The sequence below is a fragment of the Massilia rhizosphaerae genome (assembly GCF_016093545.1).
In the GTDB taxonomy this organism is placed as follows: Bacteria; Pseudomonadota; Gammaproteobacteria; order Burkholderiales; family Burkholderiaceae_D; genus Telluria; species Telluria rhizosphaerae.
In genome coordinates this window covers 1-43772 of the sequence record NZ_JADKYX010000031.1, presented here as the reverse complement: position 1 = coordinate 43772, position 43772 = coordinate 1, and the positions used below count along the sequence as shown (strand labels likewise).

40 protein-coding genes are annotated in these 43772 nt (G+C 67.8%); 21 read left to right on the top strand and 19 right to left on the bottom strand.

Annotated elements, in window-relative coordinates; all coding sequences use genetic code 11:
- The 5 genes from ISF28_RS29605 to ISF28_RS29585 all read left to right on the top strand — a co-directional run.
- On the top strand, nt 1-2262 hold a 2262-nt coding region (locus tag ISF28_RS29605), incomplete at its 5' end, for a glycohydrolase toxin TNT-related protein (protein ID WP_198120765.1).
- Complete coding sequence (locus ISF28_RS29600) at nt 2259-2576, top strand: hypothetical protein (RefSeq protein WP_198120764.1); 318 nt, start codon at nt 2259-2261, stop codon at nt 2574-2576. The genes ISF28_RS29605 and ISF28_RS29600, both read left to right, overlap by 4 nt.
- Before the next feature lie 19 nt (nt 2577-2595).
- A complete protein-coding gene (locus ISF28_RS31345; RefSeq protein ID WP_198120763.1) occupies nt 2596-2847 on the top strand; it encodes an Imm74 family immunity protein in 252 nt (83 codons plus the stop codon).
- 28 nt (nt 2848-2875) lie between these two features.
- A complete protein-coding gene (locus ISF28_RS29590) occupies nt 2876-3337 on the top strand; it encodes a hypothetical protein (protein ID WP_198120762.1) in 462 nt (153 codons plus the stop codon).
- Nucleotides 3338-3419: 82 nt separating this feature from the next.
- The gene (locus ISF28_RS29585; RefSeq protein WP_198120761.1) at nt 3420-3671 is read left to right on the top strand and encodes a hypothetical protein; all 252 of its coding nucleotides are present in this window, start codon (nt 3420-3422) and stop codon (nt 3669-3671) included.
- A gap of 111 nt (nt 3672-3782) precedes the next feature.
- Here ISF28_RS29585 and ISF28_RS29580 read toward each other — a convergent pair whose 3' ends face one another.
- The 7 genes from ISF28_RS29580 to ISF28_RS29550 all read right to left on the bottom strand — a co-directional run bounded on the left by ISF28_RS29580 (nt 3783) and on the right by ISF28_RS29550 (nt 11582).
- Nucleotides 3783-5174, bottom strand: coding sequence for a GH1 family beta-glucosidase (locus ISF28_RS29580; protein WP_229519456.1), 1392 nt, complete (start codon nt 5172-5174; stop codon nt 3783-3785).
- A gap of 97 nt (nt 5175-5271) precedes the next feature.
- Complete coding sequence (locus ISF28_RS29575; protein WP_198120760.1) at nt 5272-6300, bottom strand: LacI family DNA-binding transcriptional regulator; 1029 nt, start codon at nt 6298-6300, stop codon at nt 5272-5274.
- A 73-nt stretch (nt 6301-6373) separates the two neighbouring features.
- On the bottom strand, nt 6374-7426 hold the full coding sequence (locus tag ISF28_RS29570; protein WP_198120759.1) for an ABC transporter ATP-binding protein: 1053 nt from the start codon (nt 7424-7426) through the stop codon (nt 6374-6376).
- A 2-nt stretch (nt 7427-7428) separates the two neighbouring features.
- The gene (locus ISF28_RS29565; protein WP_198120758.1) at nt 7429-8361 is read right to left on the bottom strand and encodes a carbohydrate ABC transporter permease; all 933 of its coding nucleotides are present in this window, start codon (nt 8359-8361) and stop codon (nt 7429-7431) included.
- On the bottom strand, nt 8358-9245 hold the full coding sequence (locus ISF28_RS29560) for a carbohydrate ABC transporter permease (RefSeq protein WP_198120757.1): 888 nt from the start codon (nt 9243-9245) through the stop codon (nt 8358-8360). Before ISF28_RS29560 ends, ISF28_RS29565 begins: the two co-directional genes overlap by 4 nt.
- A gap of 1 nt (nt 9246) precedes the next feature.
- Nucleotides 9247-10485: an ABC transporter substrate-binding protein gene (locus tag ISF28_RS29555; protein ID WP_198120756.1), complete on the bottom strand. Its 1239-nt coding sequence runs from the start codon at nt 10483-10485 to the stop codon at nt 9247-9249.
- 191 nt (nt 10486-10676) lie between these two features.
- A complete protein-coding gene (locus ISF28_RS29550; protein WP_198120755.1) occupies nt 10677-11582 on the bottom strand; it encodes a LysR family transcriptional regulator in 906 nt (301 codons plus the stop codon).
- 108 nt (nt 11583-11690) lie between these two features.
- Between ISF28_RS29550 and ISF28_RS29545 the strand changes: the two genes are divergently transcribed.
- The 4 genes from ISF28_RS29545 (at nt 11691) to ISF28_RS29530 (ending at nt 15900) form a co-directional block, all read left to right on the top strand.
- The gene (locus tag ISF28_RS29545; RefSeq protein WP_198120754.1) at nt 11691-12782 is read left to right on the top strand and encodes a porin; all 1092 of its coding nucleotides are present in this window, start codon (nt 11691-11693) and stop codon (nt 12780-12782) included.
- A 24-nt stretch (nt 12783-12806) separates the two neighbouring features.
- Nucleotides 12807-13598 carry a substrate-binding domain-containing protein gene (locus tag ISF28_RS29540; protein ID WP_198120753.1) on the top strand — a complete coding sequence of 264 codons (792 nt, stop codon included), beginning with the start codon at nt 12807-12809 and terminating at the stop codon, nt 13596-13598.
- A 14-nt stretch (nt 13599-13612) separates the two neighbouring features.
- The gene (locus tag ISF28_RS29535) at nt 13613-14947 is read left to right on the top strand and encodes an MFS transporter (RefSeq protein WP_198120752.1); all 1335 of its coding nucleotides are present in this window, start codon (nt 13613-13615) and stop codon (nt 14945-14947) included.
- 62 nt (nt 14948-15009) lie between these two features.
- A complete protein-coding gene (locus ISF28_RS29530) occupies nt 15010-15900 on the top strand; it encodes a cupin-like domain-containing protein (RefSeq protein WP_198120751.1) in 891 nt (296 codons plus the stop codon).
- A gap of 21 nt (nt 15901-15921) precedes the next feature.
- Here the strand turns inward: ISF28_RS29530 and ISF28_RS29525 are convergent, their stop codons facing one another.
- From ISF28_RS29525 to ISF28_RS29510, 4 genes are all read right to left on the bottom strand, one after another.
- Nucleotides 15922-16608 carry a choice-of-anchor E domain-containing protein gene (locus ISF28_RS29525; RefSeq protein ID WP_198120767.1) on the bottom strand — a complete coding sequence of 229 codons (687 nt, stop codon included), beginning with the start codon at nt 16606-16608 and terminating at the stop codon, nt 15922-15924.
- A 139-nt stretch (nt 16609-16747) separates the two neighbouring features.
- Complete coding sequence (locus tag ISF28_RS29520) at nt 16748-17431, bottom strand: choice-of-anchor E domain-containing protein (RefSeq protein WP_198120750.1); 684 nt, start codon at nt 17429-17431, stop codon at nt 16748-16750.
- Nucleotides 17432-17533: 102 nt separating this feature from the next.
- Nucleotides 17534-18232, bottom strand: coding sequence for a two-component system response regulator KdpE (gene kdpE / locus ISF28_RS29515; protein WP_198120749.1), 699 nt, complete (start codon nt 18230-18232; stop codon nt 17534-17536).
- A complete protein-coding gene (locus tag ISF28_RS29510; protein ID WP_198120748.1) occupies nt 18222-20228 on the bottom strand; it encodes an ATP-binding protein in 2007 nt (668 codons plus the stop codon). The genes kdpE and ISF28_RS29510 overlap by 11 nt, the downstream gene beginning before the upstream one ends.
- 146 nt (nt 20229-20374) lie before the next feature.
- On the opposite strand from ISF28_RS29510, the gene ISF28_RS29505 reads away from it, so the two are divergent.
- A complete protein-coding gene (locus ISF28_RS29505) occupies nt 20375-22336 on the top strand; it encodes an APC family permease (RefSeq protein ID WP_198120766.1) in 1962 nt (653 codons plus the stop codon).
- A 16-nt stretch (nt 22337-22352) separates the two neighbouring features.
- On the opposite strand, the gene wrbA is transcribed toward ISF28_RS29505, so the two are convergent.
- The 3 genes from wrbA to ISF28_RS29490 all read right to left on the bottom strand — a co-directional run bounded on the left by wrbA (nt 22353) and on the right by ISF28_RS29490 (nt 25720).
- The gene (gene wrbA, locus ISF28_RS29500) at nt 22353-22952 is read right to left on the bottom strand and encodes an NAD(P)H:quinone oxidoreductase (protein WP_198120747.1); all 600 of its coding nucleotides are present in this window, start codon (nt 22950-22952) and stop codon (nt 22353-22355) included.
- Between the two features lie 25 nt (nt 22953-22977).
- Nucleotides 22978-23553, bottom strand: a complete 576-nt coding sequence (locus ISF28_RS29495) for a hypothetical protein (RefSeq protein WP_198120746.1) — start codon at nt 23551-23553, stop codon at nt 22978-22980.
- A 61-nt stretch (nt 23554-23614) separates the two neighbouring features.
- Nucleotides 23615-25720, bottom strand: a complete 2106-nt coding sequence (locus ISF28_RS29490) for a putative bifunctional diguanylate cyclase/phosphodiesterase (protein WP_198120745.1) — start codon at nt 25718-25720, stop codon at nt 23615-23617.
- A gap of 171 nt (nt 25721-25891) precedes the next feature.
- On the opposite strand from ISF28_RS29490, the gene ISF28_RS29485 reads away from it, so the two are divergent.
- The 3 genes from ISF28_RS29485 (at nt 25892) to ISF28_RS29475 (ending at nt 30823) form a co-directional block, all read left to right on the top strand.
- Nucleotides 25892-26875, top strand: coding sequence for a Gfo/Idh/MocA family protein (locus ISF28_RS29485; protein ID WP_198120744.1), 984 nt, complete (start codon nt 25892-25894; stop codon nt 26873-26875).
- A 169-nt stretch (nt 26876-27044) separates the two neighbouring features.
- Complete coding sequence (locus ISF28_RS29480; RefSeq protein ID WP_198120743.1) at nt 27045-28436, top strand: MFS transporter; 1392 nt, start codon at nt 27045-27047, stop codon at nt 28434-28436.
- A 17-nt stretch (nt 28437-28453) separates the two neighbouring features.
- The gene (locus ISF28_RS29475) at nt 28454-30823 is read left to right on the top strand and encodes a GH36-type glycosyl hydrolase domain-containing protein (RefSeq protein ID WP_198120742.1); all 2370 of its coding nucleotides are present in this window, start codon (nt 28454-28456) and stop codon (nt 30821-30823) included.
- 225 nt (nt 30824-31048) lie between these two features.
- Here ISF28_RS29475 and ISF28_RS29470 read toward each other — a convergent pair whose 3' ends face one another.
- Complete coding sequence (locus ISF28_RS29470; RefSeq protein WP_198120741.1) at nt 31049-32002, bottom strand: IS1595 family transposase; 954 nt, start codon at nt 32000-32002, stop codon at nt 31049-31051.
- Between the two features lie 279 nt (nt 32003-32281).
- Entirely contained in the window at nt 32282-33310 is a 1029-nt protein-coding gene (gntR, locus tag ISF28_RS29465) for an HTH-type transcriptional regulator GntR (RefSeq protein ID WP_198120740.1), read from the bottom strand.
- A 198-nt stretch (nt 33311-33508) separates the two neighbouring features.
- Here gntR and ISF28_RS29460 point away from each other — a divergent pair, with 198 nt between their 5' ends.
- The 3 genes from ISF28_RS29460 to ISF28_RS29450 all read left to right on the top strand — a co-directional run bounded on the left by ISF28_RS29460 (nt 33509) and on the right by ISF28_RS29450 (nt 37580).
- Nucleotides 33509-33916 carry a hypothetical protein gene (locus ISF28_RS29460; RefSeq protein WP_198120739.1) on the top strand — a complete coding sequence of 136 codons (408 nt, stop codon included), beginning with the start codon at nt 33509-33511 and terminating at the stop codon, nt 33914-33916.
- 143 nt (nt 33917-34059) lie between these two features.
- Nucleotides 34060-36819, top strand: a complete 2760-nt coding sequence (locus ISF28_RS29455) for a bifunctional diguanylate cyclase/phosphodiesterase (protein WP_198120738.1) — start codon at nt 34060-34062, stop codon at nt 36817-36819.
- A 143-nt stretch (nt 36820-36962) separates the two neighbouring features.
- Nucleotides 36963-37580, top strand: coding sequence for a TetR/AcrR family transcriptional regulator (locus ISF28_RS29450; protein ID WP_198120737.1), 618 nt, complete (start codon nt 36963-36965; stop codon nt 37578-37580).
- A 15-nt stretch (nt 37581-37595) separates the two neighbouring features.
- Here the strand turns inward: ISF28_RS29450 and ISF28_RS29445 are convergent, their stop codons facing one another.
- Nucleotides 37596-38723: a branched-chain amino acid ABC transporter substrate-binding protein gene (locus ISF28_RS29445; RefSeq protein WP_198120736.1), complete on the bottom strand. Its 1128-nt coding sequence runs from the start codon at nt 38721-38723 to the stop codon at nt 37596-37598.
- Between the two features lie 118 nt (nt 38724-38841).
- On the opposite strand from ISF28_RS29445, the gene ISF28_RS29440 reads away from it, so the two are divergent.
- From ISF28_RS29440 to ISF28_RS29430, 3 genes are all read left to right on the top strand, one after another.
- Nucleotides 38842-39675 (top strand): MaoC family dehydratase, encoded by an 834-nt coding sequence (locus ISF28_RS29440; RefSeq protein ID WP_198120735.1) that lies wholly within the window; start codon nt 38842-38844, stop codon nt 39673-39675.
- 71 nt (nt 39676-39746) lie between these two features.
- Nucleotides 39747-40226, top strand: a complete 480-nt coding sequence (locus ISF28_RS29435) for a universal stress protein (RefSeq protein ID WP_198120734.1) — start codon at nt 39747-39749, stop codon at nt 40224-40226.
- Between the two features lie 3 nt (nt 40227-40229).
- A complete protein-coding gene (locus ISF28_RS29430; protein ID WP_198120733.1) occupies nt 40230-40664 on the top strand; it encodes a universal stress protein in 435 nt (144 codons plus the stop codon).
- Nucleotides 40665-40682: 18 nt separating this feature from the next.
- Here ISF28_RS29430 and ISF28_RS29425 read toward each other — a convergent pair whose 3' ends face one another.
- Entirely contained in the window at nt 40683-41267 is a 585-nt protein-coding gene (locus ISF28_RS29425; protein ID WP_198120732.1) for an NAD(P)H-dependent oxidoreductase, read from the bottom strand.
- Between the two features lie 186 nt (nt 41268-41453).
- Here ISF28_RS29425 and ISF28_RS29420 point away from each other — a divergent pair, with 186 nt between their 5' ends.
- A complete protein-coding gene (locus ISF28_RS29420) occupies nt 41454-41912 on the top strand; it encodes a hemerythrin domain-containing protein (protein WP_198120731.1) in 459 nt (152 codons plus the stop codon).
- A 55-nt stretch (nt 41913-41967) separates the two neighbouring features.
- Here ISF28_RS29420 and ISF28_RS29415 read toward each other — a convergent pair whose 3' ends face one another.
- Nucleotides 41968-42834 carry a DMT family transporter gene (locus ISF28_RS29415; RefSeq protein ID WP_198120730.1) on the bottom strand — a complete coding sequence of 289 codons (867 nt, stop codon included), beginning with the start codon at nt 42832-42834 and terminating at the stop codon, nt 41968-41970.
- A gap of 292 nt (nt 42835-43126) precedes the next feature.
- Here ISF28_RS29415 and ISF28_RS29410 point away from each other — a divergent pair, with 292 nt between their 5' ends.
- On the top strand, nt 43127-43594 hold the full coding sequence (locus tag ISF28_RS29410; RefSeq protein ID WP_198120729.1) for an Lrp/AsnC family transcriptional regulator: 468 nt from the start codon (nt 43127-43129) through the stop codon (nt 43592-43594).
- The last annotated feature ends 178 nt before the right edge of the window (nt 43595-43772 follow it).

Genomic DNA, 43772 nt, shown 5'->3' with positions numbered 1-43772 from the left:
CTGATCGCGAAGCGTATCGACGCCGTTGGACACAGTCTGCGCTATCAGTGGGACGCGCTCGGCCGCCTGTCCGCGCTGGAAAACGAAAACGGCAGCGTCTACCGTTTCCAGTACGACCCGGTCGGCCCCCTGCTGCAGGAACAGGGCTTCGACGGCAAGGTCACCGAATACCGCTACGACGAAGCCAGCGGCGTGCTGGCGGAAACCGTCGAAGCCGGCGTGATCACCCGGCTCGACTTCGACCCCATGGGCCGGCTCGTCCAACGCCGGGCCGCGCCGCCCGGCCAGCCGGAGCAAACCGAAACCTTCGCCTACAACGCCAACGGCCAGTTGGCCGAAGCGAAGAACGACCACGCCCGGCTGCAATGGGTCTACGACGCTGCCGGCAACCTGGTCCGCGAGCACCAGCACTACCAGGGCCCGTTCCACCCCGACAAACGCACCGCGGTCTGGCACCACCGCTACGACGAACTCAACCAGCGCACCGGCACCACCCGCCCCGACGGCCACCGCATCGACTGGCTGACCTACGGCGCCGGCCACGTGCACGGCCTGCTGCTCGACGGGCAGGACCTCGTCTCCTTCGAGCGCGACGCGCTGTACCAGGAAATCGGCCGCACCCAGGCCAACGGCCTGCTGCAAACGATGAAGTACGACCCGCTTGGGCGCCTGATCGAACAGCAGCTCGGCGCCATCGCGCAGGCCAGCCGGAAAGACCGGCCTCCCTACCCCGACCCGTACCGTCCCGGCGTACAGGCCGGCATGCAAGCCGAGATCCTGCGGCGCTACCGCTACGACGCATCCGGCCAGTTGACCAGCCTCGAAGACAGCCGGCGCGGCCTTGTCGAATACCGCTACGACCCGGTCGGACGGCTGCTGGCGGCAAACAGCGCATTGGGTCATGAAACCTTCGCCTTCGACCCGGCCGGCAACATCCAGGCAGCCGATACCGCGCAGCAGGAGCCGATCACCCGTCGCGCCCCGCTGCCGAAACTGCTGGACAATCTGCTCAAAGAATATGCCGGTGTCCGCTACCGCTACGACGAACGCGGCAACCTCGTGGAACGTACACAGAACGGTCTTCGGGCCGAGTATGCATGGGATGCGTTCAACCGGATGACCCGCGCCATGACCGATCATGGCGTCACCACCTTTGCCTACGATCCGCTGGGGCGGCGCATTGCCAAGCACAGCCAGGCGGTGGAGGGCACCGTCTTCCGGGAGACGGCCCGAACCATGTACGGTTGGGACGGCGACACGCTGGCGTTGGAAAGCAGCGTGCGCAAGGGCCATGCGGCCAGCGAACGGACGGTGCACTATGTATACGAGCGCGACAGTTTCGTGCCGCTGGTGCAGGCCACCCGAAGCCAGGCGCTTCGGCTGGCGCCCACCACCGATGTGAAAGCGCTGATGGCGGGCAACGACGGCAAGTACGATATTGCGCTCGATCCGCTGTGGAGCGGTGAGTACGAGCAGGAAGCCGAGCCGTTCGGTAAGGATGAGATCGCCTTCTATCAATGCGATCATCTAGGCACGCCGCAGGAGTTGACCGACCATGAAGGCAAGGTCGCGTGGTCGGCGCAGTACAAGGCGTGGGGGCAGGCGAAGGAGGCGATCGGCGAGGCGGCGCGCAAGGCCGGGATACGGAATCCGATACGATTTCAGGGACAATACTTTGATGAAGAGACGGGGCTGCACTATAACAGGCATCGTTACTACGATCCCGACATGGCGCGCTACCTCACGCAGGATCCGATAGGTCTACTTGGCGGCATTAATACTTATGCATACACTCCGAACCCGGTTGGTTGGCTAGATCCGCTCGGGCTATCTGGCAATTCGGCACAGCGAAGAATGTCTCGTCGTGCTGCAGAAAAGAATGATCCATGTGCTGCAGAGAGAGAGGTTGCGAAAGCAGCGGGTTGGAAAAAACCCGATGGCAATTGGTGGTATCCGCCTAATGATGGGTTTCATGGAGCGTCAACGAAAGAGACATTGGTTGTTGGTACTAAGCTTGATCGTTATGGCGGAGAACGCGGTCGTTTTCTGGCGCCAATTGGTGCTTCGTATGAAGGACGTGCGCTACCACCAGGGACCGACAAACTAGTCCCCTATCATCAATATGAAGTCACCAAACCGATTGCTGTGGAATCTGGCCCAGCAACACCATGGTTTGATGAGGTTGGAAAGGGCACCCAATACAAGACGGAAAAATCAGTAGAGCAGTTAATTGCTTCAGGTTGCTTAAGGAGAAGTTCATGATTATTGATTTACCAGGATTCGACTTTGAAAAGACTCACCAAAATGCGGTGACAATCGAGCCATTGTTCGATAAAGTTCGACAGTTTCTTGATACAAAAGGGGTCAATAGGAATGAATACGCCCTTGGTAGCCAACTCGCGGCCGGATTTGGGGAACTAGTTATTCAGAAGGCAAACGATTATTGGTTGGTGTGTACTACCGAACGCGGAACGAATTTTGATGTAGCAATATTTTCAAATGAGTTTCATGCAGTCAACTACTTTATTTTTCGATTAACAGGTGAGAAAGAGACGATCGATTGGTCGACTATCTAAAAAACGAACTGCATTGGGCATGATCTTTGAAATCGTTCACGTCTCGCGGGGAGACATACGGTTGAAGCGCGGAGACAAGATTGTACGTGTTCTAGGCGAGGCGCTCATTGCCTCAGCGCCAACCGAACCAAGTTACGTCGTCTATTTGAACTCATTGAATAACTGGGAAGTGCCACCAAACGTTGCCTTGAATGAAGCCGAGAAACAGGAGGTCGTTAGCGCAATTCGAAAATATTTTCAGGATCGCGGCTCGGTTATCGAGTTCGAATAGTAGTACGCATCACGCATAGGAATTAGTGATGCATATCATTAAATTTGATTTAAAACACGGTTCTGCTTCTCTTGATTCAGCGCCCATAGCGGTTGACGAAAACGGCGTTCTCGCCGGATCTATTGCAAAACTATGTTCGCCACCGATTCAAACAGATGAGGGGCGAACACAATATCGCTTATCGAGAAAAGCCAGTGTTTGCGGAAAGTCGGCCGATGGCGTGATAGAAGTCGGAGGAGGAAGAGTGTGCGCCGTAACGTTTTTATTTGATTTGATTGGATTTTTCGAATCTAGCGTCCTTGAATCAAAAATACTAAAAGCATGCGAGAAGTCTTTAAATCAAAATTTAATCAGCAATCATCCAAGTACTGCTTTTTTAGATTCCTGCGAATGGGGACGGGCCATATTTTTTTACGATGTCAAGCAAGGTGATCTAAGTTTGGATATTACATTCCAGCGCAGTTCAAATCAACCCAGCTTAAAGGTTTAACGTGTAAAAATGTGCCCCCCCAGATGGCCAAGTCAAAAAGTTCATAGTTGATCTTAACAGATTAAGCAAACCATAAGCTGCCATGACTAAAACCGAAACCGTCGCATCGAAGCTTCGCTTTGCCCTTCAACAAATCGACTCGTTGCCGCCTGACTCGGGAGTCACTCCCGAGCACTTAGATTTTGCTCGAGAAACTCTAGCCGCCTATTTGGAACAAGTTGAAAACAATCGCGAACTCATTCCGCATTCTGATTTGAATTGTGTATCAAGACTAGTTATCGAATATTGGCCAATCTCTCTTCCTGCCGGCGAAGCGGTTGTAGCCGCAGAATAAGCAATGAGAAAGCTCGCAGGAAAATAGGTGTTGATTTACGACCGGACAATATCCGGGAAGGCTACGAGAAAGGCTCCGCAATTCGCTGCGGGCCTTGGCCTGAGCCGATCCTCAATCCACATCCGCCCGCAGGAACGCGCGATACCACGCCGCGCTGTCCTTCAGGCGGCGCTGCTGCGTGGCGTAGTCCACGTGCACGAGGCCGAAGCGGCGCGTATAACCCTCCGCCCATTCGAAGTTGTCCAGCAGGCTCCACGCGAAATAGCCGCGCACCGGCACGCCGTCGGCCACGGCCTGGCGCAGCGCCGCCAGGTGGCGCATCAGGTAGCGGCGCCGCGCCACGTCGCGCACCGCGCCGTCGTCGGCCACGACGTCGTCGTAGCACGCGCCGTTCTCCGTCACGTACAGCGATCCGCACGGGTAGTCGCGGGCGATGCGCGCGAGCAGTTCCGACAGGCCCTGCGGCGCCACCGGCCAGCCCATCGCGGTCGTCTCCCCTTGCGCCGGCAGGATGCGCGTGTCCAGCGGGCCGTGGCCCGGCGCGTCCGCCACGGTCTCCGGAAAGTAGTAATTCACGCCGAGGAAGTCCGTGGGCGCCGCGATGACGTCCAGGTCGCCGGGCAGCACGACGGGCACCGCGTCCCCCAGCTGCGCCAGCGTCGCCGCCGGGTAGCCGCGGCCGTACAACGGATCGAGGAACCAGCGGTAGCGCAGGCCGTCGTGCCGTTCCATGGCGGCGAGGTCGCGCGCCGATTCGCTCGCGGGACGCAGCGGGTGCAGGCTCAGGGAAATGCCGACGCGCGCGTCCGGCACGTTGGCACGGATGACCGGCACGGCCTGGCCGTGCGACAGCAGCACGTGGTGCGCCACCTGCAGCGCCGTGCGCAGGTCCTTGATGCCCGGCGCGTGCCAGCCTTCGTAATTGCCGAGGATGGCCGTGCACCACGGTTCGTTATGCGTGATCCAGTGCTTGACGCGGTCGCCCAGCCGGCGCGTCAGCGCGTCGGCCAGGTCGACGAACGCGCCGACCGTCGCGCGATCCGCCCAGCCGCCCCGGTCCTGCAGCCATTGCGGCAGGTCCCAGTGGTACAGCGTGGCCCACGGCTGCAGGCCCCGTTCCAGCATGCCGTCGACGAGGCGGGAATAGAAATCGAGACCCTTCTCGTTCGGCGCGCGGCTGGTGCCGTCGAAGATGCGCGGCCATGCGATCGAGAAGCGGTAGGCCGAAAGGCCCAGGTCGCGGCCGATGTCCAGGTCTTCCGGCCAGCGATGGTAATGGTCGCAGGCCACGCGCCCGGACGAGCCGTCGCGGATCGTGCCCGGCGTGGCGGCGAAGCGGTCCCAGATCGATTCGACGCGGCCGTCGGCGTCGGCCGCGCCCTCGATCTGGTACGACGAGGTGGCGCAGCCCCACAGGAAATCGGGGCCGAACTCGTGGCGTCCGGGGGCATGCGGTTCGGGGCCGGGGGCCGGGCTGGCCGCCGGCATATCGCGTGTAGTCATTGTGGTGTTCTCGTTGTCGTGAATTTGGAAAGCTTTCCAGCCCCGTCGCAAAAAAAGGCGCGCAAGCGGCTGCGCGCCGGCAGTCGTGGTGCCGGTGTCAAACGGCCTTGCGCCTCCCGGCGGGCGCCTTCGCCAGCGACGCGCGCAGGGTGACGCTGACCGGGAACTCGCGCGTGACGGGCCGGCGCAGGTCGTAGCACAGGTTGAGCAAGGCGTTGACGCCGTTCTGCGTCATCTCGCGCCACGGCATATGCACGGACGACAGGCGCGGGGCGGAGAATTCGGCGCTGGGCGTGTCGTCGTAGCCGATGACGGAAAGGTCGTGCGGGACGCGGATGCCCGCCTCCTGGAAATAGGACAGCGCGCCGACCGCCATCTCGTCGTTGGCGCAGAACAGCGCCGTGCACGCGTAGCCGGAATCGAGCAACTGCTTGGCGGCGCCCCACCCGCCGGCCGGCGAAAAATCGCTCTCCAGCCGCCACACTTTCGCGGGGTCGATGCCGTTCTCGCGCAGCTCGCTCATGAAACCGTTGATGCGGGCGCGGTTGTCCTCCAGCTGGCGCGGTCCTTCGACGACGGCGATCTTGCGGTGCTTGTGGTCAAGCAGCGCGCGCGCCGCGAGGCGCCCGCCCAAGGTGTGGTCGACGGTGAAGCCCTGGTCCGGCATCGATGCGAAGCAGTGGTTCAGCGCGACGAGCTGGCCGGCCTTGGCGCCCAGCGCCGCCACGTCTTCTTCCTGCAGGGCGCTCGTCATCACGACGAGGCCGTCGCAACCCCGCTCGACGAGGAAGTCGACGCCCTCGATGGCCTGGCGCCGCTCGTCGCCCAGGCCGACGCCGAACGCCAGCACCATGTGCACGCCGGCCGCGCGCAATTCCGTGTCGATGATCTGCAGGATCGGCGTGTAGAACGTTCCGCTCAGCACGGGGATGTACACGCCGACCATGCGGCTCGTCCCGGACAGCAGCGCGCGCGCCGCGTGCGACGGCCGGAATCCCAGCTCGTCGATCGCCTTCTTCACGCGCGCCAGCGTCGCCGGGGACACGGAGCCCTTCCCGCTCACCACGCGCGACGCGGTGCCCAGGCCGACGCCGGCCAGCTTCGCTACGTCCTTGATAGTCGCCACAAACTCTTCCTCGATCCTGTCGTTTCATGGGGCCGCCGGGGCGGCGCGGCGTAAGGATACTGTATTTGCGCGTTCACAGTCGAATTCCCGAGACCGGATCGAACAGCGACACGCGCGCCGCATCGATCGCGAAGGCCACCTCGTCCCCGGGTTTGATGCGGCGCGCGTCGTGCACGAGGCTCGCCAGCAACGCCTTCCCGCAGCGCAGCCACACGACCTGGTGGTTGCCCATCGTCTCGACCAGGGTCACCGCGCCGCGCAGGTCGCCGTCCTCGCGGATGCTGATGTGCTCCGCCCGCACGCCGAGGACGGCCAGCCGCCCCGCCGGCCGCGCCTCGCATGCCGGCACCAAGCGGATGCCGTCCGCGGCGAAGCGCCCGGCGTCGTCCAGCTGGCCGTCCACGAACGCCATCGCCGGCGCGCCGAGGAAGCCCGCGACGAAGCGGTTCGCCGGGCGCTCGTACACCTCCAGCGGGGTGCCGACCTGCTGGATCGCGCCGCCTTGCATGACGACGATGCGGCTCGCGAGCGTCATCGCCTCGACCTGGTCGTGCGTCACGTAGATCATCGTCGAACCGAGCGCCTGGTGCAGCAGCTTCAGTTCGCGCCGCAGCTCCGCGCGCAGCTTGGCGTCCAGGTTCGACAGCGGTTCGTCGAACAGGAACACCTGGGCCTCGCGCACGAGCGCGCGCCCGATCGCCACGCGCTGGCGCTGCCCGCCCGACAGCTGCGCGGGCTTGCGGCGCAGCAGCGCGTCCAGCTGCAGCATGGCGGCGGCGCGGTCCACGCGGCGGCGGATCTCCGCCTTCGGCGTGCCGGCGATGCGCAGGCCGAACGACATATTGTCTTCCACCGTCATCGTCGGATACAGCGCGTACGACTGGAACACCATGCCGATCCCGCGTTCGCTCGGATCGAAGTCCGTCATGTCGCGGCCGCCGATCTCGATGGCGCCGGAATCGCAATCGACGAGGCCCGCGATGCTGTGCAGGAGCGTGGACTTGCCGCAGCCGGAAGGGCCGAGCAGGACGAGGAATTCGCCCGGCTCGACGGCGAGGTCGAGGTCGCGGATGATGGGCTTGCCGCCCAGGACGACGTTCAGTTTGCGCAGCGAGACGTTGGTCATTCCTATCCTTTCACGGCGCCGGCGGCGATGCCGCGCACGAACCAGCGGCCCGAGAAGAAGTACAGCGCGAGCGGCACCAGGGCCGTCAGGATCGTGGCCGCCATGTTCACGTTGTACTGCCGGGTGCCGGTCGTCGTGTTGATCACGTTGTTCAGCTGGACCATCATCGGCATGTGGTCGCGTCCCGCGAACACGAGGCCGAGGATGTAGTCGTTCCACACGCCCGTCACCTGCATGATCGCGGCGACGACGACGACGGGCAGCGACATCGGCAGCATCACCTGCGCGAAGATGCGCCAGAAGCCGCCGCCGTCGATGCGCGCGGCCTGGAACAATTCGTGCGGCACGCCGCAATAGTAATTCCGGAACAGCAGCGTCATCACCGGCATGCCGAAGACCAGGTGCACGAGCACGATCGCGGGGAGCGAACCGAAGATGCCGGCCAGCGCCAGCACGCGCACCAGCGGATAGATCATCACCTGCACCGGGACGAACGCGCCGGCCATCAGGATGCCGAACAGGAGGTTCGCGCCGCGCGGGCGCCAGAACGACAGGGCATAGCCGTTCACGGCGCCCAGCAGGATGGGCAGGACGGTCGACGGCACGGTGATCGCGACGGAATTCCAGAAGCCGGTGCGCACGCCGTCGCAGGCGGCGCCCGTGCACACGCCGCCCCACGCGAGGCGCCACGGTTCGAGCGTCGCCGCGTGCGGCAGCGCGAAGATGCCGCCCTGGCGGATCTCGTCCATCGTCTTCAGCGACGTCACGATCATCACGTACAGCGGCAGCAGGAAGAACAGCGCGGCCGCGAGCAGGAACGCGTACAGGCCGATGCGCGCGGGCGTCAAACGCCGGCGCGTGCGGCGGGCGCCGGCCCGGCGTGCGGCGGCGGGCGTGGCGGCCGGCAGCGGCGGCACGATGGTCCGTGGATTCATGCGGCCTCCTTGCGGCTGCGGGCATAGGCATACGGTGCCAGCAGCGCCAGCACCGGGACGAGCATCACGATCGCGCCGGCGGACGCGAGGCCCACGTTCGAGCGCAGGAACAGGTGGTCCATGATGAACTTGGCCGGCACTTCGCTGGCGATGCCGGGGCCGCCCTGCGTCATCGCGACGACGGCATCGTACAGCTTCGCGACGGCCGTCGCAAGCAGCAGCAGGACGGTGGCGACGGTGGGCCACAGCATCGGCAGGACGATCTGGGCGTACACGCGCCACACGGGGATGCCGTCCAGCCGCGCGGCCTTCCATATCTCGGGATCGATGCCGCGCAGGCCCGCCAGCATCAGCGCCATCACGAGCCCGGACGCCTGCCACACGGTGGCGATGACGACGGTGTAGATCGCATGGTCCTGCGACACGATCCAGTCGATGCGGACGTGTTCGACGCCGAGCGCGCGCAGCGCGCCATCGAGGCCGTCGCCGGGCGTGAGCAGCCATTGCCACACGAGGCCTGTCGCGACGAACGACAGCGCGTACGGGTACAGGAAGATCGTGCGGAACACGCCCTCGCCCGTCACGTTCCGGTCGATGAACACGGCCAGCAGGAAGCCGATGACGAGGCTCGCCAGCACGAACAGCGCGCCGTACGCGGCCAGATTGTGCAGCGACAGCATCCAGCGCTCGTTGTCGAACAGGCGGTGGTATTGCGCGAGGCCGATGTAGGGCCCGGTCGGGAACGTGCGCGATCCGGTCAGCGAGATATAGAACGTCCACACGCCGGCGCCGAGGTAGCCGAAGGCGGCCACGATCGCCATCGGCAGCAGCGCGGCGTACGGGGTGGCGCGGGCGAGGGTGCGGGTGCGGGTCGGTGTCGCCATGTCAGTAGCGCAGCGCCGACGCGATGCTGTTCTGCGCCCGTGCGACGGGCATGTCCGTGTTCCAGAAGGCGGTGATCACGTCCTGCAGCGCGCCGTTCTGGTCCGGCCGCAGGTACACCTCGGCCACGCCGACGGGGCGGCGCGGGTCGCGCAGGATCGCCATCCCCTTGCGCGCACAGGCGTCGAACTGGCTGTCGTCCGCGTCCCGCCGCACGGGGATCGATCCTTTCAGCCGGTTGAACGCGAGCTGCACGGCGGGCTTTTCGACGACGTCGGCCAGCAGCTTTTGCGCGCGCAAGGTGGCGGCGTCCGTCGTTTTCGGGAACACGAACACGTCGCCCTGGATCAGGTACGGACTGTCCTTGCCCAGGCCCGGCAGGCAGCCGAACTGGCGGCCCGGCACCTGGCCGGCCGCGAGGAATTCGCCCTTGGCCCAGTCGCCCATGATCTGCATGCCCGCCTTGCCGCTGATGACGAGTGCCGTCGCGTCGTTCCAGTTGCGGCCCGGGGACGCCGGATCCACGTAGCCCTGCAGGCGCTTGAACGCGACCAGCACCCGGCGGAAGGCGTCGGAGCGGATCGCGGCCGGGTCGCGGTCGCGGATCACTTTCAGGTACAGGTCGCGCCCGCCCATATTCGACAGCACCATCGAAAACAGCAGGATCTCCTGCCACGCTTGACCGCCGTGCGCGAGCGGGATCAGGCCCGCCGCCTTCAACTTGTCGAGGTCCGCGAACAGCTCGTCCATGCTGGCCGGCTCGCGCTTGATGCCCGCCTTGGCGAACGCCGATGTCGAGTACCAGATCCACGTCTGCATGTGGATGTTCATCGGAATCGCGTACCAGTGGCCGCGCACCTTGATGACGTCGATGATGGGGGCCGGCAGCACCTGGTCCCAATGATCGCGCCGGGCGATGTCGTCGACGGGATTGAGCATGTCTTCCTCGATGATGTCGAGGAACTGCTTGGAGGTGTTGAACTGCGCCGCGGTGGGCGGATTGCCGCCGATGATGCGGTTGATGGTGACGGCGCGCGCCTGGTCGCCGCCCGCGATCGCGGTATCGACCCACGTGCCGCCGGCCGCGCGGTAGGCCTGTTCGACCTGCTTCACGGCGGCCGATTCGCCGCCGGACGTCCACCAGTGGATCACTTCGGCCCTGGGCCCGCCTTGCGCCGCCGCGCTCGCGCACAATGAGGCGCACAGCGCGGCCGCACCGAGCCGCCTGCGGGTTCCGTACATGCTGTCTCCGTTATGGCGTGCGGCCGTGGCCCGCGCCTGTTCTGTTCGGTCATGGCGCTCCCCTGGAAACGTTCCCATGGCCCTCGCCCGACTATAGCACCGGGAAAAAATCGGTGTCAAACACAAATATTCGATTGTCCTACGAAGGCGCGGCCCGGGCGAGCGGAATTGCAGCAAAACAACAGCGGCGGTCAGCCGTCGTGCCGCACCAATGCCTCCGTCAGCATGTCGAACAGCATGCGCGCCGCCGGCGCCATGCTGTGATCGCGCTTGCTGATCAGGCCCAGGGTGCGGTGGATCGCCGGATTCACGAGCGGCACGCCGACGATCGTGCCCGGCCGCCCCGGCGGCACGGACAGGCCGGGCACGGCCGCCACGCCCATGCCCGCCTCCACGAGCGCCAGGACGCCGGACACGTGGTTGACCTCGCACAGGATGACGGGATGCTTCTCGACGCCGGCCAGCGCGGCGTCGATGACGGTGCGGTTGCCGCTCGACTTGGCGACCGAGATATAGCGTTCGCCGACGGTTTCCTTCCAGGTCAGCGACGTCCGCCCGGCCAGCGGATGGTCGTGCCGCATCGCCAGCACGTAGTCCTCGATGTAGACCGGTTCGAACACGATCTCCGGATTTTCCGCGCCGGTGAAGTTGATGCCGAAATCCGCTTCGCCGGCCAGCACGAGGTTCAGCACGTCCTGCGCGCTCTCGTCATGCACGCGCACGCGGATGCGCGGAAAGCGCTCGCTGAAACGCGTCAGCACGGCGGGCAGGAAATGCCAGACGGCGGACGGCACGCACGCCAGCGTCACCGTGCCCGTGCGCAGCGCGGCGAGATCCGCGACGCCCAGCACGGCGTCTTCCAGGCCGTCCAGTGCCGTGCGCACGTTCACGAGGAAAGCCTGCCCCACGTTCGTCAACTGCACGCGGCGGGTGGTGCGCTCGAACAGCTTGACGCCCAGCCCCTCCTCCAGCTTGTCGATGCGGCGGCTCAGCGCCGATTGGGACAGGAACAGGTCGGCCGCCGCCTGGCGGAAGCTGGCCCGTTCGGCGACGGCGACGAAGGCCCGTAGATCGTGCAGATCGTAATTGATGCGCATGGTGCATTAATACGCTGGAAATTTGCAATTATCAAATTATGCCATTTGATGGATCATGGCTCCACTCAACCACGGCCTCGCCAAGAAGGCATCCACCAAGGAGACATCGTGCGCCACACCTGCGCCCTCACCCTGCTGTTCGCCGCCAGCGGCACCTGCCTCGCCCAGGACGGCGTCAACCTGTACGGCATCGTCGACGTCGGCGTGCGCGCCGCCGGCGGCCTGGCCGCCAACAACAAGCCGATGCCGTCCGGCTCGACCACGTCCGTGAACAGCGGCATCGACAACACCAGCCGCTGGGGCATCAAGGGCCAGGAGTCGCTCGGCGGCGGCCTGAAGGCCCTGTTCCGGCTCGAAGGCGGCATCAATGCCGACACCGGCGCGGCGGCGAAGAGCGACCGGCTGTTCGACCGCCTGGCCTGGGCCGGCCTCGACACCCCGTACGGCCAGGTGGCCGCCGGACGCCAGACCAACCTCCTGTCCGACGCCCTCGTTCCCGTCGAGCCGCTCGGCAAACGCTTTGCCTCCTTCAACCCGAACGTCAACGTGGCGGGCCTCTCCAACACCGCGTTCGGCACCCATGCGTTCGGGCGCCAGTACGGCCCAAGCGGCTACTCGGACAACTTCTACCGCCTCGACAACACGATCAAGTACACGGCGGACGCGGGCCCGTGGCAGGCGCGCGCCGCGTATTCGGCGGGCGAAGTGGCGGGCGACGCGTCGGCGTCGAGCGCCCGCGGCGTCGCGCTCGCGTACCGGCGCGCGGACTGGGTGGTCTCCGGCGCGACGATGCGGTTCCGCAGCCGCGAGGGCTTGCCGCTCGACGCCTGGACGCTGGGCACGGCCGTGCGCCTGGGCCCCTGGCAGGTGAAGGCCAACGCCGCCCGCAACGACGCCGACACCGGCCCGGGCAAGACCGTGCGCCAGCGGGTGCTGTCCGCGGGCGTGAGCCGTCCGCTGGCATATGGCCTGCTCCTCACCACGGCCTGGTACGACGTCCGGCGCGAGGCGACGGGTTACCGCGACGACGGCTTCGACCGCGCGTTCCTGTTCCTCGAAAAGACGCTCGCGCGCCGCACCACCGCCTATGCGGAAGCCGACTACACCGTGTGGCGCGGCGACGCCGCCGGCCTCACCGCCGCGCGGGCCAACGACCGCCACGGCGCCGGCCTCACGCTGGGCCTCAAGCACACATTCTGACTACATAGCCACAAGGAGACCGACATGCGACCACTTCAACCCCAACGCAAGCTGCTCGCGGCGCTCGCCGCCGTCGCGCTGGCCGCCAGCGGCGCGGCGCACGCCGCCGACGTCCACGTCGTCAGCTCGGGCGGCTTCGCCCAGGCCTACAAGAACCTGGCCGGCCAGTTCGAACGGACCAGCGGCGACCGCCTCGTGTCCGCATGGGGCCCGTCGATGGGCGCCACGAAGAACGCGATCCCGGCCCGCCTCGCGCGCGGCGAGCCGATCGACGTCGTCATCATGGTCGGCGGCGCGCTGGACAAGCTGATGGCCGAGGGCCGCCTGGAACCGGGCAGCAAGGTCGTCCTCGCGAACGCCCCGATCGCGTGCGCCGTTCGCCACGGCGCGGCCAAGCCGGACATCGGCACCGTCGACGGCCTGCGCCAGGCGTTCCTGCATGCGCGCCACGTCGCGTATTCCGACAGCGCGAGCGGCGAATACATCAAACACCAGTTGCTGGACAAGCTGGGCATCGAGCGGCAGATGGAAGGCAAGGCGGCGCAGATCCCCGCGACGCCGGTGGGCGAGATCGTCGCGCACGGCGACGCCGATTTCGGCTGCCAGCAACAGAGCGAACTGAAACCGGTGCAAGGCATCGACATCGTCGGCCTGCTGCCGCAGGAAGTGCAGCTCACGACGCAGTTCGCCGGCGCCGTCGTGCGCGGCGCGCCGCACCCGGACGCCGCGCGCGCCCTGCTGCGCTTCCTGTCCGCACCCGCGAACGCGCCCGCCATCGAGGCGACCGGTCTGCAGCCGGTGACGGCCGCCCGCTGAAACCAGGAATCGTCATGACAAGCCAATCCGCCGCCAAGGCACCCCAGGCAGCATCCGCCGCGCCGGCAACGGCGCGCGCGCCGTCGAAGCTCGGCGCGGTCATCCGCGTCACGAGCGGGAACTTCATCGAAATGTATGATTTCTTCCTGTTCGGCTTCTACGCCCACCAGATCGCGGGCGCGTTCTTTCCGAAGTCCAGCGAATACGCTGCGCTGATGATGACGTTCGCCACGTTCGGCGCGGGCTTCTTCATGCGTCCGCTGGGCGCCATCCTGCTGGGCAGCTACGTCGACCGCATCGGCCGCCGCAAGGGCCTCGTGCTGACGCTGGCGATCATGGCCTCGGGCACGGCGCTGATCGCGTTCGTCCCGGGCTATGCCACCATCGGCCTCCTCGCGCCGCTGCTCGTGCTGCTCGGCCGCCTGCTGCAGGGCTTTTCCGCCGGCGTGGAACTGGGCGGCGTGTCCGTCTACCTGTCCGAGATGGCGACGCCGGGCAACAAGGGGTTCTACGTCAGCTGGCAGTCGGCCAGCCAGCAGGTCGCCGTGATCTTCGCCGCGGGACTGGGCTATGGCCTCAACCAGGTCCTGCCGAAGGACGCGATCGCGGACTGGGGCTGGCGCATCCCGTTCTTCATCGGCTGCTCGATCATTCCCGTGGTGTTCGTCATCCGCCGCTCGCTGCAGGAGACCCAGGCCTACCTGGCGCAGAAGAGCCACCCGACGTTCCGCCAGATGCTGCGCACGATAGGGCGCAACTGGCCGCTCGTCACGGCGGGCATGATGCTGGTGGTGATGACGACGGTGGCGTTCTACCTGATCACCGTGTACACCCCCACGTTCGGCAAGAGCGTCCTCAAGCTGTCCACCAAGGACAGTCTGCTCGTGACCTTGTGTGTCGGCGTGTCGAACTTCATCTGGCTGCCCGTCATGGGCGCGGTGTCGGACCGCATCGGGCGCTGGCCCGTGATGGCCGTCTGCTCGGCGCTGGCGGCGGTGACGGCGTATCCGGCGCTGTCCTGGCTGATCGCGCATCCGAGCTTCGGCAACATGGTGATGATCGAGCTGTGGCTGTCCTTCCTGTACGGCAGCTACAACGGCGCCACCCTCGTCGCGCTCACGGAAATCATTCCCGTGCAGGTGCGCACGACCGGGTTCTCGCTGGCGTACAGCCTCGCGACGGCGCTGTTCGGCGGCATGACGCCGCTCGTGTCCACGTGGCTGATCGAAACCACCGGCGACAAGGCGGCGCCCGGCTACTGGATGGCGTGCGCCGGCGCGGTCAGCCTCGTGGCCACGTTCCTGGTGTTCCGCGGCGTCGTCAAGGCGCGCGACGCGACGCCGGCCTGACCCCGGGCCGGCTTGCCGGGGCGCCCCGCTTTCCGTATCATGCGGGGCCCGACCCCGCAACGATGTCCGAAAGAGCGCAGGTGACCCGCACGCACGACCCCTTCCCCGATCCGGCGGCGCCCGACGCCCGCGCCCGCAAGGCGGCCGCCGTGCGCGGCGTGACGTCGATCGCGGCCATGCGCGCGGCGATCCGCGCGGCGGCGCGCGCGCTCCCGCCGCTGGCCGCCGTCCCCCGCTTCAAGTCGCCGACCCGCGCCGCGTTCCAGGCCCAGGCGGAACGGGGACAGCCGTTCATGATCGCGGGCGTGGTCGGCCGCTGGCCTCTTTGCACGCTCACGCCCGAGGTCCTGCGCGAGCGCTTCGGCGCCCTGCCCGTGCGGGCCCGCGTCGGCGACTACATCGGCACGGCGTTCGCGCCCGACCGCGCGATGCGCGACCTGTCGATGGCGGCGTATCTGGATCTCGTCGCGCACGCGGCGGATGGATTGCCGCCGTACGTCGGCAACCTGGAGCTCAATGCGTTGAACGGGATGTGCCACTGGCCCGGCTATTTCGGCAAGATGGGCCCGCCGCGGTTCTGGCTCGGCCCCGCCGGCACGGTGACGCCGCTGCATTGCGACTACGACGACAACATCTTCGCGCAGGTGTGGGGCAGGAAAAAAATCGTGCTCGCACCGCCCCACCACGACGAATTCCTGTACGTGCGCGAGGCGAACCCCGTGCTGGTCGGCTCGCCGTTCGACCCGGAACATCCGGACTTCGACACCTATCCGCTCGCGCGCCGGGCCACGCTCGTCGAATGCATCGTCGAACCCGGCGACATGCTGTACGTGCCGGCCGGCTGGTATCACCAGGTGCGCGCGCTGACGTTTTCCTTATCGGTCAACCGCTGGGCCAGGGCGCTGCCGCTGGCGTTGAAGGGCGACCCGGCGCTGCAGCGCCAGGTGCCCTGACCGAGTTCCGGAAGCGGGGTATTACGCCTTCTTGCGGCGAATCGCGCCGAGCAGGCCCAGGCCGCCGCAGATCAGCGCCAGGCTGGCGGGCTCCGGGACGTCGCCGGTCGGCGTCGTCGGCGTGTAGGTATAGGTGACCTTCGCGACACCCGACGCCGCCGTATTGAATTGCGTGATCAGGTTACCCGAGCCCGTGCCGCTGGAATTGCCGATGGCGTCGATGCCCAGGGCGATCGTGCCGCCGCCCAGGGACGAGAACAGAGCGAAGTCGCTCGCGTTATTGCTGACGAAGAAATTCGAGCCCGTCGCCGACACGGTGCCGGTGCTGCCGCCCGAGGTGCCGGCGAAGTTGGCCGAGTTGTCGAACGCGGTGAAATCGAAGGTCTGGGTGAAGACCGGATTCGTCACCACCAGCGTGGTGTGGTCCGGACGGGTCAGCCCCAGCAGGGAACCCAGCGACAGGGTGACCGTCGACGCGGACGTGTCCAGGCTTTCCGCGCTGCCGACGCCCTGCACGACGCCTTCCAGGTCGAAACGGATCGACGTCAGCGTGCCCAGGCTGGTGTCGAACTTGGAAAACGACAGCGCGTCCGACCAATTGGTCGTGGTCAGCGCCTTGCTGTCGGTGTAGGTGATCACGGCCGCGTGCGCGGATGCGAACGGTGCCAGGGCGGCGGCGAGCGCCATGCATGCAAATGTCTTCTTCATTATCCCTTTTATGCTTTCATATCAAGTTGCTAACAGGTACTGCAGCTTTCTATTATAACTTGGATAATGAACAAAATTTCCATATGCATATACCATTTAGCACGATGGCGCCCTGACCCGAGGTTGCGACGCTGCCGGATCACCCCTTCCTGCGGCGCCGCGCCGCGCCGACCAGCCCCAGTCCGCCGCAGATCAGCGCCAGGCTGCCCGGCTCCGCCACGGTCGCCAGGGGCGAAAAGGTATAGGTCACCTGCGCGCTGCCCGCCGCCCCGGTACGGAATTGCGTGATCAGGTTGCCCGAACCCGAACCGTACGAATTGCCGCTGGCGGAGAGGCCCAGGTCGATGGTGCCGCCGCCCGGCGCGGAGAACAGCGCCAGGTCGCCGGCGTCGCTGCTGACGAATAAGTTCGCGCCGGATGCCGACACGCTCCCCGTCGTCGCGCCGGACGTCCCGCCGAAATCGATGACGCCGTCATACGCCATCAAATCGAAATTCTGGCTGAAGACCGGATTGGCCAGCACGAGCGTGCTGTGGTCCGGCCGGGTCAGGCCGAGCAGCGATCCCAGGCTCAGTGTCACCGAGGTGGGCGACGCGTCCAGGCTCTCGGCGTTGCCGATGCCCTGTACGACGCCGGTGAGGTCGAACCGGATCGACGTGAGCGTCCCCAGGCTCGTATCGAACTTCGAGAAACTGAGGACGTCGGTCCAGTTGGTCGTGGCCATCGCTTCGGCGGCGCTGTAACTCAGCGTCGCCCCTTGCGCCGCGGGCAATGCGCCCGCAGCGGCGCCCATTGCCAGCACGGCAAGTGTTCGTTTCGTCATGTCACGCTCCTTCGTAATGATTCATTTGAGAAATAAAACATTACGATATGAAACATTCGCTGTCCTTAGCGGCCCTCAAGGGCGCCGCCGGTTCGCGGCACCTCAGGGCTGCAGCCGATAACCGACCGCCGTCTCGGTGAGCAAGTGGCGCGGCTGCGCGGGATCGTCTTCCAGCTTCTGGCGCAGATGCCCCATATAGATGCGCACGTAGTGGCCATTGTCCGCGTTGGACGGGCCCCATACCTCGCGCAGCAGCTGCGGCGCGGTGACCACGCGGCCCAGGTTCGCGACCAGCACGGACAGCAGCTTGTATTCCGTCGGCGTCAGGTGCACGGGCTGGCCGTCGCGCTGGACCGTGCGCTTGTGCAGGTCGACCTCGACGCCCCCGAACACGATGCGCGCGGACGGCTCCCCGCCCGCCTTGTGCTGGCGCCGCAGCGCCGCGCGCACGCGCGCGAGCAGCTCGCCGATGCCGAACGGCTTGGTCAGGTAGTCGTCGGCGCCGGCGTCCAGCGCCGTGATCTTGTCCGCCTCGTCGATGCGCGCGGACAGCACGATGATGGGCACGGGGCTCCAGCCGCGCACGTCGCGGATCAGTTGCACGCCGTCGCCGTCGGGCAGGCCGAGGTCGACGATGATGAGGTCCGGCGTGCGCGTGCCGGCGTCGATCATGCCGCGCTTGAGGGTCTCGGACTGGTGCACCTGCCAGCCCTCGCCTTCGAGGGCCATCCGCACGAAGCGGCGGATTTGCGGCTCGTCTTCGACGATGAGGGCGACGGGTGCGGCGGATTCAATGTTCATGCTGGTCGGTTCGGGTGTCGTTGGTTTCGAGCTCGGGCAGCGGCGGCGGTTCGCCCAGCGGCAGGCTCAGTTCGAAGCAGGCGCCGGCGTCGGGCAGGTTCCAGGCGCGCATGCCCCCGCCATGGGCTTCGACGATGGCGCGGCAGATGGCCAGGCCCAGACCCACGCCGGCGATATTCGATTCCTGCTGGCCGCGCACGAATTTTTCGAAGAGCGCGTCCTCGCGGCCGGCCGGCAGGCCCGGGCCGTCGTCGGACACCGTGACACGCAGCCGGCCGTCGTCCGCGCACGCCGCCACCGTCACCGTCGCGTGGGGCGGCGTGTACTTGCCAGCGTTTTCCAGCAGATTGCATAGCACCCGCTCGAGCAGCGTGGCGTCGAAGCGCACGAGCGGCAGGCCGCGCGGAATGCGCGTGCCGACCGTGCGCGCCCCCAGCTGCCAGCGGCAGGCATGCAAGGCGCTGCCGATCGTCTCCTCGATCACCTGCCACTGCAGGTTGAGCTTCACGCCGCCGCTCTGGATGCGCGCCATGTCGAGCAGATTGGCGACGAGGGTGCTCATGCGCCTGGCCTCGTCGCGCAGGGCATGCGCCAGCTCCATCTGCGCGGCGGCCAGCGGAGGCCGGGACAAGGTCAGCGACTCGGACAGGCCGACGAGCCCCGTCAGCGGCGTGCGCAAGTCGTGCGACAACGCGGCCAGCAGCGAGTTGCGCAGGCGTTCGCCCTCCATGCGCACGACCGCGTCCTGCGCCACGTCCACGTAATGCACGCGCTCCAGCGCGATGGCGGCCAGCGCGGCGAACGCGTCCAGCAGCTCGCGCCGTTCCGGCACGAGCAGCGCCGCGACGTCGGGCACGCGCACGGCCAGCACGCCGCGCGAACGCATCGGCGCCAGCAGCGGCAGGTACAGGTAAGGGTTGCTGGGCAAGGTGGACGTCCCCGCGCCGGCCGGCGCCGCGTGGTCGAACGTCCACTGGGCGGCCGCCATGTCCAGCACGCTCAACACCGGCGCGCGCTCGTCCGCCTCGCAGCCGGGTTCCGGCCAGCGCAGCCGGCCGGCGTCGTCCGGCAGCAGGATGGCGGCGCGGGCGTCGAAACTGCGCGCGAGGAAGCGCCGGGTGATCTCGAACACCTGCTCCGTCTGCAGCGCGACCGACAGCGCGCGGGCGAATTCGTACAGCGCGCGCGTGCGCGCCTCGCGCCCGATGGCGGCCTGAGCCTGTTCGCGCAGGTCCGAGGTCAGGCGCGCCGTGATCCAGCCGACGGCCAGCATCACGGCCAGCGCCACCGTGTATTTGAATTCGCTGACGTCGTACTGGCGGCGCGGGGCCGCGAGCACCAGCGCGCAAAAGCCGACGAGCGTGGCCGCGATCGCCGGTCCGCGGCCCAGGCGGATCGCGACGAGGACCACGGTCAGCAGGAACAGCATACCGACGTTGGCGACGTCCAGCAGCGGCAGCAACGGCAGCGCGACGAGGGCCGTCGCCAGGCTGGCGCCGACGGCGGCCAGGTAGCGGCGCCGCGCCGGCGCGCCGTCGGGACGCGCATCCGGCGCGAGTCCGGCGGACGGCGCGGCGACGTCGTCCGCCGGCGCCGCGACTTCGACGAGATCCAGCCCCGGCGCAGCCCGCACCAGCCGGCGCGCGAACGGCGCTTGCCACCGCGCGGCCGCGGCCTCGCGCGCCAGCACGGCCGTCGCGCAGCCGTGGCGGCGCGCGTACGCGGCGGCGACGGCGGCCGCGTCGCGTCCTTCCAGCACGGCCGTCACGGCGCCCCGGCCGTGTGCCTGGCGCAGCAGTTCGAGCGTGCGCAGGCGCGCGGCCTCGCCGCGGCGGCGGGTCTGCGCATTCTCGACGAGCACCGCATGCCATGGCGCTCCGGACGGCGCGGCCAGTTGCGCCGCGCGGGCGACCGTGCGCTCGTCGGAAGCGTCGGCGCGGAGCACGGCGCACACGGCGCCGCAGCCGGAGGAAGTCGTCGATTCGGAATTCTGCATGCGAGGATGGTAAGCGATCGTCCGTAAAAGCGGCATAAAAATCGGATGCGTTTACGCGGCATTTACACGGGCCGTGCCACCATTTACGACAATTTTCGGCGCGCCGGCCTATCGTGACAGCCTTGTTCCACGAACCCCACGCCACCATGCCCTCCACGCTCGCGACCCTGCGCACCGCCCTGCTCGGCCGGCCCCTCGACCCGCTCCGCCAGGATACCCGCCACTCCCTCGCGCTCGCCGCGTTCCTCGCCTGGGTGGGCCTCGGCGCCGACGGCCTGTCGTCGTCCGCCTACGGTCCCGAAGAAGCGTTCAAGGCGCTGGGCGCGCACGCCCACTTCGGCCTGTATCTCGCCCTGGCCACCGCCGCCACCGTGTTCGTCATCGCGTTCGCCTACAACCAGGTGATCGAATTGTTCCCGACGGGCGGCGGCGGCTACCGCATCGCCACCGTGCTGCTCGGACCGCACGCCGGCCTCGTGTCCGGCGCCGCCCTCGTCGTCGACTACGTGCTGACCGTCGCGATCTCGATCGCGGGCGGCGTCGACGCGCTGTTTTCGCTGCTGCCGCTCGCCTTCCAGGGCTGGAAGCTGGGCGCGGAGCTGGGCCTCGTCGTCTTCCTGCTCTGGCTGAACCTGCGCGGCGTGAAGGAATCGATCCGGGTCCTGCTGCCGATCTTCCTCGGCTTCGTCGCCACGCATTTCCTCCTGATCGTGTACGGGGTGGCCGCGCACGCCGGGCACATCCCGGCCCTGCTGCCCGACACGTGGCGCGAAACGACGAACCTCGCCGGCCAGACGTCGTGGGTCTTCACGCTGGCCCTGCTGCTGAAAGCCTATTCGCTGGGCGGCGGCACGTACACGGGCATCGAGGCCGTGTCGAACAACGTCAATTCGCTGGCCGAGCCGCGCGTGCGCACGGGCCGCAGGACGATGCTGTACATGGCGTGCAGCCTCGCGTTCACGGCCGGCGGCATCATCCTGTTGTACCTGCTGTGGAATGCTGCGCCGCAGGATGGCCAGACCCTGAACGCCGTCGCCTTCCGCGCGATCCTGCGCCATGCGGGCCTCGACGGTCCGCTGCTCGGCGTGGCGCTCGCGGCGACCCTGGCGTGCGAGGCCGGCCTGCTGCTCGTCGCCGCCAATACCGGCTTCCTGGGCGGTCCGGCCGTGCTGGCCAACATGGCGCAGGACTCGTGGGTGCCGCACCAGTTCCGCTATCTGTCGAGCCGCCTCGTCACGCAGAACGGCGTGCTGCTGCTCGGCGTGGCCGCCATGCTGGTGCTGCTGGCCAGCGGCGGGCGCGTGGACCTGCTCGTCGTCCTGTACAGCATCAACGTGTTCCTCACGTTCAGCCTGTCCCTGCTGGGCCTGTGCCGCTACTGGCTGCGCCACCGCGGCGAGGCGCGCTGGCTGCGCCGCCTGCTGCTCTCGCTGTGCGGCCTCGCCGTCACCGCCGGCATCCTGGCCGTCACGGTCGTGGAAAAATTCATGGAAGGCGGCTGGGTGACCTTGCTGCTGACTGGCCTCGTCATCGCCGCCTGCCTGGCAGTGCGCGCCCACTATGCCGACACGCGCAAGCGCATCGACGACGTCGACGCCGTGTTCGCCGCCCAGCCGCGCGGCACGTGCACGGACACGCCGGCGCCGCGGCCGGACGCGCCGACGGCCGTGTTCATCGTCGGCAGTTCGCGCGGCGGCGGGCTGCATGCGCTGCTGTGGGTGCAGCGCATGTTCCCCGGCCACTTCAAGAACGTCGTGTTCGTGTCGGCCCGCAGCGTCGACGCCCACGCCTACGGCGGGGACGGCGCGCTGGGCGCCTTGAAAGCGCAGGCGGAAGCGACGCTGGACGACTTCGTCGGGTTCTGCCGCAGCCACGGCATCCCCGCCACGTCGCGCCTCGCGTTCGGCACGGACGCCGTCGCCACCCTGACGGACATGTGCCGCGACCTGGCCGGCGAATTTCCGCACGCCGTGTTCTTTACGAGCCGGCTGGTGTTCCAGCGCGATAACCTGTTCACGCGGCTGCTGCACAACCAGGCCGCGCTGACCATCCAGCGCCGCCTGCATTTCGACGGGCTGCAGATGATCATCCTGCCGATGAAGGTGTGAGGACTCGGCCGGACACTCAGCCGAACAGCTTGAGCGCCGTCCGCGCCACCAGCTCGCCCTGGTGGCGCGCGCCGTCCAGCTCATTCTTGCTGGGCTGGCGCTGGCCCTGGCCGCCGGCGATGGTGCTGGCGCCGTACGGGCTGCAGCCGGTGATCTCGTCCAGGGTCATCTGGCCCGCGAAGCTGTACGGCAGGCCCACGACGACCATCCCGAAGTGCAGCAGGTTCGCGATGATCGAGAACAGCGTCATCTCCTGGCCGCCGTGCTGGGTCGCCGTCGACGTGAACGCGGCGCCCACCTTGCCGTTCAATGCACCCTTGGCCCACAGGCCGCCCGTCTGGTCCAGGAACGCGGCCATCTGCGACGGCATGCGGCCGTAGCGCGTGGGCGCGCCGATGACGATGGCGTCGTAGCCAGGCAGCTCGTTCACGGTCGCGACGGCCGCCGGCTGGTCGAGCTTGAAGTGGCCGTTGCGGGCCACGTCGTCCGGCACCGTTTCCGGCACCCGTTTCACGTCCACGGTCGCCCCTGCGGCGCGCGCGCCTTCCGCCACCGCGTTCGCCATCTGTTCGACGTGTCCATACGTCGAGTAATACAGCACCAGTACCTTGGCCATGCCCGCTCCTTCGGCGCGTCGCGCATCAATAGTTGTTGACGTTTCGGATCGCTTTGTCCACCGATATGACATCGTATTTGTAGCAGGTTATCGAATTGACCGTATCCCTGGCGCCGGGTTGGAAATACTGGCCCCAGGCGACGTCGCTCGCGAACAGGTCGGACAGCATCGCCATCACTTCGGTGACCGTCCATTTATCGCGATAGCCCCTGCTGAGTTGCGGGACCATGGAGTTCTGGACGTACTGGCGAAAATTGTAGCCGATCCGCCCCTGCACCGGCGGATTGGGCGCCTCGAACGCCATGAATATCGTATAGGATTGCTCGCCCGCGGCAGTGTCGTACCAGGCGACAAGCACGAAGTGATGGATGGCGGGCGCGGTCTGCAAATGCCACACCGCCGTTTCCGATTGGGACCCGCCGAAACCGATCGCCGCCGCCATCTGCATCCTGCTCGACGCCGCGGTCAGTGTCGTCGGACTCCTGTCGTCCATCACCCTTCCATACACGGCCTGCCCGATATCGACCGATACTCGCGGACAGCAGCTCGCCGCCCACAGCTTGGTGTTGTTCTTGAGTGCGTCCCTCAGTGCCGTGCTCATGCGAAGTCTTCTCCCGGTTGGATCGATTGGATGTGGTGGTGTGGATGGACGACGCGCGCGCTCAGGCGCACACGCGTTCGTCCGGCAAGCGGTATGGCGACGCGCGCGCCCAGTCGAGCAGTTGCCCGGCCGGCATCGGCGCCGCCACGTGGAAGCCCTGGGCCTCGTCGCAGCCGAGGGCCTGCAGCGCCTCCCAGATGCGCGCATTGCTGACGCCTTCGGCGACGACGCGCATCCCGAGGTCGTGCGCCAGGTGCACGGTGGACTTGACGATGGACGCCGCGCGCCCGTCGTCGATCATCTGCATCGTGAAGCCGTGGTCGATCTTGATGACGTCCACGGGCAGACGGCTCAGGTAACTCAGCGACGAATAGCCCGTGCCGAAATCGTCGATGTACAGCCGGAAGCCCATGCCGGACAGGCGTTCCAGCTCGGCGATGCTCTCCGCCGGATTCTGCATCAAGCTGCTCTCCGTCATCTCCAGCCCGATCAGGCCCGCGCACGAGCCGTGCTGCTCGAGCAGTTCGCGCAGGTGCTCGGACAGCGACAGCGCCGCGATGTCGCGCGCCGACAGGTTCACGGCGATGGGCAGGCGCACGCCCTGCGCGCGCCACGCCTCGCACTGGGCCACGCTGCTCTCCAGCATGTGGCGCGTGAGGACGTGGATCAGGTCCGTCGCCTCGATCAGCGGCATGAAGGTCTCTGGCCCGATGCAGCCCTTGTCCGGATGGACCCAGCGCACGAGGGCTTCGGCGCCGACGATCTCGCGGCCGTCCATCGTCACCTTGGGCTGGCAGAACAGCTGGATCTGGCCGGCCTCGATGGCGGCGCGGAAATCGCCGATCAACGCCAGGCGATCCGGCGTGTGCGGGTCGTCCTCCGCCGCGTAGACGGCCACGTTGCGCGCCATGCCGGCCGCCTGGTACAGCGCGATGTCGGCCTTGCGCAGCAGCGTGTGGTAGTCCAGGCCCTGCAGCGGCGCGAGCGCGATGCCGATGCGCGCGCCGATCTCGTACGAGATGCCCGCCACCGAGAACGGCGCCTCCAGCGCGCGCAGCAGATGCTGGGCCCAGCGCCGCGCCTCTTCCTCGTCCGCGCCGTCCAGCACGACCGGAAACCGCGCGTCGCAGCGCGCCACGACGCCGGCCGCGCCGACGACGGCGGCCAGCCGGTCCGCGACGAGCGCCAGCAGCACGTCGCCGTACATGTGCGTGAGCGCGTAGTTGACGTCGCGGAAGCGGACGAGGTCGACGATCAGGCAGGCCAGCCGCGCCGGGCTCCGCCCCCGTCCGGCGCCGCGCCGCAACTGGGCCAGCCGATCCTCGACCTCGCTCTCGAACAGATTCATGTTGGGCAGGCCCGTCACCGTGTCGTAATAGGCCAGCCGGCGCACATCGTCCTCGGCGCGGCGGCGTTCCGTGACGTCCTGCACGAGGCCCAGCATCTTGACGGCGCGCCCGCCGGCGTCGCGCCGCACCTCGGCCACGGAATGCAGCCAGCGCACTTCGCCGTCCGGGCGCACCAGCCTGAATTCGATGTCGTACTTGTGGTCCGGGTCGTGCAGCGCGCGCTCGCGCGCGCGCTCCGCCATGGCGCGGTCGTCCGGGTGGATGCGCGCATGGATCTCGGCCGTCGTCACGGGCGTGTCCTCGGGCCGGAACCCCATGATGCGGTAGCCTTCCGGCGACGCCGTCACGTGCGGATCGCTCGCCGCGTCCCAGATCCAGTTGCCGATCAGCGCCAGCGACTGGGCGCGGTGCAGCTCGTTCTGGGTGTCGCGCAGCTGGACCTCGGCCTCGACGTGGCGCGTGACGTCCTGCAGGACGACGAGGACGGCGTCGCGTCCGCCGTATTCGATGGCGGCGCGCTGCAGGATCGCGTGGTGGACCTCGCCGCCGGCGCCGCCGACGCGCCGCACGCGCGCGTGCAGGCGGCAAGTCTCGGGCCGGAGGACGCCGGCGCGTTCCCGTCCGGGGCGCAGGTACAGGTCGGGCAGGCGCATGCCCAGCAGGCGCGCCCGGGGATAGCCGAGCAGGTGCACGACGGCGTCGTTGACGTCGAGGATCTCCTGCGACACCGGATCGCACACGAGCATGGACAACCGGGTCCCTTCGAACAAGGGCCGGCACCATGCGCTCGCATCCGCGCGCGGGGACTCCGAAGCCATGGCTTTCCTTTCCGTGCAATGAAGGACCACCTTCGAGTATAGCGTAATCATTGATAACAAAATGTCATCAAAGACCTGTCAAGATAGACAGGTAGGCCACTTTTCGGCCATCCTCCAGAATTCCCGGCCCCGGCCCCGCCGCAGCCGTTTTCTTCTTCCGATGGAGTGCACATGACCAATACCGTACGCTGGGGTATCCTCGGCACCGGCAGGATCGCCCGCGATTTCGCGACGGCCCTGCGCGACACGCCCGGCGCCAGCCTGGCCGCCGTCGCCTCGCGCGAGCGCGCGACGGCCGTCGAATTCGGCGACGAATTCCAGATTCCGCTGCGCCTGGCCGGCTACGACGGCCTGGCCGCCTGCGCCGACGTCGACCTCGTCTACATCGGCACCCCGCATGCGCTGCACGCGGAGAACGCGCTCGCCATGCTGGCCGGCGGCAAGGGCGTGCTGTGCGAAAAGCCGTTCGCGCTGAACCGCGCCCAGGCCGAGCAGGTCGTCGCCCTCGCGCGCAGCCGCCGCGTGTTCCTGATGGAGGCGATGTGGACGCGCTTCATGCCCGCGTTCGACGAAGTCAAGCGCATCCTGGCGTCCGGCGTGCTGGGCGAAGTGTCGCAGGCCAGCGCCGATTTCGGCTTCGCGGCTACGGGCGGGCCGGCGTCGCGTCTGTTCGATCCGGCCCTCGGCGGCGGCGCGCTGCTCGACGTCGGCATCTATCCGCTGTCGATCACGGCCTATCTGCTGGGCCCCGTGGAAGCCGTGCGCGCCCAGGCCGAACTGGGACCGACGGGCGTCGACCTGCAGACCGTGTTCACGCTGCGCCACGCGGGCGGCGCGCTGTCCACGTGCGCCTGTTCGCTCAAGGCGCGCACGCCGGGCCTCTTGACGCTGTCCGGCCGCCACGGCCAGCTGCGCCTGGACGCGCCGTTCCACCGCCCGCCCACGATCACCTTGACGGTGGCCGGCGAAGCCCCGCGCACGATCGCCACGCCCTACCTCGGCAACGGTTACGTCCACGAGGCCATCGAGGCGCAGCGCTGCTGGCGCGAGGGCCTGATCGAAAGCCCGGCCATGACGCACGAGCAGACCTTGCACCTGATGGGCGTGCTGGACGAGATCCGCAAGCAGACCGGCGTCAAGTATACGGGGGACTGAGCGTGCGGGCGCGGCGGGCGGTTGACATGAACGGGCGGCGGAGGCATACTCGCCGCTGTTAGCGCTATCAATCGAGGCGGACGCAGAGCTGCCCACCACAATCACCGGAGACGCAGATGGCCAGTCCGACCGCTTTCCCTCATCCCGCCGCGCCGCCCGGAGCCGCGCAATGACGGCCGCCCTCCCCCGCGCCGCCACCGGCGCCGCTGCCGGCGCGGCTCACGCGCCGCTGCCCTGGCGCGAAAAGCTCGCCTACGGCGTGGCCGACATGGGGTTCAATTTTTACTGGACCAACATCGCCACCTTCCTGCTGATCTTCTATACCGACACCTTCGGCATCTCGGCGGCCGCCGCGGCCACGATGATGTCGGCCATCAAGATCATCAACGCGTTCACCGACCCGCTGATCGGCGCCGCCGCCGACCGGACCAGCACCCGCTTCGGCAAATTCCGCCCGTGGCTCGTGTGGATGTGCGTGCCGCTGGCCGGCGCCGCCGTGCTCACGTACACGACGCCGGACCTCGCGGGCGACGCGAAACTCGCCTGGGCCTACGGCACCTACCTCCTGATGATGGTGTGCTACACGTGCGTGAACATCCCGTACAACGCGCTGTCCGGCGTGATGTCCGCCGATCCGCAGCAGCGCTCCACGATCAACGGCCTGCGCTTCATCTTCGCGTTCGCCGGCAGCACGCTCGTGACGGCGGCCACGCCCGACATGGTGCGCTGGCTCGGCGCCGGCAACGCCACGCGCGGCTGGCAATTGACGATGCTCGTGTGGGCCGTGGCGGCGTCGCTGCTGTTCGTCCTCACCTTCTTCAATACCCGCGAGCGGATCGCGCCGCCGCCGGGGCAAAGGAACGCCGTGTGGCGCGACGTGCGCGACCTGGCCGGCAACCGGCCGTGGATGGTGCTGTTCTTCCTCGCCCTGATCATCATGGTCACGATCACCTTGCGCACCGCGAGCGCCGCGTACTACTTCAAGTACGTCGTCGGCCGCCCGGACCTGATGCGCGCGTTCGTCCCGACCTACATGGTGACGGCCGCCATCGGCGCCGCGCTCACGCCGCTGCTCACGCGCCTGGTCGACAAGAAAACGCTGATGATCGTGCTGATGAGCGCGACCGCCGTGCTGTCGGCCGCGTTCTACGCCGTGCCTCCCGACCAGGTCGGGTTGATGTTCGCGCTGCAGGCGGGCCTCGGCCTCGTGCTCGGCCCGAAGTCGCCGCTGGCGTTTTCGATGTACGCCGACACGGCCGACTACAACGAATGGCGCACGGGCCGGCGCGCCACCGCGATGACCTTCGCCGCCGCCACGTTCTCGCAGAAGCTGGGAACGGCGGTCGCCGTCGCCGTCATCGGCTCCGTGTTCACGGCGCTCGGCTACGTGCCGAACGCCGTGCAGGGCAGCGGGTCGCGCGAAGGCATCGTCTGGCTCATGTCCTTCATCCCGGCGGCGTTCGCCGTCGCCGCCGTGGCCGTCATGTGCTTCTACAACCTGAACGACAAGCAGCTGGCGCGCATCCAGGCCGACCTGGACGCGCGCAAGGCCGCGCCCTGAACCCACGAGGAACCACCATGCTGCAACCGACCGAGAACGGCGCCCGCTACGATCTCGCCAGCCCCACCGCCATGCCGAACGCGGGCGGCTTCCTGTGGAATCGCCGGATGATGATCCAGGTGACCTGCCGCGGCTATGCCACCGCCCAGTTCATGCAGCCGGAGCCGGCCAAGTATTCGCACGCGCCGAACCTCGAGGCGAAGACCTTCATGCAGCCGGAGCAGGCGTATTACGCGCACCATCCGGGCCGCTTCTTCTACGTCAAGGACGAGGAGACGGGCGAGATCTTCTCGGCGCCGCACGAACCCGTGCGCGCGGCGCCCGACCGTTTCGCGTTCTCCGTCGGCCGCGACGACATCGCGTGGACCGTGGAAAAGCTGGGCATCCGCGTCGACCTGCGCCTCGCCCTGCCCGTCGACGACGTGGCCGAGCTGTGGACCTTGACGGTCACGAACGTGAGCGGGCGAACGCGCAAGGTCAGCGTCTATCCCTACTTCACGATCGGCTACATGTCGTGGATGAACCAATCGGCCGAGTACCGCGCGGACCTGCAAGCCGTCGTCGGATCCAGCGTGACGCCGTACCAGAAGCTGCAGGACTATTTCAAGAACAAGGAGTTCAAGGACAAGACGTTCCTCGCGTGCGAGACGGCGCCGGATGCGTGGGAAGCGAACCAGGGCCGGTTCGAAGGCGAAGGCGGCCTGCATGCGCCGGACGCGCTGCGCGCCGACGCGCTCGCGGGCGGGGATGCACGCTATGAGACGCCGGTGGCCGCCGTGCAGTACCGCCTCGACCTCGCGCCCGACGCGGCGGCGACGCGCCGCTTCCTGTTCGGCCCCGCGCGCGACGACGCCGAGATCGCGGCCATGCGCGCGCGCTACCTGAGCGCCGACGGCTTCGCGGCCGCCGCGCGCGACTACGCCGCCTACGCCGGCCAGGGCGCCGGCTGCATCGAGATCGAGACGCCCGATCCGGCGTTCGACAACTTCGTCAACCGCTGGCTGCCGCGCCAGGTGTTCTATCACGGCGACGTGAACCGCCTCAGCACCGACCCGCAGACGCGCAACTACCTGCAGGACAATATGGGCATGGCGTTCGTCAAGCCGGCCGTGGCGCGCGCCGCGTTCCTGCACGCGCTGTCGCAGCAGGCGCCGAACGGCGCGATGCCGGACGGGATCCTGCTGTTCGAAGGCGCGGAGCTCAAGTACATCAACCAGGTGCCGCATACCGACCACTGCGTGTGGCTGCCCGTCTGCCTGCAGGCCTATCTCGACGAGACGGGCGACGCCGCCATCCTCGACGAACCGGTCACGGGCCCCGACGGCACGACGCGCGCCGCCCACGAGCGCATCGCGCTGGCGATGGACTGGCTGCTGCACAAGCGCGACCACCGCGGCCTCTCGTACATCGAACAGGGCGACTGGTGCGACCCGATGAACATGGTGGGCTACAAGGGACGCGGCGTGTCCGGCTGGCTGACGGTGGCCGCCGCGTACGCGCTGAACCTGTGGGCCGACGTGTGCGCGGCACGCGGCGACGCCCGGGCCACGGACCACTTCCGTGCCGGCGCCGCCGCCATGAACGCGGCCGCCAACCGGCACCTGTGGGACGGCGCCTGGTACGCGCGCGGCATCACGGACGACGACGTCGTCTTCGGCGTGCGCGCCGACGCCGAGGGCCGCATCTATTTGAATCCGCAGAGCTGGGCCTTCCTCAGCGGCGCCCCGGATGCGCGCCAGCGGGACGCGATGCTGGCCGAGATCGACGCCCAGCTCGACACCCCGTACGGCGTCCAGATGTTCGCGCCGCCGTACAGCGCGATGCGCGAAGACGTCGGGCGCGTCACGCAAAAGCATCCGGGATCGGCCGAGAACGGGGCCGTGTACAACCACGCGTCGGTGTTCTACGTCTACAGCCTGTACCGGATCGCCGAGCCGGACCGCGCCTGGAACGCGCTGCGCAAGATGATCCCGGGCCCAAGCATGGACGATTACCTGCGGCGCGGCCAGCTGCCCGTGTTCATCCCGAATTATTATCGCGGCGCGTGGAAGGAATATCCGCGCACGGCCGGGCGGTCCAGCCAGTTGTTCAACACCGGGACCGTGTCGTGGGTTTACCGCGCCATCGTGGAAGGCTTGTGCGGCTTGAAGGGCGACGCGACGGGGCTGGTCGTGGATCCGCAACTGCCGTCGCACTGGCCGGCCATGCGCGTGCGCCGGTTTTTTCGGGGGGCCACATTCGACGTCACCGTGACGCGCGGTGCGGTCGGGCGTACGACTGTCGTTTGCGACGGGAAGACGTTGGCGGTTGCCCATATCGGCGGGATCGTGGCGGGTCGCACGTATCGCGTCGAGGTGACGGTGCCGGATCAGGTCGGCCGGGGATAAAGCACCGCGGACAGCATGGCGAATAATTCGTTGAGCCGCAGGCTGCGCATCGCCGCGCCACATGCGTTAACTCGATGATACGCATGACCGCTACAACTTGTAGGGTGGGCACCCCGTGCCCACCCTACTGGGATAGTCTCCAAGACCGTCGCCCCTGCGAAGGCGCGATAGCGCGAACACAGCCAAAATAAAGGCTGTGTTCTCGTTACTTCGACAAACGATGGCCTAACCGAACTGGGCTGCAGCACCCAGCAGATGCGCAGGCGTGGTCAGCGTTCGCGCGTCCAACACCCGCTGCCATCCTGAGTAATTGATCAGATAGCGGCTCGCGACGCCGCGGAACCGGACCAGCCAACTCTTGAAGCGGCTGTGCCAGCTGTTGACGTTCTGGATGTGGATCGCGCCGCGTACCCGGATGCCCGCCTTCACGTTCACCCACTCGTGCGTGATGCCCGCTTGCGCGGCGAAATGCCGATAAGCGACGGCACCGTCGCTTATTAGTAACACATCGGCCGGCAGCACCGGCTTGAGGCAACAATCCAGTTGCGCCGCCGTCACTTGACCTCGTCCGGTGTGAAAATCAAGCGTCCGCCCGTTGCGGTCGCGCGCGACGAGCAGGCAATCGTTTTCTCGATTGATGCCACGTCGTCTCGCCACGCCGCCGCGCTTCCTCGGCTTGCGCGTCAAGTGACGCGAGCCCTTCTGCGATTCGAGCCGATACGTTTCGTCCGCCTCGACGATGGCCGACAGCGTCGCAGGCCGGTCGCGCATCGCGCCGGGCACGAAGCGATGGCGCCACCGGAAGCTGGTCGTGCGGTGCACGCCGACGACGCGCGCCGCGTCACGGACCGTACGCGATTCAAAGATGCATTGCAGATACGTCAGCCAGCACTCTTTTTTGCGCAGCCGCGCGAGCGGCGTGCCCGTCAGCGCGTTGTAGCTGCGGCCACAGCCGAGACAGCGAAAGCGCTGCAAGCCGCTGGCCTGGCCGCAGCGGTGGACGTGGCCACAACCGCAGCGCGGACAGGGCCGACCTCTGGCGACGGCCTCGATCAGCGCGATGCACTCCGTGGGATCCGCGATGTTCGCGATCCATGCCCGCAACCGGACCAGGTCGGTTGCCGACAACGGTACCGCGGTCAACGTCGCAAAGATTTCGTCGAACTGCAGGCTGCGCATCGTCGCTCCCATGAGTTAACTCGACGATGCGTATGACCGCTGCAACCTGATTCCGTTCGCAGAATTAACGCGAACACAGCCCAAAAAAATGAGCCGGGAGCACAGCTGCGCCCAGCTCTAAGAGGAGATATGTGAAGAGTGCGCAGCCCCCCACGCACCCATATCACCTGGAGCGCGCCGAGCTGGTAGCGCTACCAAGTAACGTCACCAGTGTAACGTTTCCACAGAAAATGTAAAGGTCAACCGGATGATTATTTCGCGATCCGGCGCGCGCACCGCTTATGTGCTTTCGCGCTCGCGCAACGTAAAGCCGAGGTCGATGCGGCGCTCGCGCGGCTCGCGTCCGGCGATCACCTCCAGCAGCAGCGACGCCGCCTCGTAGCCGATGCGGTAGCGCGGCGTGTCGATCGTCGTCAGCGACGGCACCATCCATGCGGACGCCGGCAGGTCGTTGAAGCCCGCGATGGCCACGTCCTGCGGTACCCGGATGTCGTGGCGCTGGCAGTAATAGATCGCGCCGTGGGCAAGGTCGTCGTTGCAGAAGAACACGGCGTCGCAATCCGGCAGGGTCTCCAGCGCCTGGCGCATCAGTTCGGCGCCGAGGGCGATGGTGGACGGGTCCCGCACCATGATCTCGAGCCGCGGATCCGCGAGGCCGGCCGCCTGCATCGCCTGGCGGTAGCCGTCGGCGCGGCGCAGCGTGCGCTCGTCCAGCTGGGCGCCCACGAAGGCGATGCGCTTGTAGCCGCGCTCGATCAGGTGGCGCGTGATGGCGTTGCCGGCGTCGTGCTGCGAAAAACCGACCGACAGCTCGCCCGGTTTGTCCGCCAGGTCCATCATCGACACGACGGGCATGCGCGACGCGGCGAGCATGCGTTCCACCTGCGGGCTGTGCGTGAGGCCGGACAGCAGGATGCCGTCCGGATTCGATTGCAGATAGGTGAGCAGCAGCTTTTCTTCCTCCGCGTCGGAATAGCGGGTATTGCCGATCAGGAGCTGGTACTGCCCGTGTTCGATGGCGTCATGGATGCCGTCCAGCACGGCCGTGAACACGACGTTCGACAGCGACGGCACCAGCGCGACGATCACGCGCGACTGCGCCGACGCGAGCGCGCGGGCGGCGCGGTTCGGCACATAGCCCAGCTCGACGACGGCCTGCTCCACCTTGGTCCGCGTCGCCTCGGACACCAGCTGCGGCTGGCTGAGCGCGCGCGACGCCGTCATCGTCGATACGCCCGCGTGCGCCGCCACCTCTTCCAGCGTAGTCCGCCCCGTTCCCCTGACCTTACCTGTACTGCTTCTGCTCATTGTCTTTTTTGTATTTACTGGCCCGCCACGCGAGCCGACCATGGATTCCGCCACGGATTGAATATTTTGTCAATGTTTTCGGGCGCATTCGTCCCCACTTTGTGCGACATGTCCTACAGTCTTCTGACGCTTATTCCGATTGTCGGCCCTGGCAGGCGGCCTACCATGGTGTCTCACGCAGCAACCAAGGAGACCATTATGCCGAGCAACCGGGACAACAAGGGCAAAGGGACGAAAGGCAGCAACTACGACGACCTGAGCGGCGCCGGCAAGACGGGCGCGACGGGCAACCAGCAGAATTCCGACCTGGCCAGCGGGCCGGGCGACAATGCGCAGCGCGGCGACTGGGGCAGCCGGCAAAGCGGCGGCCTCGACCAGGGCAACCAGGCCCAATCCGACCTGGGCAGCGGCCCGGGCGACAATTCCCGCCGCGGCAGCCAGAACCGCAATCGGCAAAGCGCCGATCTCGACCGCAGCCGCCAGAGCGACAACCTCCAGGGCGACACCCTCGGCGGCAACATGCAGAGCGGCGGCCAGGGCAGCCGTTCCAGCAGGCGCCAGCTGGACCAGGACGACCTCGATTCGGACGAATCGCTGGAGCGCTGACACTTTCCATCTCATCCGGCCCGCCCACACGGCGGGCCCCGTTGCGCGCACCAAAATGTGGCATTTGCGCGTCAGCGCGTAAAGAATTGCCGCACGGACTGATATAATCCGGCCGCTCTGCCCCCGAGCGCCACTGGAATCCCATGATGAACGCGCCGGCCCCGCCCGCCTCCGCCGCAGACTACATCGCGCACATCGATCTCGCTTTCGAACTGATGGTCGTCCTCGACGCGTCGGGCCGCATCGTGCGCGCCAACGCGGCCGCCGGCGACATGCTGGGCTATACGCCGGCCGAGCTGGCCGGCATGCCCGTGCGCGACCTGCTGCATCCGGACGAGCACGCGGCCCTCGACGCCCTCGGCGCCGACATGGTGGCGGGCCTGCCCTGCCGCGAACGCGAGCTGCGCTGGCGCCGCAAGGACGGGCAGCCGATCTATCTGTCCGTGTCGGCGCGCTGGTCCACCGGCGCGCGCCTCGTGTACGCGAGCGCGCGCGACGTCACGGCGCACCGCGCCGCGCGCGAGGAACTCAAGCGTTCGCGCGAGCGCATGAACGCCATGCTCGAAAGTATCGGCGACGCCTTCTTTGCCATCGATCGCGACTGGCGCATCATCTACGCCAACCGCAAGGCCGGCGCCTTCATCGGCGTCGACGTCGAACCGAACATCGGCCGCCACCTGCTCGACATCGCCCCCGCGCTGGAAGGCACGGAAAACCTCGACCATTACCGGCGCGCGATGGACAGCGGCGAACCGTGCTTCTACGAAGTGTACTGGGAACCGTCGGCCAGCTGGCTCGAGGCGCGCATCTATCCGACGGCCGACGGGCTGTCCGTGTACTTCCACGACATCACGGCCAAGCGCCGCGCGGCGGACGCCGTGCGCAAGAGCGAGCAGCGCTTCCGCAACCTGTTCCAGCAGGCCGGCGACAGCATCGTGATCGCCGACCGCGACCTGCGCATCGTCGCCGCCAACGGCCGCGCCTGCGCCCGTTTCGGCTACACGGAAGCGGAATTCCTCGACCTGCACGTGCGCGACATCGACGGCCACCACGCCTACACGCCCGGCCTGCTCGCCAGCCTGCGCGACGGCCACACGCACCTGCTGCGGATGGCCAAGCGGCGCAAGGACGGCACCCGCTTCCCGGCCGAGGTGCACATCTCGCGCTTCGAGGACGCCGGCCAGGAATACTTCCAGGCCATCGTGCGCGACCTGACCGAACGCGAGGAAGCGGAGCGCCAGCTGCGCGCGAGCGAGCAGCGGTTCCGCGACGTGATCGAGATGACGCCGGCCGGCTACGTGCTGGCCAGCGCCGACGGCCGCGTGCTCGACGTCAACCCGGCCCTGTGCGGCCTCTCGGGCCACGCGCGCACGGCGCTCGTCGGCCGCACGCTGGACGACCTGTTCGTCGCCTTCCCCTGGCACACCCTGTACGCGCACGACGCCCGCGCCCCGGTGCAGGGCGTGGAAGCGATCCTGCTGCACGCGCAGGGCGGCCACGTGCACGTGCTGTTCAACGGCAGCGTGCGCCGCGACGCCGCCGGCAACGTGGAGAGCGTGACGGGCCTGATGAGCGACATCACCGACCGCAAGCAGGCCGAAAGCCGCCTGCGCCAACTGGCCACGCACGACACGCTCACGGGCCTGCCCAACCGCGCGCTGCTGCACGACCGCGTGCAGCACATGCTGGACACGTGTCCGCAGGGCCGCACGGTGGCCGTCATGTTCCTCGACCTCGACCGCTTCAAGGAAGTCAACGATTCGTTCGGCCACGAACTGGGCGACGCGCTGCTGTGCGAAGTGGCGGCGCGGCTGCGCCGGGTGATGCGGCCGGGCGACCTGATCGCCCGCCTCGGCGGCGACGAATTCGTCGTCGCGGTGGAATGCGGCGGGGCGACGGATGCCGGCGTCATCGCGCAAAAGCTGCTCGACGCCCTCGGCCTGCCGGTGCGCGTGGGCGGCCAGGAGGTGACGGCCGGCGCCTCGATCGGCATCAGCCTGTTCCCGCACGACGCGTCCACGCGCGAGCTGCTGTTCCAGACGGCCGACACGGCCATGTACGGCGCCAAGCGCGCGGGCCGCAACCGCTACCGCTTCTTCGAGCCGGAAATGACGCTCGCCGCGCAGGCCCGCATGGCGCTCGAGATGGCGCTGCGGCCGGCGCTGGGCCGCGACGAGTTCGAGCTGCACTACCAGCCGCGCATCGACCTGCGCACCATGCAGGTCGTCGGGTTGGAAGCGCTGATCCGCTGGAACAGCGCCGATCTCGGGCGGGTGTCGCCCGGCGAGTTCATCGGCATCGCCGAGGAGACCGGCCTGATCGTGCCGATCGGCCGCTGGGTGCTCCACGAGGCGTGCCGCCAGGCGCGCAGCCTGGTCGACGCCGACGGCCGCGCCCTCCGGGTGTCCGTGAACGTGTCCGCGCGCCAGCTCGCGCAGGCGGGATTCGTGGACGAGGTGCGCGGCGTCCTCGCGACGACCGGCCTGCCGGCCGACTGCCTGGAACTGGAGCTGACGGAAAGCGCGCTGATCGAGGACATGGCGCGCACGGCCGCGATGCTGGACGAGCTGCGCGTGCTGGGCGTGAAGCTGGCCGTCGACGACTTCGGCACGGGCTATTCCGGCCTCGCCTACCTGCGCCGCTTCCACATCGACGTCCTCAAGCTGGACCGCTCGTTCGTGCTGCAGGCGGACGGCCGCATCAGCGCCTTCGACTTCGTGAAGGCGTTCGTCGACATGGCGCACGCGCTCAAGCTGTCGGTCGTGGCGGAAGGCGTCGAGACGGCCGAGGTGCTGGACTTCCTGCGCGCCGCCGACTGCGACGAAGTGCAAGGCTACCTGATGGCGCGGCCGATGCCGTTCGACGTCCTGCGGGCCTGGCTGGCCGCCGCGTCCGAAAGCTAGCACGGCCGCACATCTGGCATTGTCGACAATATTGCGACCCGCCGCCGCCACGCCAAAGCGTTATACTGGTGCGCACAATTATAATTTCATATGACGGAAACGCAACGCCCCGCCGGGCACGGCGCGCCCGGCACCACCACAGCATGAGAATCAGCAAAGAGAAGGCCGCCGACAACCGCACCGCATTGATCCGCGCGGCCAGCAAGCTGTTCCGCGAACGCGGCATCGATGGCGTCGGCGTGGCGGAGATCAGCAAGGAGGCCGGCCTCACGCACGGCGCCCTGTATGCGCACTTCCGTTCGAAAGAAGAGCTGGCGCTGGAAGCCCTGTCGTATGGCCTCGACGAGGCCAATTCGCGCATGTACTCGAGCACGATGGACGGCATGCCCGACCTGGCGCGCTTCCTCGACCACTACCTGGCGCTGGAAACCCGCGACGACTACGGCAGCCGCTGCGCGATGGCGGCGTCGGCCAGCGAGATCGGGCGCCAGGACAAGGCCATCAGCGCCCGTTTCGCGGAAGGCTATATGGTGATGGTGCGGGCGTTCGAGCGCCAGATCGCGCAGAACGATCCGGGCGGCGACGCCCTCGGCCGGGCCATGGTCGTCGTGGCCACGCTGATCGGCAGCCTGGCCGTGGCGCGCGGCGCCGCCAAGGGCAACCCGGCCGTGTCCGAGCAGGTGCTGGCCGCCGCACGGCGCCATGTCGACGAACTGATGTGCGCGCGACCGGCGGCGGCGGACGAACGGCCCGCCGCCTGAGCGCCCGGTGCCGGCCTACTTCGTGACGCCGATCGGCGTCCTGTGGCCGTTCTTGAACGTGTACAGCGTGAGCACGCCGTCCCGGATGTCGCCGTGGGCGTCGAACGCGATGGTGCCGGTGACGCCGGGATAGCGCACCTTCGCCAGCGCCGGCAGGTAGACCGCAGGCGCGCTGGAACCGGCCTTGTCCATCGCCTGCGCGAGCGCCATCACGGCGTCGTACGAATACGGCGCGATGATCTGGACGTCGATGCCGTAGCGCTTTTTATAGTCGGCGCGGAACTGGTCCATGCGGGCCCTGCCCTTGGCTTCGACGCCGCCCGCCTCCGCGCACACGACCTGGCCGTCCGCCATCGTATTGCCCGACAGCGGTGCCATGGCGTCCGAGCAGATGCCGTCGCCGCCCATCATGCGCGCGTCGATGCCGAGCTGCTTCATCTGGCGCAGCATCGGGCCGGCCACGGCGTTCATGCCGCCGAAGAACACGAGGTCGGGGTGGCTGGCGCGGATGCGCGTCAGGATGGCGGCGAAGTCCGTCGCCTTGTCGTTCGTGAATTCGCGCGCGACCGGATGCACGCCCTGCGCGCGCAGGCTGTTCGTGAATTCCGCCACCAGGCCCTGGCCGTACGCCGTGCGGTCGTCGACGACCGCGATGCGGCGCGCGCCCATCGTCCCCACGGCGTAGCGGCCGAGCGCGCGGCCCAGCTGGATGTCGTTGGCCACGACGCGGAACGCCGTCTCGTACCCCAGCTGCGTGTACTTGGGGTTCGTGGCGGACGGCGAGATCTGCGGGATGCCCGCGTCGTGATAGATCTTCGCGGCGGGAATGGTCGTGCCGGACGTCTCGTGGCCGATCACGGCGTTCACTCTCGCGTCCGCCAGCTTCTGCGCGGCCACCGTCGCCGCCTTCGGGTCGCCGCCGTCGTCTTCCGGCACGAGCACCCATTCGACCTGCTTGCCGCCGATCGTCGCGCCGCGCGCGTTCAACGCGTCGACCGCCATGCGCGCGCCGTTTTCGCTGTCCTTGCCGAAGTGGGCCACCGGACCCGTGACGGCGGCCACGTGGCCGATCCTGACGGTGTCCTGGGCCGTGGCCAGGCCTGCCGCGGTCAACGCCGCCACCCACAACGCTCGCTTCTTCATTCCATCCCCATCTAAAACTATGATTCTTTATACCAAATCGATAGGGTAGCGTGGATGAGCCGAATTCACAAGCGGCGCGAAGCCAGGCACAATGGGGTTTTGGACTTCGAAGTTCACGATGAACGCCGACTCTCCGTCACCGCTTCCCCGGCTCGGCGCCGCCACGCTGCTGCGCGCCCTGTTCAAACACCCGCGCCGCCTGAACGGCGTACCGACGCCCCGCACCACCTACGTCCTCGACCGCATCGACCCGCGCCAGCTGCGGCGCTACCGCCAGGCGCTGGGGTTCCACGACGAGGGGATTCCCCTGACGTATTACTACCTGCTGGCCCAGCGCGCCCACGTCGCGACCATGCTGGACGACGCCTTCCCGTTCCGCCTGCCCGGCACCGTGCACACGGAAAACGCGCTGCGCGCGCTGGCCGAGCCGCGCCGCGACCTGCCGCTCGAGCTCGCGACGACCGTCACCATCCGCCCGCCGGCCGAGAACGGCGCCGTCGTCGCGGAACTGGACACGGTCGCGCGCCAGCAGGGCACCGGCATCTTCACGTGCCGCAGCACCTATCTCGTCGTGCGCGGCCAGAAGGGCCCGCGCCGCGGCCGCCACGACGCGCACGACCTGCCCGTGCTGGCCGGCTGGCGCCTGCCCCGCAACACGGGCCGCGCCTATGCCCGCATCTCGGGCGACTGGAATCCAATCCACCTGTGGACGTGGTCGGCGCGCCTGATGGGCATGCAGCGCCCGATCATCCACGGCATGCACACCCTCGCGCGCGCCTGCGCCGAGCTGGAACAGGCGTGCGGCCGCCGCATCCTCGCGCTGGAAGGCCGCTTCCGCGCGCCGGCGCCGCTCGGCAGCGAGCTGGTGCTGGGGGCCGACCTCGCGGCCGGCAGCTTCGCCGTGGCCGGCGGCGGGCGCGTGGTCGCCGAAGGGAGCTTTCGCAACGTTTGATTTAGGTCAAGGAAATTGCGTCGCGACTTCGCCATCCTGAGATCGTCCCACCGGACGCTCAGGAGGAAATCATGTACGACCGCATCCTCGTCCCCACCGACGGTTCCGACGTGTCCGCCGCCGCCGAACGGGCCGCCATCGCCTTCGCGCGCGCGCACGGCAGCGAGATCGTCGTGCTGGCCGTCGGCCAGCCGCAACCGCCCATCGTCGCCGCCGAAGCCGCGATGGCCATCGATCCCGGCCTCGACGACGAAGTCCTGCTGGCCGCCGCCAACGAACACGCGCGCCGCGTCGCCAAGGCGGCGGAAACGGCCGGCGTGCGCTGCACCCCGCTCGCGCTGCTCGACTATTCGCCGGCCGACGCCATCCTCGCCACGGCCGAAAGCCGCAACTGCGACCTGATCTTCATGGGCTCGCACGGCCGGCGCGGCCTGTCCCGCCTGCTGGCCGGCAGCGTCACCCAGAAAGTGCTGGCCGACGCGCACGTCCCCGTCCTCGTGATGCGGCCCACGCCCAAGCCGGACCACGGCAAGGCCGCGGCGGGGGGATAAATCGTGTACCGGCGCATCCTCGTCGCCGTCGACGGCACCGAACGGTCGGCCGCCGCGCTCGGCGCCACGTTCGGCCTCGCGCGGCTGACCGGCGGCACCATCGTCGGCGTGCACGTGACGACCGAATCGCCGTTCACGGAGCCGGGCCTGATCGGCTCGCCGGTGCACGACGCGTTCCGCGCCGAGTCGGAACGGCAGGGCCGCGACGCCCTCGCCTACGTGAGGCGGCGCGCGGCCGATGCGGGCGTGCCGTGCGAAACGATCCTCGCCCCGCCCGGCCCCGCCTGGGAAGGCATCGTCGCGACGGCGCGCGAACGTGCCTGCGACGTGATCGTGATGGCCTCGCACGGCCGCCACGGCGTCGCCGCCCGCCTGCTGGGCAGCGCGACGCACAAGGTGCTGGTCCACTGCGACATTCCGGTGCTCGTCGTGCACTGACGCGGCGCCGGCCACGGCTCACGCGGCCGAACCGCCCAGGCGGCGCAGATGGTCGCGCCACATCGCCACGCGGTCGGCCGACAGCGCATGGGCGCGGCCGATGAGCGTCGTGCGCACGGGTCGGATGCCCGCCCGTCCGAGGATCTGGCGCCGCATCAGGCGCACCCCGTGGCCGCCATATCCCCACCGGTAGACGACGGCCGGCATGCCCATGCTGACGACGAGCCGCGCGCTGCGCCCGCCCAGCAGCCCGGCGCCGAACGGCCGCTGCGGATCGTCCATGAAGACGCCGGGCCGGGTGACGTGCTCCAGGAAGCCGCGCATGAGCGCCGGCATGTCGCCCATCCACAGCGGATAGACGAACACGAGGTGGTCCGCGTGCTGGATCGCGCTCTGGACGGCCGCCAGTTGCGGCGGCGGCGAGCCATGCCACCATTCCGACGGGCTGGTGAGCAGCGGGAAACTCAGCCGCGCCGGTTCGACGACCTCGACCTCATGGCCGGCGGCGCGCGCGCCGTCCTCGTAGGCCTGGGCCAGCGCGTGGCACAGATGCGGACGATGGCAATCCGGATGACCCTGGATCAATAAGATGCGTGCCCCCATCAGCGGCCGCCGTGCTCAGGTTCGACTTGTACGACGCTCATTTCTCGCTTTCGACATGTATTCCGTCAACTAGGCTAACTGAACACAACGATGCTACGTTGCGAGATATCAAAGGTCAGGGATTTTTTCGTGTTACCGATAGTCTAAGAATAATCCGACTTCCTGGCTCGCAACGAGGAGAACACGATGCCGTCCAGCCGCGCCAGCGCGCACCGCCCCCGCGCCATCTGCGCCGCCCTGCGCCATGGGCGCAAGATGCTGTGCCGGCGCATCGCGGCGCTGGCGGCCGTCCCGGACGACGTGCTGTGCCGCGACTTCGCCGCGCTGGCCGCGGCCGTTGAGGCGACGTTCCGCCATGAGGAATCGATCATGGAAGCGCTGGGCTACGCGCATCTGCACGAGCACCGCGAAGAGAATGCCGTCGTCCTCGCGGGCCTGCACCACGCGCTGCCGGACGTGGAACGGGGCGACCATGCGCTGGGCCGCCAGGTACTGACCGCGCTGGACGAGGTACTGGCACTGCACCGGCTGTCCGACGAACTGGCGCTGACCGTCGCGGCGCGGCCCGCCGGCGCGCGCGCGGGGCCGGGCGGCGCTCGCCACGCTGCACGTCGCCACATACCGCCCGCACGGCACGCCGCATGAGGGCCCAGCCGGGCCCCACAGGTAGCGCGGACGGCTGTGCCGTCCGCCCTACCGGTCACCGCCGGCGCAGGCTTGCGACGACGACGCCGGCCAGGATGACGGCGAAACCGGCCGCATGGTACAGGTGCGGCGGTTCCTTCAGCAGCGGCCACGCGGCCAGCGTCGCGAACAACGGAATCAGGTACACGGTCAGGCTCGCCCGCGCGGGTCCGGCCGCCGCCACGAGGCGGTCGAAGAAAAAGTAGGCGCCCAGGCTCGGCACGACGGCGAGGAAGGCCAGGGCCAGGTACAGGCGGCCGTCGGCGAAATCGGCCACGGTGCCCGTCGCCGCTTCGAGCACGGCGAACGGCGCCAGCACGAGCGCGCCGCCGCCGATCAGCGCGGCCAGCTTCACGGTGGCGGGCAGCGGCGGCAGCGGCAGCCGTTTATTGAACACGGTGTAGAACGACCAGCCGCACGCGGCCAGCACGACCCACAGGTCGCCGCGGCCGAATTCCAGGTGCCCCAGCGCCGTCACGTCGCCCTTCGACAGCACGACCAGCACCCCGAGGATCGCGAGGAACAGGCCGCCCGCCTGGCGGCGCGACAGCGGCGCCTTCCACACGAGCGTCTCGATCATCGTCACGAGCGCCGGACACGCGGCGAAGATGATGCCCACGTTCGCCGCGCTCGTATGGCGGGCGCCCACGTATTGCGGCGCAGTCGCGAGACCCATGCCCAGGCCGGCCAGCAGCAGGATGCGGCGCCAGTTCGCGCGCAACGTGCGGCGCAATGCCCACAGGCGCGGGCCGCACGACGGCAGCAGGATCAGGAAGGCCAGCATCCAGCGCCCGAATGCGAGGAAGACGGGCGGGATGCCCGCGCCCTGCGCCCAGCGGGCGACGACGAGATTGGCCGCGAACAGCGCGGGGGTGATCAGCATGAGCGGCAGTTCGGCTGCGAAGGGATCACCCCGGTAGCCGGCGCCCGCCCGTGATATTGCATTCGACACGAGGACTCCTGAACGAAAAGCGGCCGGCGCAGGCAAGCCCGGATCGGGATTGCCTGCGCCGCAAAAAGCTGGTAAGCGTGCAGCAATCTTAAGGGAGCAGGCGGAAAATGTGCTTCTCTTCGATAGCGATAACAGGGCCGGCTTCAGAAGAGTCTTCCAGCGATCTGCTGGAATACGGATAAAATATCTACGCGTATCCAAAAACCACGAAGGAAGCACTCAGATGAAAGACGGCCAGCTGGACGAGACCGACCGCCAGATCCTGCGCGCGCTCAGCCGCGACGGGCGCATCAGCAACCAGAAACTGTCGGAGACGGTGCACCTGTCGCCGACGCCATGCTGGCACCGCGTCAGGGCGCTGGAGGAAGCCGGCTACATCACCGGCTACGTGGCGATGCTGGACCAGCGCGCGCTGGGGATGCCGGACACGGTGATCATCGAGGTGACGGTCGACCGCCACGACGACGAAATCTTCACGGCGTTCCAGCAGGCGCTGGCCGACCTGCCGGAAGTGATGGAGGCGTATCTGCTGTCGGGGGAATACGACTACCTGATCAAGGTGGCCGTGGCGGGGACGGAGGGGTACGAGCGCTTCCTGCGCCAGAAGCTGTACAAATTGCCGGGAGTGACGCGAACGCGCTCGACGTTCACGTTGCGGTGCCTGAAGCGGGCGCCGTCCGTGGCGCCTTGATACGCGTCAGCTCGGGAGCTCCCTACGGGCAGCTGTCGTAGGGTGGGCACCCCTGTTTGGCACAGATACATAGTGGACACTTGTCTAGAGACATAGTTGACACCTTTTATCATCATTGCAACTTCGTTATTTGGAGCTTGCAATGCCTTGGAAGGAGTCGTCAAAAATGTCTTCTCGA

Excerpts from the sequence above, each read along its gene's own strand:
- ISF28_RS29585 (WP_198120761.1), top strand. The coding sequence starts at position 3,420 with ATGACTAAAACCGAAACCGTCGCATCGAAGCTTCGCTTTGCCCTTCAA.
- ISF28_RS29590 (WP_198120762.1), top strand. The coding sequence starts at position 2,876 with ATGCATATCATTAAATTTGATTTAAAACACGGTTCTGCTTCTCTTGAT.
- ISF28_RS29570 (WP_198120759.1), bottom strand. The coding sequence starts at position 7,426 with ATGACCAACGTCTCGCTGCGCAAACTGAACGTCGTCCTGGGCGGCAAG.
- ISF28_RS29470 (WP_198120741.1), bottom strand. The coding sequence starts at position 32,002 with ATGCGCAGCCTGCAGTTCGACGAAATCTTTGCGACGTTGACCGCGGTA.
- ISF28_RS29415 (WP_198120730.1), bottom strand. The coding sequence starts at position 42,834 with ATGCTGATCACCCCCGCGCTGTTCGCGGCCAATCTCGTCGTCGCCCGC.
- ISF28_RS29495 (WP_198120746.1), bottom strand. The coding sequence starts at position 23,553 with ATGAGCACGGCACTGAGGGACGCACTCAAGAACAACACCAAGCTGTGG.
- ISF28_RS29425 (WP_198120732.1), bottom strand. The coding sequence starts at position 41,267 with ATGGGGGCACGCATCTTATTGATCCAGGGTCATCCGGATTGCCATCGT.
- ISF28_RS29530 (WP_198120751.1), top strand. The coding sequence starts at position 15,010 with ATGTCCGAAAGAGCGCAGGTGACCCGCACGCACGACCCCTTCCCCGAT.
- ISF28_RS29480 (WP_198120743.1), top strand. The coding sequence starts at position 27,045 with ATGACGGCCGCCCTCCCCCGCGCCGCCACCGGCGCCGCTGCCGGCGCG.
- ISF28_RS29600 (WP_198120764.1), top strand. The coding sequence starts at position 2,259 with ATGATTATTGATTTACCAGGATTCGACTTTGAAAAGACTCACCAAAAT.
- ISF28_RS29460 (WP_198120739.1), top strand. The coding sequence starts at position 33,509 with ATGCCGAGCAACCGGGACAACAAGGGCAAAGGGACGAAAGGCAGCAAC.
- ISF28_RS29475 (WP_198120742.1), top strand. The coding sequence starts at position 28,454 with ATGCTGCAACCGACCGAGAACGGCGCCCGCTACGATCTCGCCAGCCCC.
- ISF28_RS29445 (WP_198120736.1), bottom strand. The coding sequence starts at position 38,723 with ATGAAGAAGCGAGCGTTGTGGGTGGCGGCGTTGACCGCGGCAGGCCTG.
- ISF28_RS29455 (WP_198120738.1), top strand. The coding sequence starts at position 34,060 with ATGATGAACGCGCCGGCCCCGCCCGCCTCCGCCGCAGACTACATCGCG.
- ISF28_RS29410 (WP_198120729.1), top strand. The coding sequence starts at position 43,127 with ATGAAAGACGGCCAGCTGGACGAGACCGACCGCCAGATCCTGCGCGCG.
- ISF28_RS29510 (WP_198120748.1), bottom strand. The coding sequence starts at position 20,228 with ATGCAGAATTCCGAATCGACGACTTCCTCCGGCTGCGGCGCCGTGTGC.
- gntR (WP_198120740.1), bottom strand. The coding sequence starts at position 33,310 with ATGAGCAGAAGCAGTACAGGTAAGGTCAGGGGAACGGGGCGGACTACG.
- ISF28_RS29550 (WP_198120755.1), bottom strand. The coding sequence starts at position 11,582 with ATGCGCATCAATTACGATCTGCACGATCTACGGGCCTTCGTCGCCGTC.
- ISF28_RS29565 (WP_198120758.1), bottom strand. The coding sequence starts at position 8,361 with ATGAATCCACGGACCATCGTGCCGCCGCTGCCGGCCGCCACGCCCGCC.
- ISF28_RS29560 (WP_198120757.1), bottom strand. The coding sequence starts at position 9,245 with ATGGCGACACCGACCCGCACCCGCACCCTCGCCCGCGCCACCCCGTAC.
- ISF28_RS29535 (WP_198120752.1), top strand. The coding sequence starts at position 13,613 with ATGACAAGCCAATCCGCCGCCAAGGCACCCCAGGCAGCATCCGCCGCG.
- ISF28_RS29440 (WP_198120735.1), top strand. The coding sequence starts at position 38,842 with ATGAACGCCGACTCTCCGTCACCGCTTCCCCGGCTCGGCGCCGCCACG.
- ISF28_RS29520 (WP_198120750.1), bottom strand. The coding sequence starts at position 17,431 with ATGACGAAACGAACACTTGCCGTGCTGGCAATGGGCGCCGCTGCGGGC.
- ISF28_RS29490 (WP_198120745.1), bottom strand. The coding sequence starts at position 25,720 with ATGGCTTCGGAGTCCCCGCGCGCGGATGCGAGCGCATGGTGCCGGCCC.
- ISF28_RS29505 (WP_198120766.1), top strand. The coding sequence starts at position 20,375 with ATGCCCTCCACGCTCGCGACCCTGCGCACCGCCCTGCTCGGCCGGCCC.
- ISF28_RS29555 (WP_198120756.1), bottom strand. The coding sequence starts at position 10,485 with ATGTACGGAACCCGCAGGCGGCTCGGTGCGGCCGCGCTGTGCGCCTCA.
- ISF28_RS29420 (WP_198120731.1), top strand. The coding sequence starts at position 41,454 with ATGCCGTCCAGCCGCGCCAGCGCGCACCGCCCCCGCGCCATCTGCGCC.
- ISF28_RS29580 (WP_229519456.1), bottom strand. The coding sequence starts at position 5,174 with ATGACTACACGCGATATGCCGGCGGCCAGCCCGGCCCCCGGCCCCGAA.
- ISF28_RS29485 (WP_198120744.1), top strand. The coding sequence starts at position 25,892 with ATGACCAATACCGTACGCTGGGGTATCCTCGGCACCGGCAGGATCGCC.
- ISF28_RS31345 (WP_198120763.1), top strand. The coding sequence starts at position 2,596 with ATGATCTTTGAAATCGTTCACGTCTCGCGGGGAGACATACGGTTGAAG.
- ISF28_RS29435 (WP_198120734.1), top strand. The coding sequence starts at position 39,747 with ATGTACGACCGCATCCTCGTCCCCACCGACGGTTCCGACGTGTCCGCC.
- ISF28_RS29525 (WP_198120767.1), bottom strand. The coding sequence starts at position 16,608 with ATGAAGAAGACATTTGCATGCATGGCGCTCGCCGCCGCCCTGGCACCG.
- kdpE (WP_198120749.1), bottom strand. The coding sequence starts at position 18,232 with ATGAACATTGAATCCGCCGCACCCGTCGCCCTCATCGTCGAAGACGAG.
- ISF28_RS29450 (WP_198120737.1), top strand. The coding sequence starts at position 36,963 with ATGAGAATCAGCAAAGAGAAGGCCGCCGACAACCGCACCGCATTGATC.
- wrbA (WP_198120747.1), bottom strand. The coding sequence starts at position 22,952 with ATGGCCAAGGTACTGGTGCTGTATTACTCGACGTATGGACACGTCGAA.
- ISF28_RS29540 (WP_198120753.1), top strand. The coding sequence starts at position 12,807 with ATGCGACCACTTCAACCCCAACGCAAGCTGCTCGCGGCGCTCGCCGCC.